Below are 56,533 nucleotides of genomic sequence, written 5' to 3'. Positions count from 1 at the left end.
AAGAAAGGCTGGAAGCCGGTGGAAAAACGTCCACGTAAAGTGACCACCGCTCTGAAAGCCTATGCCCTGTTGGCGACCAGCGCCGACAAAGGTGCCGTGCGTAACAAAGCGATGCTCGACGGGTTGTAATACTTAGCCGTCGAACAAAAAAAATGCCCCGCCAAGTGCGGGGCTGATCGTTCCCACGCTCCCGCGTGGGAATGCCTCAAGGGACGCTCTGCGTCCAGTGACGCGGAGCGTCACGGGCTGCATTCCCACGCAGACGGTTCGACGCCTCGACGTGGGAACGATCATTACAGCGTTTATTGAATCTCTTCAGGCTTGACGATCACCCAGTTCTTGTCCGCCGTCACCGCCAGCCCTTCTTTGGCCTGGGCCTCAGCGTTCTTGGCCATCATGCCGTTAATCTGGGTCATGTACTTGTCTTTGCGGTTGACCCACAAGTGGATGCCGCCCTTGGACACGTCGACGCTGTGGAACAGCATGTAACCGTCGCTGCTCGGGGTATCGCCGCCCACCAGGACCGGTTTCTTCCACTGATCGATGTAGGTCAGGATGGCCGCCTGCTTGCCGGCCATCCAGGTGGCCGGGGTCCACAGGTACGGAGTCAGTTCCAGGCCCAGGTTAGCCTTCTCGTCATACTTGCCGGCGGTGACTTGCTTGCGCGCCGTGGTCAACTCACCGGTCTTGCGGTCCTTGAGCAGCAGGGACACGCCAATTACGTTCTGCGGTTTGACGTTGTAGCCGTACTTCGGATCGGAGGCGACCATGCGCACCAGCTCTTCGGAAGCGGCGGTCATCACGTAGACCTCGATGCCGTTCTCCATCAGCTTGTTGTAGAGCTCTTTCTGACCGGTGAAGATTTTCGGCGGGTTGACGTCGATGGTCTTGACCACGTCGCCATCGTAATAAGTGCTCGGCACCGGTTTGCCAGAGGCCATCAGCTCATCGACGTTGCCCTTGAGCTCCTGAAGCGTGAAGCCGGAAAACACTTGGGCGACCCATGGGTAGCAAACCATGTCGTCGATTTCGCAGAGGCGATAGTAGTAGCTGAACAGGCTTTCCTTATGGTCGGCGGTGTCCTTGAACGGCATCAGTTTCAGGGAGGGATCGAGGCTCTCGCGAGTGATCAGGCCCTTGTTCTCCATGAACGGCAGCAACGACTCTTCGAGGTCGTAGCGGTAACTGGTGTTGTCCATGTCGAACACCGCGAAGTTACCCTTGTTGGCATTGGCCGCGATCATCGCGTCCAGCGCCTTGGCCTGATCCGCCGGCCAGTGCTGTAAATCGGTGGCGAAGACCTGCCCGGCAAGGCCCAGGCCAAAACCCAATCCCAGTGCAGCAGCAAGAAATTTCGGTACAAGCTTCATCGGCGTTTCTCCCTGATTGAAAGAGATCGACGCTAACAAATAAGTGTGACAGTCCTCGCCTGCCCACGACCGCTTACATCCTGATTCCGTCAGCAGCATTCCTCATAGCGTCATCGGCTTATTCCAAAAACGACAGTCAACCGCTGTTTTTGATATTAATTCATTACATATCAAGCTGTTAGGCTTACCGGTTCGCAGTCACACACGAAGGTGGCTGGCACAAGTCTATGGAGCCTCTATGAATCTGCCGCTGATACTCAATCTGCTGGTGTTCCTCGCCTTGCTCATTGGCCTGGCGCAAACCCGTCACACCACCTGGAGCCTGGCCAAGAAGGTGCTGCTGGCGCTGGTACTGGGCGTGATCTTCGGTGCCTCCCTGCACACCATTTATGGTGCGGGCAACCCGGTGCTGAAAGCCTCGATCGGCTGGTTCGATCTGGTGGGCAACGGTTATGTGCAGTTGCTGCAAATGATCGTGATCCCGCTGGTGTTCGCTTCGATCCTCAGTGCCGTGGCCCGTCTGCACAACGCTTCGTCGCTGGGCAAGATCAGCTTCCTGACCATCGGCACGCTGCTGTTCACCACCGCCATTGCGGCGCTGATCGGCATCGGCCTGACCAACCTGTTCGGCCTCACGGCTGAAGGCCTGGTCGCCGGCACTCAGGAAATGGCTCGCCTGCAAACCATCCAGACCGACTATGCGGGCAAGGTCGCCGACCTGAATGTGCCGCAACTGTTGTTGTCGTTCATCCCGCAGAACCCGTTCGCCGACCTCGCTCGCGCCAAACCGACGTCGATCATCAGCGTGGTGATCTTCGCCGCATTCCTTGGGGTCGCGGCGCTGCAATTGCTCAAGGATGATGTCGAGAAAGGTCAGAAAGTGATCAACGCCATCGACACCCTGCAAGCCTGGGTGATGCGCCTGGTGCGCCTGGTGATGAAGCTGACCCCATACGGCGTGTTGGCGCTGATGACCAAAGTGGTCGCCGGCTCCAACCTGCAAGACATCATCAAGCTCGGCAGTTTCGTGGTGGTGTCCTACATCGGCCTGGGCCTGATGTTTGTGGTCCATGGCGTGCTGGTGTCGGCCGCCGGGATCAACCCGTTGCGCTTCTTCCGCAAAATCTGGCCGGTGCTGACGTTCGCCTTCACCAGCCGCTCCAGCGCCGCCACCATTCCGCTGAGCATCGAAGCCCAGACCAGCCGTTTGGGTATTCCACAGTCCATCGCCAGTTTCGCCGCCTCGTTTGGCGCGACCATTGGCCAGAACGGTTGTGCCGGTCTGTACCCGGCGATGCTGGCGGTGATGGTTGCGCCGACCGTGGGCATCAACCCGCTGGACCCGCTGTGGATCGCGACACTGGTGGCGATTGTGACGCTGAGCTCGGCCGGTGTGGCCGGGGTCGGTGGTGGCGCGACCTTCGCCGCGTTGATCGTGCTGCCGGCCATGGGCTTGCCGGTGTCACTGGTGGCGTTGCTGATTTCGGTTGAACCGCTGATCGACATGGGTCGTACGGCGCTGAACGTCAGTGGCTCGATCACCGCCGGGGCGATCACCAGCCAACTCATGCAGCAGACGGATAAAGCGCTGTTGGATGCGGATGAGCATGAGGCGTTGGCGCAGGCTTGATTAGCGCCTGTTACTGATCGTTCCCACGCTCCCGCGTGGGAATGCCTCAAGGGACGCTCCGCGTCCAGTGACGCGGAGCGTCACGGGCTGCATTCCCACGCAGAGCGTGGGAACGATCTATGTGCGCTCCCACACCTCAAAGCTATACGCCGGCTTATCACTCTCCGCCGGATTCGGAACATTCGACACCAGTTTCCACTGGTTCAAATCAAACTCCGGGAACCACGCATCCCCTTCCGGGCTCAGCGCCACGCGGGTCAGGTAAAGCCGATCGGCCTGCTCCAGACCTTGCGCATACAACTGCGCGCCACCAATCAGCATCAACTCATCGACACCCTGCTCCCGTGCCCATTCCTCGGCGCGAATCACCGCTGCCTGCAGCGACGGATAAACCTCCGCGCCTTCCAGCTGCAGATCCGCCTGACGACTGACCACGATGTTCAACCGCCCCGGCAGCGGACGACCGAGGGAATCCCAGGTCTTGCGCCCCATGATGATCGGCTTGCCAAGGGTGGTGGCCTTGAAGTATTTGAAGTCCCCCGGCAAGTGCCAGGGCATGCTGTTATCGACGCCGATCACGCGGTTTTCACCGAGGGCTGCGATCAGGCTGAGGGGGAGTGATTTAGTCATGCCGGCGAGGATACCAGAGCCTCCCTTACCCCGATAAGCGTCACAGCGGTTATGCTCATCGCTCAATTAAGCGACGGGATGCCGCGTGACTGAACTGACGCCCCTGCAAAACCTCTGGCTGAGCGAAACCATCCGCCTGCGTGAAGAACACGCCGGCCCCCTGGATGATCTGGAAGCCAACCGAGTCGCCCGTAGCGCCGGCGGCGACCTGCCGACGCGCATTCAATGCCGCGCCCGGTGGCTGGCCGAGCGCGACGGGCAGACCCGCGCCCTCAAACACTGGCTGCAAGGCGCGCGACTGGCGCTGATCGTACTCGCCGTGCTGGCCGTGATCAGCGGCGCCGGCCTGGCGTTGGCCGCGCTGGGCGACGGCCAGACCCCGGTCAATGTGTTCTGGGCCTTGGGCAGCCTGCTGGGGCTGAACCTGATTCTGCTGTTGAGCTGGGCCCTGGGCCTGGTGTTCGCCGGCGAACAGGGCGCCGCCCTCGGACGCTTGTGGTTGTGGCTCAGTGAAAAACTCGCCCGCGATGCCAACGCCGCGCAACTGGCGCCGGCCCTGCTGCTGTTGCTGCAACGGCAGAAACTCAATCGGTGGGCGCTGGGTGTGCTGGTCAACGGCTTGTGGTTGTTGGCGATGCTCAGTGCCTTGGTGATGCTGCTGACGCTGATGGCGACCCGGCGTTATGGCTTCGTCTGGGAGACCACCATCCTCAGCGCCGACACCTTCGTCGCCATGACCCAGGCCCTCGGCGCCCTGCCAGCCTTGCTCGGCTTCAGTGTGCCCAGTGTGGAGATGATCCGCGCCAGCGGCGATGCCGCGCTGAACATCGAAAGCGCCCGCCAGGCCTGGGCGGCGTGGCTGGTGGGCGTACTGCTGGTATACGGCGTGTTACCGCGTCTGTTGCTCGCATTGTTCTGCCTGTGGCGCTGGAAAACCGGCCAAGCAACCTTGCATCTGGATTTGAACCTGCCCGGCTACGCCCAACTGCGCGAGCGGTTGATGCCCACCAGCGAACGCCTGGGCATCAACGATGCCGCGCCTGAGCAACTTCAACGGTTTGAAAACGCAGCCAGCGATCTGCAAAGCGATGGTGCGCTGTTGGTGGCCATCGAGCTGGACGATCAACGCCCCTGGCCGCCGCAGCTACCGAAAAGCGTCAACGACGCCGGCATCCTCGACAGCCGCGAGTCCCGGCACAAACTGCTCGAACAGCTGAGTCGCTTTCCTCCGGCCCGGCTGGCCATCGCCTGCGATCCGAGGCGTTCGCCGGACCGTGGCAGCCTGGCGCTGATTGCCGAACTGGCTCGCAGCGCCACCGCCACCCGCGTGTGGTTGCTGCAAGCGCCGCCCGGCGAAGCGCTGGACGCCGAACGCTTGGGCGACTGGCATGTTGCGCTACAACAACTGGACCTGCCATTCGCCGATTGCGCACCGTTGAACTGGCTGGAGACGGGTCATGACTGATGCCTGGAAACAGCCGTTGAAACTCGCCGTGGTCGGCCACACCAACGTCGGCAAAACCTCATTGCTGCGAACACTGACGCGGGATGTCGGTTTCGGCGAAGTGTCCCATCGCCCCAGCACCACGCGCCACGTCGAAGGCGCGCGATTGTCGGTGGACGGCGAACCATTGCTCGATCTGTTCGACACGCCGGGGCTGGAAGATGCCATCGCCCTGCTCGACTACCTCGAGCGCCTGGAGCGGCCCGGCGAACGCCTCGATGGCCCGGCGCGACTGACACGCTTCCTTGAGGGCAGCGAAGCCCGGCAGCGCTTCGAACAGGAAGCCAAGGTGTTGCGGCAATTGCTCGCCTCGGATGCCGGCCTCTACGTGATCGACGCCCGGGAGCCAGTATTGGCGAAGTACCGCGACGAACTGGAAGTGCTGGCCAGTTGCGGCAAACCGCTGCTGCCGGTGCTGAATTTTGTCAGCAGCGCCCAGCAGCGCGAACCGGATTGGCGTGAAGCCCTGGCGCGATTGGGCTTGCATGCCTTGGTGCGGTTCGACAGCGTCGCGCCGCCGGAAGATGGCGAACGCCGACTGTATGAAAGCCTTGCGCTGCTGCTGGAAAATTCCCGCGGACAACTGGAGCGCCTGATCGCCGATCAGCAGGCCCAACGCCTGGCCCGTCAGCAGAGTGCAGCGCAGCTGATTGCCGATTTATTGATCGATTGCGCCGCCTGCCGCCGTAGTGTCGCCAGCGAGGCGGAGCAGGAACAGCAAGCGATCAGCGAATTGCGTAAAGCAGTGCGTCAGCGCGAACAACGTTGCGTCGAAGCCTTGCTCAAGCTCTACGCCTTCCGCCCACAGGACGCGGCGGCCAGTGACCTGCCGCTGCTCGATGGCCGCTGGGGCGATGACTTGTTCAACCCGGAAACCCTGAAACAGCTCGGTGTGCGGGTCGGCGGCGGCATCGCGGCCGGCGCGGCGGCCGGGGCCGGAGTCGATTTGCTGGTGGGCGGCCTGACCCTCGGCGTGGCCGCACTGGCCGGTGCGATTGCCGGCGGCGCCCTGCAAACCGCCCGCAGTTACGGCAGCCGCCTGCTGGGCAAGATCAAAGGCCAGCGGGAATTGACCGTCGACGACAGCGTGCTGCGGCTGTTGGCCTTGCGTCAGCGGCAATTGCTGCAAGCCCTGAACCGGCGCGGGCATGCGGCGATGGACAGCATTCAAGTCGCCACACCACAGGACAAAACCTGGCGCGAAGGCAAACTGCCGGAAGCACTGAACAAGGCGCGGGCGCATCCGCAGTGGTCGTCGCTTAATCCTCATTCAAAGGTGAATCAGGCGGAGCGGCAGGAGCAGGTTGAGGTGTTGGCGCAGCAGTTGTAGACCTTGGGTAATTGAGGCGCTTGGGCGGCTCCCATCGAGCCTCGGTCCCACACTTCTACGCGGCCAACAGGCGCAACGCCTTTTCCTTCAACACATCCAGATCAATTACCGGCACCCACATCTGCTTGGCCAACTCATCCCACTGACGCATCCGCAAACTGACGGCACACAACGGGTCCTGCTCGAAGGCTTCGGCCTCGGTGACACTCATCACCCCGCCCTGATACTCCAGCGTCCGCCGACTGGCTTCGCTCAAACGCTCGTAGTACCCAGGCTCTTTGAGCGTCAGATAACGCTTGGCCTGCACGTGATATTCCACCAGCCGCACCATGCGTTCGCTGAAGCCGGCCCGACGCAAATATTCGGCGCCCAAACGCTCATGGCTGACCACACCAAAGCCACCCATGCTCTCGGCCCCCTCGGCACAGAGGTGCCCAATGTCGTGAAAGAACGCCGCCAGCACCACTTCATCATCGAAGCCCTCGGCCATCGCCAGTTCGGCCGCCTGCGACATGTGCTCGATCTGCGACACCGGTTCGCCGATGTAGTCGTTGTCGCCAAACCGTTCGTATAGAGCAAACACCTCGGCAATCACTTGCTGATGGCGGTCCATCAACCGTCTCCCAGTAAAGTCGCGACATTACGCTCAGCCAGCGCCGGCCCGACGCTCATGCCGACACCTGAGTGCATCAGCGCCACGCTCACCCCCGGCATCGGCCGCAGAAAGGAGAACGGCCCCGGCCCGCGTGAACCGTAAACACCCTGCCAGCGCTCGACCACTTGCACCTTGCAACCCAAGGTTTGTTCGGCCAGTTCGAGCATCCAGTCGTCCACCTGCTCGGCATTGAACGGTGACGGATCGCTGCCGTAATGATGGGAGTCGCCGATGATCAACTCACCGTACGGTGTCGGGCTGATCAGCAGGTGAATGCCGTTTTCATGCAGATGAGGCGCCTCGCGCCGAATCTGCGCCTGTACCGCGGCCGCTTCCGGCAAATCGGCGAAAGCGCCGTAGTGCACGCAACTCAGACCGGTGAGCAGTGCGTGTTGTAGGTTGAGGTTGATCTGCGGCCGGGCGCGGAGCATTTGCAGGCGGCAGATTTGTGGGTTGAGTTCGGCAATCGGCTCGGCCAGCAAGGTTTGATAATCGTGACCGGAGCAAACGATGATCTGCTCGGCGCTGAAGGTGCCGGCGGTGCTGTGCAAGCGGCCCGACTCAATGTCGCGCACCAGGGTGGAAAAGTGAAACTCGACGCCCAACTCGCGGCGCAGGTAGTCGATCAATGCCGGGATTGCCTCGCGGGAATACAGTTGCTGGTCGTCCATGCCGTGCAACGCGGCGCGATGATGGCTGAACTGACCGCCGTATAAATCCCGCAACGCTGAACCACGCAGCAGGTCGACGCGGTAACCGTGCTCTACGGCACGCCCGGCGCAGAAGGCTTCCAGCAGGTGCTCTTCCGCTTCGGTACGAGCGAACAAGTACGAGCCGTTGCGCTTGAGGTGCAGGCCGGCGAGCTCTGCCCATTGGCCCCAGATTTCTCGACTGGCCCTGGCCAGTTCCAGCATGGGTCCCGGTGGTTGGCCGGTGACCAGTGCCTGCCCGAAGTTGCGCACTGATGCGCCCAATGGTGTGGCGCTGCGCTCGAAGACTTTGACCTTGAGGCCGCGCCTGGCGGCGGCATAGGCGTGGGACAGGCCGAGAATGCCGGCGCCGACGATCAGCATGTCGTTGTGTTGTGTCATGGAGTTCCCCAATGATCGTTCCCATGCTCAGCGTGGGAATGAATCCCGTGACGCTCTGCGTCACAGGGGACGCGGAGCGTCCTTTGCTGCATTCCCACGCAGAGCGTGGGAACGATCGGTGGTGCTTACTTGGCAACCACTTTCTCGGACTTGCCGTCATAGCGCTTGCGCCATTCGGTGAGGATCTCGTCGCGATTCTTCGAGGCCCAGGCAAAGTCGTTCTTGATCAGGCGCTGCTCATAGTCCGCCGGCAATTCGGTCTGCGGCTTGGCGATACCCGGTTGCGCGAGCACCGCGAAGTTCTCTTTATAAAGCTCCATCGCCGCCGGGCTTGCGGAGAAGTCGGCCAGCTTCTTCGCCGCGTCTTCATGCGGTGTGCCTTTGATCACGGCGGTCGCTTCGATCTCCCAGCCCAGGCCTTCTTTCGGCAGGATGATGTCCAGCGGCGCGCCTTGGCGCTTCAACTGAACAGCCGGGTATTCGAAGGAAATGCCGATCGGGAATTCACCGGCAGCGGCGAGTTTGCACGGCTTGGAACCGGAGTGAACGTACTGGCCGATGTTCTGGTGCAGATCATCCATGTACTGCCAGCCCTGTTTCTCGCCGAAGGTTTGCAGCCAGGCGCTGACGTCGAGGAAACCGGTGCCGGACGAGGCCGGGTTGGGCATGACGATCTTGCCTTTGTACTCAGGCTTGGTCAGGTCCTGCCAGCTCACGGGTTTGCTCAGGCCCTGCTTTTCGGCTTCGACGGTGTTGAAGCAAATGGTCGCCGCCCACACGTCCATGCCGACCCAGGCCGGTGGGTTAGCGGCATCACGGTAGTTGCCGCCGATCTTGGCCAGGTCCTTCGGCGCGTAGCTTTGCAGCATGCCTTGCTGATCGAGGATCGCCAGGCTCGACGCCGCCAGGCCCCACACCGCATCGGCTTGCGGGCGGGCTTTTTCGGCCAGCAGTTTGGCGGTGATGATGCCAGTGGAATCACGCACCCACTTGATCTCGACGTCCGGGTTGGCCTTCTCGAAGGCCTCTTTGTAGGTCTTCAGTTGTTCGGCTTCGAGGGCTGTGTACACCGTCAACTCGGTTTTCGCAGCGAAGGCGTTCAGGCTGAAAGCGGTGAGGACAGCAGCGGCCAGGGCCAAGGGCTTGAACATGGTGCAATTCCTGTGTGAGTTGAAGGTGTGAATCAAAGACCGGGCGCGATCTGCCGCCAGGCCTGGGAGCGGCGCAATAAACCGCGCGAGGCCCAGGCCAGCAGCAGGGACACGCCCGCCGAGGTGAACAGAATCAGGGTCGACATCGCCGCCGCGCCGCCGACGTTGCCGGCGTCGTCCATGTTCAGCACCGCGACCGCCGCGAGGATGGTGTCGGGGCTGTAGAGGAAGATCGCCGCCGAGACGGTGGTCATGGCCGAAACGAACAGGTAGCGCACGATGTCCAGCAGCGCCGGCAGGCAGATCGGCACGGTGACCCGCAGGTAGTGCCGATACAGCGGCGCCTTGAGCGACAGCGCGGCGGCTTCGAACTCAGCGTCGAGCTGACGCAGCGCGGTGGTGGCGGTCATTTGCGCGGTGGTCAAATAGTGAGCAATGGTGCAGACCACCAGCAGGCTCATGCTGCCGTACAGCACATGCAACGGGTTGCCAGTGAGGTTGAAGAAGAAGACGTAACCCAGCCCCAGCACCAGACCCGGCACCGCCATCGGTACGAAACTGAGCATGCGCAACGTCAGATTCAGCCCACGCTGGCCACGGGTTTTCTCCATCAGGTACGCGCCGGTTAAGATCAGCACGCTGCCGATCAACGCCGTGCACAGCGCCATTTTCACGCTGTTGCCATAGGCCAGCCAGCCACCGCCCGCAGTGTCGTTGAACTGGTAATGGTTGAGTGACAGCGACAGGTTGTACGGCCAGAACTTCACCAGCGACGAGTACACCGCCATGCCGAACACCAGCAGCAACATCGCGCAGATCAGCAGCACGATGGCCAGATAACAACCGTCGCGCAGCGTCGACGGCGCCGGTTGAAACACTTGCGCCCGACCGCTCATGGAGTCGCCGTGACGCCGACGCAGCCAGGCGTCGACACCAAAGCTGAACAGCGCCGGCAGCAGCAGGACCATACCGATCAGTGCGCCGCGACCGAATTGTTGCTGACCGACCACCGCTTTGTAGGCTTCCAGCGCCAGCACTTGATAGTCGCCACCGACCACCACGGGCACACCGAAGTCGGTGATGGTCAGGGTGAACACCAGACAGAACGCCGCGAACACCGCCTGACGGGTCGCCGGCCAAGTGATGCTGCGAAAGGCTTTCGCCGGGCTGGCGCCCATGCTGGAGGCGGCATCGAACAGTCGCGCATCCGCCAGGGACAACGCCGACAGCAAAATCATCAAGGCGTGTGGGAAGGTGTAGATGACCTCGCCGAGCACAATGCCCCAGAAGCCGTAGATGTTGTCCGAGAGCAGACTGCGCAACAGGCCCTGATTACCGAACAGATAAACCAGCGCAATCCCCGGCAACATCGACGGCGCCATCAACGGCAGCAGCGACATACCGCGCCAGATACCTTTGCCGGGAATCAACGTGCGTTGCAGGGCGTAGGCAAACAGGTAGGCCAGCGGTACGACAATCACCGCCACGCTGAGGGAAACTTTCAGGCTGTTACCGAGCAACCAATGGAAATTCGCACTGGTCAGTAATTCACGGGCAGCGACCAGACCGCCGCCCTGCCCGGCCTGCGAACTGAACCCGCGCCAGAAGATCGCCAGCAACGGCATCAACACCGCCACGCCGAGCAATACCAGCAACAGCACTTTGCCGCCGACCACGAACAGCCGGTCGCCGATCTCGGCACGGGAGGTCTGCCGAACCTGCTTGCGCGGTATCGGCAGCGCGATGTTCGCGCTCATCAGGCAAACACCTGCAGACTGCGCGGCGGCAAGGCGACCATGATTTGCTGGGCACCGAGACGCGGCATGGCTTCCGGCGCCAATTCCGCCAGCAATGCATGACCTGGCAATTGATCGAGTTCGAAGCTCATGCGGCAGCGGTTGCCGAGAAAAGTGATCTCGCGAACCTTGGCCGGGAACAGGTTTTCTTCGTGAACCAGCGGGTTGACGTTGATCGCTTCGGGGCGGCAGAACAACCGGCCCGACGTGGTTTTCGCACTGCCTTCGGCCAGGCGCATGTGCATCCCGCCGACCTGGGCATGGCTGTCGCTGCTACGGCGAAACGGCAGCCAGTTGCCCTGACCGACGAACTCCGCCACAAACGGTGTGGCCGGGCGGTCATAGATGTCCTGCGGCGTGGCGTATTGCTCGACCTTGCCATTATTCATCACGGCGATGCGGTCGGCCATCAGCATGGCTTCGTCCTGATTGTGGGTAACCATCAGGGTGGTGATGCCGAGGTTGCGCTGCAGTTGGCGCAACTCGGTGCACAGATGCTCGCGAACCCGGGCGTCGAGTGCCGACATCGGCTCGTCCAGTAGCAACAAGGACGGCGCCGGAGCCAAGGCCCGAGCCAGGGCCACCCGTTGTTGCTGACCACCGGACAACTGGCCGGGGTATTTTTTCTCACTGCCGATCAGGCCGACCAGCTCCAGCATCTGACCGACGCGCTGGCGCACTTCATCGCGACCGCTGCCGGCGAGGCCGTAGGCAATGTTCGCCTCGACGGTGAGATTGGGGAACAGCGCGTAGGACTGGAAGAGAATGCCGTAGTCCCGGGCTTGAGGTGCCAAGTGGGAAACGTCGCGATCGCCAAGGTACAACTCGCCGCTGTCCTGGCGCTCAAGGCCGGCGATGCAGCGCAGCAAGGTGGTTTTGCCACAGCCCGACGGCCCCAGCAGACACACCAGTTCACCGGCTGCCACGTCGAGGGAAACGTTATCCAGCGCGGTGAACGCGCCGAAGCGTTTCTGCACGCCGCGCACTTTCATCGGCGCACCGGGGTTGGTCAGGGCAGTTGCGATCGAGTGGTTCATGGACAGGCCTCATCAAGCAGATGAGGGCCATCCTAGGTTTGCAATGCGTCCGTCATGTGGCAACGAGGCAAAAACGGCCGATAGTGGTATTCAAGGATTTGGGTTCAGCACTGATCTAAACCGGAGCCATTTCCTGCGCCAACCCGAGAAACGCCGCCGGCAACCGCGCGCCTTTCCTCTCTTTGAGGCAGTACAAATACTCGGGAATCTGCGGCGCATTCTCGAGGGTCAGCACCCGCAATTGTGGATCGTGCGGCACTTCCTGCCGGGCGATGATGCTGATGCCGATGTTGCGCAACACCGCTTCACGAATCGACTCGCGACTACCAATCTCCAGCAGTGGCCCGAAACTCACTCCCGCGCTGGCCAGCAACTCTTCGGTCAAGCGCCGGGTGGTCGAGCCCGACTCGCGCATCAACAAGGTGTGCCCCGCCAACGCACTGAGCGGTACATGATCATGCACCGCCAGCGGATGATTGCGATGCACCGCCAACACCAGCGGATCGCTGCCGAGCACCCGGCGGATCAGCCGCGCATCGTCGAGCAACTGCGAGGACGCGGCGACATCGACCCGGTAATCCTCCAGCGCCTCGAGCACCTGTTGGGAATTGCCGATTTCCACCGACACTTCCACCTGCGGCAAGCGCTCGCGAAAGGTCTTCACCAGATCGAGGATGTAATACGGCGCCGTGGCGGCAATGCGCAACGTGCCCTGGACCTGACCGCTGTTGCGCAGGAAGAACTCGATATCGGCTTCCTGCTGCAACAGCGCCTTGACCATCGGCAACAGCCGCGCGCCTTCGTCGCTGACGCTGAGGCGGCGGCCGCCACGGTAGAACAGCTCCACCGAATACTGGCTTTCCAGGTGCCGGATCTGGGTCGTCACCGTCGGTTGGCTCAGGCCGAGCTTTTTCGCCGCCAGGGTAATGCTGCCCAGCCGGGCCACCATGTAAAACGCCTTCAGCTCGGCACTCAGCACACCCGCCCCTCATCGTCTATTTGCGCAACAGGCGCAAACCGTTGAACACCACCAACAGGCTCACGCCCATGTCGGCGAACACCGCCATCCACATGGTGGCGATCCCGGCGAAGGTTACCCCAAGAAAGATCGCTTTGATGACCAATGCCAGGGCAATGTTCTGTTTGAGGATATTCGAGGTCTGTCGCGACAGGCGGATGAAAGCCGGGATCTTGCGCAGATCGTCGTCCATCAGGGCGACATCGGCGGTTTCGATGGCGGTATCGGTACCGGCCGCCGCCATGGCGAAACCGATCTCGGCCCGCGCCAGTGCCGGGGCATCGTTGATGCCGTCGCCGACCATCCCCACCCGATGGCCCTGGGCATACAGCGTTTCGATGGCTTGCAGCTTCTCGGTCGGCAACAGATCGCCCTGCGCCTGATCGATGCCCACATGGGCGGCGATGACCTGGGCGGTGTGAACGTTGTCGCCAGTCAGCATCAGGGTTTTGACGCCCAGCTCATGCAATTGCTGGATCGCTTCGCGGCTGGACGCTTTCACGGTATCTGCCACGGCGAACAGCGCCAGGGGACCGGACTTGTCGAGCAACAGCACCACCGATTTGCCCTGTTTCTCCAGAGCAAACAGCTTTTCTTCCAGCGCTGGAGAACACAGGCCCAAATCTTCCACCAGACGGTGGTTGCCCAAGTGGTAGAGCTCGCCGTTGATCTCGCCACGCACGCCCCGCCCCGCCAGGGCTTCGAAGTTATCCACAGTCAGCGACGCACGCTGGTTATCCACAGCCGCATCCATAGCCGCATTGGCGATGGCCAGGGACACCGGGTGATCCGAACGACCGGCCAACGCCGCTGCAATGGCCGGGGCTGTTTGATCGGCGGTCGGATCGAGGGACAAATAGTCGGTCTGCACCGGTTTGCCGTGAGTGAGGGTACCGGTCTTGTCGAGAGCCAGGTAATCGAGTTTGTAGCCGTGCTCCAGGTAGACGCCGCCCTTGACCAGAATCCCTTTGCGCGCCGCTGCCGCGAGGCCGCTGACGATAGTCACCGGAGTGGAAATCACCAAGGCGCATGGGCAGGCGACCACCAGCAACACCAACGCCCGGTAAATCCAGTCGAACCACAGCGCGTCCATGAACAGCGGCGGGATCACCGCCACGGCCAAGGCCAGGATGAACACCGCCGGTGTATAGATTTTCGAGAAGCTGTCGACGAAACGCTGGGTCGGCGCCCGCGCCCCTTGGGCCTGTTCCACGGCATGAATGATGCGCGCCAGGGTCGAATTGTTTGCCGCGGCAGTCACGACATATTCCAGCGAACCGGACTGGTTGATGGTACCGGCGAACACCTTGTCGCCGATGGTTTTCTCTACCGGCAGGCTTTCACCGGTAATCGGTGCCTGATCGATGGTCGAGCTGCCGGACACCACTTCGCCATCCAGACCGATCCGCTCGCCGGGACGCACCCGCACCCGCGCGCCTAGCTCGATGCTTTTCACCGGTTGTGCGACCCAACTACCGTCAGCCTGCAGCACCGTGGCTTGTTCCGGGGTCATCTGCATCAGCCCGCCGATGGCATTGCGCGCCCGGTCCAGAGACCTGGCTTCGATCAGCTCGGCGACGGTGAACAGGAACATCACCATCGCCGCTTCTGGCCATTGGCCGATCAGGACCGCACCGGTCACCGCGATGCTCATCAGCGCGTTGATGTTCAGGTTGAGGTTTTTCAGGGCGATCCAGCCCTTTTTATAGGTACCCAGGCCGCCACTGAGGATCGAGACCAGCGCAATGACCGCCACCACCCAATTGGGCGCAGCGTTAGTGAAGTGGATAACTTCAGCCGCCAGCGCACCAACGCCGGACAGCGCCAATGGCCACCAAGGTTTTTTCTCTGGCACAGGCGTTGGCGCTTCGACGCCTTGTTCCAGTGGCTCGGCGTGCATGCCGAGGGATTTGATGGCGTCGATGATCGGCGCGGTGCCCGGCAGGTCATGGGTCACGCCCAACACCCGATTGATCAGGTTGAACTCCAGCTGCTGCACACCCGCAAGCTTGCCGAGCTTGTTCTGGATCAGCGTCTGCTCAGTCGGGCAGTCCATGGCCTCGATGCGGAAGCTGCTCAGCCGCGCGCCGGCGGTCGGTGTCTCGTTCAATTTGATCAGCGATGGCGCCGCGGCTTTGGAGGAACAGCAGGAATCGCCGTGGCCGCCATGGTCATGGCTACCATGGACATGCTGGGGCACAGGCTGCAGCTTGTGGCTGTGATCGTGATCGTGATCGTGATCAGCCTCGGGTTTGTGGGTGTGAAGAGAATCGCTCATTGGTCGCGTCCATGAAGGTGCCTGTTGCCAAGTAAAGACCCTGTAGCCACTATAGGGTCAAGCACCCATTTGGAGATTGACGCGATGAAAATAGGGGAACTGGCGAAACTCACCGACTGCGCCGTGGAAACCATCCGCTACTACGAGCGCGAAAACCTGCTGCCGGAACCGGCCCGCAGCGACGGCAATTACCGCGTCTACACCCAGGCCCACGCTGAGCGCCTGACCTTCATCCGCAATTGCCGCACCCTCGACATGACCCTCGAGGAAATCCGCAGCCTGCTCGCCCTGCGCGACAGCCCGCAGGATCAATGCGAAAACGTCAACGCGTTGATCGACGAACATATCCATCATGTGAAGGCACGAATCGACGGCTTGCTGGCGTTGCAGACACAACTGCTCGACCTGCGCCAACGCTGCAGCGAAGGGCCGGATATCGATCAGTGCGGGATTTTGCAGCGGCTGGAAGTGAGTGGCGGGGTTGTGGCGACGGAGGTTGAGCATTCCCATGTCGGCCGCAGTCACGGGCATTAGCAGCCCATGATCGTTCCCACGCTCTGCGTGGGAATGCAGCCATGGACGCTCCGCGCCCACTGTGACGCAGAGCGTCACGGGAGTCATTCCCACGCAGAGCGTGGGAATGATCAGGTGGGCTAGACCGCCATCGGCGCCGTCATTGGCGCGTGGTGCTCGTAGCCTTCGAGCGAGAAATCACTCGGCTCGATCAACTCCAGCCACTCCGGCTGGTACACGCCGGTCTTGGCGAATTCCGGCACACGGTCGGATATCTTCAGCTTCGGCATGGCGAACGGCTCGCGTTCGAGCTGTTCGTTGAGCATGTCCAAGTGGTTTTCGTAGACGTGGGCATCGCCGATGAAATAGGTGAACCAGCGCGGTGTGTAACCGGTCAGGCGACCGATCAGGCTCAGCAGCGCGGCGCCTTCGGTGAGGTTGAACGGCGTGCCCAGGCCCAGGTCGTTGGAGCGGATGTAGAGGGTCAGGGAAATTTCCTTGGTCTCGACATTCGGGTGGAACTGGTACAGCAAGTGGCACGGTGGCAGGGCCATCTCATCGAGCTGGGCGACGTTCCAGCCGTGGAACAGAATGCGACGGCTGCCCGGGTCCTTGATGATGGTGTCGACGCACTGGCGGATCTGGTCGATCGCCTTGTACAGCACCACATAAGCCTGGCCGTCTTCCTCGCCTTCGGCGATCTGCCGATAACCCTGGCTCAGGGTCTGCTCGATGGCGGCCTGGTTGCTGACCGGAATCTGCTTGTACGCCGGCCATTTGCGCCATTGCACACCGTAGATCTCGCCGAGGTCGTCTTCGCCCTGACGGAACGGGTTGGCCAGCCACTGGGCGTTTTCGTTGGCGTTCTGGTCCCAGACCTTGCAACCCAGCGCACGGAATTCAGCGGCGTTGTTCACCCCGCGCAGAAAACCGCACATCTCGCCGATGGCCGACTTGAAGGCCATCTTGCGGGTGGTGATCGCCGGGAAACCTTCCTGCAAATCGAAGCGCAGCATCGCACCCGGAAAGCTGATGGTGTTCACACCGGTGCGGTTGGCCTGCTTGGTGCCGTTCTTGATGACGTGGGCGACCAGTTCGAGATATTGCTTCATGAATTACCTGTGTCCTTGAACCCGGGGTCGTCACCCCGGGATTCGAATTTATACGGCTGCCGCTGGAGCCGACGGGGCGCGTCGATAGGCCAGCCAGATCAGGAACAGACCGCCGACGATCATCGGTACGCACAGCACCTGACCCATGGTCAGCCAGTTCCAGGCCAGATAGCCCAGTTGCGCATCCGGTACGCGAACGAATTCAACGATGAACCGGAAGATGCCGTAGAACAGCGCGAACATCCCGGACACCGCCATGGTCGGCCGTGGCTTGCGCGAGAACAGCCAGAGGATCAGGAACAGCGCCACACCCTCCAGTGCAAACTGGTACAGCTGCGACGGGTGACGCGGCAACTGCGCCGGATCGCTGAACGGCGGGAAGATCATCGCCCACGGCACGTCGGTCGGCTTGCCCCACAACTCGGCGTTGATGAAGTTACCGATACGCCCGGCACCCAGGCCGATCGGCACCATCGGCGCGACGAAGTCCATCAGCTGGAAAAACGACTTGCCGTTCTTTCTACCGAACCACAACGCCGCCAGCATCACACCGATAAACCCGCCGTGGAACGACATGCCGCCCTTCCACACTTCGAAAATCAGCGTCGGGTTGGCCAAGTAGGCATGCAGATCGTAGAACAGCACATAACCCAAGCGACCGCCGACGATGACGCCCATCGACATCCAGAACACCATGTCGGAGAGTTTCTCCTTGGTCCAGGTCGGGTCGAAGCGGTTCAGCCGACGGGACGCCAGCAGCCACGCGCCGCCGATGCCGACCAGGTACATCAGGCCGTACCAGTGGATTTTCAGCGGACCGATGGCCAGGGCCACCGGGTCGATCTGCGGGTAAGGCAGCATTGCGACTCCTCATTAGAGTTGAAACCTTCAAAATTCCCGGGCGACGCTGTCACGCCAGGATTAAGCCAGGATTGCGTTACGCCTCAGAGCAAGAAGCTCAAACCGACGAAAAACAGCAAAGCGGCAAACAGTCTTTTCAGCAAGCGCGCCGACAGCTTGTGAGCCAATCGCGCACCGAGCCGGGCGAAGACCATGCTGGTCAGGGCGATCCCCAACAGCGCCGGCAAATACACAAAACCGAGACTATGGGCCGGCAGCAGTGGATCGTGCCAGCCCAGAATCATGAAACTTAATGCACTTGCCAAGGCGATGGGCAGGCCACAGGCCGACGACGTGGCCACCGCTTGCTGCATCGGCACGCTGCGCCAGGTGAGGAATGGCACGGTCAACGAGCCGCCGCCAATCCCGAAAATCGCCGAAGCCCAGCCAATCACACTGCCGGCCACGGTCAGACCGACTTTACCGGGCACCGTTCGGCTGGCCTTGGGCTTGAGGTCCAAAGCGAGCTGAACAGCAATGATCAACGCGAATACGCCAATGATCTTCTGCAAATTCGGCCCGGAGATCGCTTCGGCGGTCAGCGCGCCGAAACCGGCACCAATCAGAATGCCGAGGGTCATCCAGGCAAAAATCGGCCAACGCACGGCGCCGCGGCGATGATGCTCGCGAACTGCATTGACCGACGTAAAAATAATCGTCGCCAGGGAAGTGCCGACTGCAAGATGCGTCAGGATCGACGGATCGAACCCCTGCAATTTGAAACTGAATACCAGCACCGGGACGATGATAATCCCGCCACCTACCCCAAACAGCCCGGCCAGCACGCCCGCACAGGCGCCCAGCGCCAGATAGAGCAGAAATTCCATGGCCACATCCCCAAGCATCCCGAAACAGGAGCGGCATGGTAACGGATGCACGGCCTCGGGCTCCACTGCGGATGGCGATGGATCGATGAGCGATGTCTGCGTAGAGTGAACAAAAAACACACAAGGACCACCTGATGTGCCTGATTGTTTTTGCCTGGCGGCCAGGTCATGCCCAGCCGCTGATCGTGGCGGCCAACCGTGACGAATTTTATGCCCGGCCCAGCCTGCCTTTGGCGCAATGGCCGCAAGCCCTGCACGTGTACGCCGGTCGCGACCTTGAGGCTGGCGGTACATGGCTCGGTGTCGGCGCCAACGGACGCTTCGCCGCGCTGACCAACATCCGTGATCCCCTTCAGCCACCGGCCGCCAGGTCGCGAGGTGAACTGGTGGCGCAATTTCTCATCGGCGACATGCCGATTGAAGACTATTTAAACGACGTTGTCCGACGTTCGCCTGAATATGCCGGGTTTAACCTGCTGATCGGCAACGCCAACGAGTTGTGGCATTTCAATGCCCGGGAGACCGAGGCGGTCAGGCTCAAGCCTGGGGTTTATGGGTTATCGAACGCGGGACTGGATACGCCGTGGCCAAAAGTGCTCAAGGCCAAGGCAGCGTTGAGCGAAGTGCTGGACGATCCACAGCCGCAGGCGCTATTGGCCTTGCTCAGCGATCCGCAGACGGCGCCGCTTGCCGAGCTGCCGGACACTGGCGTGGGGCAAGCCACCGAGACGTTGTTGTCGAGCGTGTTTATCAAGAGCCAGGCTTATGGGACACGGGCGAGCACGGCGTTGATTGTTCAGGCGGATGGGGTGCGGCATATGGTCGAGCGGAGTTTCGGACCGTATGGCGGGCATTTGGGGGAAGTGGAAGTCAGGGTTTGAAGGTCGGGCAATAAACTGTGGCGAGGGAGCTTGCTCCCTCGCCACAGGGCCGCCGCTGACCTAGAGGGTCTTGACCGAAGCCGGATTGATCATCCGTGCCAACCCAAGGTTTTTCAGCGCCAGCTGCAGCGAGCTGTGGATAACTTGCGGGTTGTCGATGGTCATCAGCTCCGCCAGCAGTTCCTTGGCCTTGCTCAGGTTGATCTGACGCAGCATCCACTTCACTTTCGGCAAGTTGGTGGCGTTCATCGACAGGCTGTCGAAGCCCATTGCCATCAACAGCACTGCCGCCGCCGGGTCACCGGCCATTTCGCCGCAGATACTCACCGGCTTGCCTTCGGCATGCGCATCGCGCACCACACTCTGCAGGGCTTGCAGCACCGCCGGGTGCAAGTAGTCGTAGAGGTCGGCCACCCGTGGGTTGTTTCGGTCCACGGCCAGCAGGTACTGGGTCAGGTCGTTGGAACCGACCGACAGGAAGTCCACTTGCCGCGCCAGTTCCTTGGTCTGATACACCGCCGCCGGAATCTCGATCATCACGCCAACCGGCGGCATCGGCACGTCGGTGCCTTCGTCGCGGACTTCGCCCCAGGCCCGGTGGATCAGATGCAAGGCCTCTTCCAGTTCATGGGTGCCGGAAATCATCGGCAACAGAATGCGCAGGTTGTTCAGGCCTTCGCTGGCCTTGAGCATGGCGCGGGTCTGCACCAGGAAGATTTCCGGGTGGTCGAGGGTCACGCGAATGCCGCGCCAGCCGAGGAACGGGTTGTCTTCCTTGATCGGGAAGTACGACAGCGCCTTGTCACCACCAATGTCCAGGCTGCGCATGGTCACCGGTTGCGGATGGAACGCGGCAAGTTGCTCGCGATAGATCGCCAGCTGTTCCTTTTCGCTCGGGAAACGCTGGTTGATCATGAACGGCACTTCGGTGCGGTACAGACCCACACCCTCGGCACCGCGCTTCTGCGCCCGCGCCACGTCCGCCAGCAGGCCGGTGTTGACCCACAGCGGCATGCGGTGACCATCGACCGTTACGCACGGCAGATCGCGCAATGCATCCAGCCCGAGGGCCAGTTGCTTCTCTTCCTCGACCAGGTCGGCGAACTGCTTGCGCAGCACGTCACTCGGGTTGGTGTAGACCTCGCCGTGGTAGCCATCGACGATCATCTGGATGCCGTCGACCTTGGAATACGGCAGGTCGACCAGGCCCATCACCGTCGGAATACCCATGGCACGCGCCAGGATCGCCACGTGGGAGTTGCCGGAACCGAGTACCGACACCAGGCCGACCAGCTTGCCTTCCGGCACCTCGCCGAGCATCGCCGGCGTCAGTTCTTCGCTGACCAGAATGGTGTTGTCGGGGTAGACCAGCGTCTGCTGCCGCTCTTCCTGCAGGTAGGCGAGCAAGCGGCGACCGAGGTCTTTGACGTCCGAGGCGCGCTCACGCAGGTAGGCGTCGTCCATCAGTTCGAAACGGTTGACGTGATCGGTGACCACCTGACGCAACGCGCCCTGGGCCCACTGACCGGTCTTGATTATGGTGGTGACTTCGCTGCCGAGCGAGGCATCGTCGAGCATCATCAGGTAGACGTCGAACAGCGCCCGCTCTTCAGGCCGCAGCTGGGTCGCCAGCTTGGCGGACAAGGCACGCATGTCGGCGCGCACGCCTTCGATGGCCGTCTTGAACAGCCCAAGTTCTGCGTCGATGTCGGTGATGGTCTTGTCCGGCACCACGTCCAGATCGGCCGGTGGCAGCATGACGACCGCGGTGCCGACCGCCGCACCCGGCGAACCCGGTACGCCGACGAACTTTGCTTCCTGAATACCTTTGCCCTGACGGCCCAGGCCACGGATCGAACCGGTGGCCTCGGCGTGGGCGATAACGCCGGCGAGCTGCGCGCTCATGGTCACGAGGAAGGCTTCTTCACCCTCATCGAACTGCCGGCGTTCCTTTTGTTGAATGACCAACACGCCGACGACGCGGCGGTGGTGAATGATCGGCGCCCCGAGGAACGACGCGTAGCGTTCTTCACCGGTCTCGGCGAAGTAACGGTAGCGCGGGTGATCCGCGGCGTTTTCGAGGTTCAGGGGTTCTTCACGCGTGCCGACCAGGCCGACCAGACCTTCGTTGGGTGCCATGCTGACTTTGCCGATCGAGCGCTTGTTCAAGCCCTCGGTGGCCATCAGCACGAAGCGGTTGGTCTCTGGATCAAGCAGGTAGACCGAGCAGACCTGGCTGCCCATGGCCTCTTTGACGCGCAACACAATAATCCCCAACGCCGCCTTGAGATCCTTGGCGGAGTTAACTTCCTGGACGATCTTGCGCAGCGTATTGAGCATGGCTCGGGGTCGAACTCCGTCGTCAGTCGCGCGCTAAAAGGCGCGGGGCAAGCTCTTTGAGAGCGCGTCGATACACCTCGCGCTTGAATGTCACCACCTGGCCCAACGGATACCAATAGCTGACCCAGCGCCAGCCATCGAATTCCGGTTTACCGGTCAAATCCATCCGCACCCGCTGCTCGTTGGAGATCAGGCGCAGGAGAAACCATTTCTGTTTCTGGCCGATGCACAGCGGTTGGCTGTGCGTTCTGACCAGACGTTGCGGCAAACGATAACGCAACCAGCCCCGGGTGCAGGCGAGAATTTCAACATCTTCGCGCTCCAGGCCCACTTCTTCGTTCAACTCGCGGTACAAGGCGTCTTCCGGCGTCTCCTGGGGGTTGATCCCGCCCTGTGGAAACTGCCAGGCATCTTGATTGATACGGCGAGCCCATAGCACCTGGCCGGCATCATTCGTCAGAATGATCCCGACATTGGGGCGGAAACCATCGGGGTCGATCACGGCAACAACCTCGCAAACGCATGTCGCCGCATTGTTCCACAAAGGTTGTGAAAGCAGCAACGAGCCGACCTACCTTATGTGCACTCTTGTGAAAAGTCCGTATTCTGAACACCTTTCTACAGACTTTTTCAGCGAGTAACTGCAATGCGGCTGGCTTTATTCGACTTGGACAACACGCTTCTGGGCGGCGACAGTGACCACGCTTGGGGTGATTATCTGTGCGAACGCGGTTTCCTCGACGCCGTCGCCTACAAGGCACGCAACGACGAGTTCTATCAGGACTACCTGGCCGGCAAGCTGGATCAGCCCGCCTACCTGAACTTCTGCCTGGAAGTCCTCGGCCGCACCGAAATGGCGACGCTGGATCAATGGCACCTGGATTACATGCGCGACTGCATTGAACCGCTCGTGCTGCCCAAGGGCCTCGAACTGCTGGCCAAACACCGTGAGGCCGGCGACAAGCTGGTCATCATCACGGCCACCAACCGTTTTGTGACCGGGCCGATTGCCACGCGTCTAGGCGTTGAAACCCTGATCGCCACCGAATGCGAAATGATCGACGGCCGGTACAGCGGGCGCAGCACCGATATCCCGTGCTTCCGTGAAGGCAAGGTGACCCGGTTGAATCGTTGGCTGGAAGAAACTGGCCACAGTCTGGAAGACAGTTATTTCTACAGCGACTCGATGAACGACTTGGCGTTGCTGGAGCAAGTGACGAATCCGATTGCGGTCGATCCTGATCCGAATCTGCGCGCCGAGGCCAAGAAACGTGGCTGGCCGGTGATCAGTCTGCGCGATTGATTAAGCCTGTAGCAGCTGCCGAGGTACGAGGCTGCGTTGCGGTCCGCAGGACCGCCCTTTGGGGCCGCTTCGCAGCCCATCGCAGCCTCGTACCTCGGCAGCTGCTACAGATTCCGCGCTATACCGGCTTGGCGCCCATCAATCCCGCAATGGCGATAAAGCAGACAAAGCTGAACAACGCCAAGGCAAACGTAAACTTCCCATTAGCCGCCGGCGCTTTGCGCGACTTGTTCAACCGCACCAGCAGCCAGAACCAGCCCAGCGCCGCCACGGTGTACAGCACGCTGGACGCCAGCAGCCAGGTCTGCCCCAACGGCCAGCCCACCAGATGCACCATCCACCAACCGGTGAACGGCATACTCAGCAGCGCCAGGCCCATCAACAGCCAGATGAACACCTGCGGTCGCTGCAAGGTACGCGCAGGCGCCGTCGCATCACCGTTACGACGAGCGCGCCAGACCCAGATTGCCAGCCCCAGCGCGCTGAGCAACAGCAGCACCGTCGCCACGCTATGCGCAACTTTGAGGGCGGTTAACGTTTCCATTGTTCGATTTCCTTATAGGCTGCCCATCAGCGTAGCCGCTCAGCCGAGAAACAGCTGATAGGCCGGGTTGTCGCTTTCATCCCAGTACGGGTAGCCGATTTCTTCCAGCGCCGCCGGTACCAGATGACGCTCGTCGTGGGGCACTTGCAGGCCCGCGACCACACGACCATCCGCCGCGCCATGGTTGCGGTAGTGGAACATCGAAATGTTCCAGCGCCCACCAAGCTTGTTGAGGAAGTTGAACAACGCACCCGGACGCTCCGGAAACTCGAAACGCAGCACCACTTCATCGACCACCTGGGCGGCACGCCCACCAACCATGTGGCGAATGTGCAACTTGGCCAGTTCGTTGTCGGTCAGGTCGAGTACCGGAAAACCCTGATCGGCCAGACTGCCGAGCAGTGCACTGCGCGGGTCGTTTTCCGGATGGGTCTGCACGCCGACAAAGATGTGCGCTTCGCTGCCGGTGTTGTAGCGGTAGTTGAATTCGGTGATCTGGCGCTTGCCGATGGCTTCGCAGAACGCCTTGAAGCTGCCCGGTTTCTCGGGGATGGTCACGGCGATGATGGCTTCGCGGCCCTCGCCCAGCTCAGCGCGCTCGGCGACGTGTCGCAGGCGGTCGAAATTGACGTTGGCGCCGGAATCAATGGCCACGAAGGTGTGGCCGGTGACGCCGCGTTGCTCGACGTATTTCTTGATCCCGGCCACGCCCAAGGCGCCGGCAGGTTCAGTGATCGAGCGGGTATCGTCGTAGATATCCTTGATCGCCGCGCAGATTTCATCAGTGCTGACGGTGATCACTTCATCAACGTAGTCTTTGCATATATCGAAGGTGTGCTGGCCGATCTGCGCCACCGCGACACCATCGGCAAATAGGCCCACGGTCGGCAACACCACGCGCTCGCCGGCCGCCATGGCGGCTTGCAGGCAGTTGGAGTCATCCGGTTCGACGCCGATGATCTTGATGTCCGGACGCAGGTATTTCACGTACGCCGCAATCCCGGCGATCAATCCGCCGCCGCCCACCGGAACGAAGATCGCATCCAGACGCCCCGGGTGCTGGCGCAGAATCTCCATGGCCACCGTGCCCTGCCCGGCAATGGTGTGGGGATCGTCGTAGGGGTGAATGTAGACGTAGCCTTTTTCGTCGACCAGTTTCAGCGAGTAGGCCAGGGCTTCCGGGAACGAATCCCCGTGCAGCACCACTTTGCCGCCACGCGAACGCACGCCTTCGACTTTGATTTCCGGAGTTGTCTTGGGCATCACGATGGTCGCTTTCACGCCCAGCACTTTGGCTGCCAGGGCCAGGCCTTGCGCATGGTTGCCCGCCGAAGCGGTGACCACGCCACGCGCGCGCTCTTCATCGCTCAGCTGCGTCAGCTTGTTGTAAGCGCCGCGAATCTTGAACGAGAACACCGGCTGCAAGTCTTCACGCTTGAGCCAAATCTCGTTGCCCAGCCGCTCGGAGAGCTGGCGGGCAGTCTGCAATGGGGTTTCTACGGCAACGTCATAAACGCGCGAGGTGAGGATCTTTTTGACGTACTGTTCGAGCATCGGAAAGCATCACTGAGCGGGTTGGGCAGGGCCAAGGAGTCTAACCCGGCTTTTGGGCGGGCGACCACACTAAACAGGTGGTTTTAAGTCCAGCGCAAAAGATCGTAGCCTTCGGCAGCGCCTGCAGGTGCGATCTTTTGACCTGCCAATCGGGCAATGACCTTCCTCGTCCCCGGGCCTATAATGCCGGCCTTTCGTCCCCTCTTCGGCACCTCGGAGCCCGCATGACCCAGGATCAACTCAAACAGGCAGTGGCTCAGGCCGCCGTCGACTTCATCCTCCCGAAACTCGACGACAAGAGCATCGTCGGGGTCGGCACCGGCTCCACCGCCAACTGCTTCATCGACGCCCTGGCCAAGCACAAAGGCGCGTTTGACGGCGCAGTGGCCAGTTCCGAAGCCACCGCTGCGCGCCTCAAGGGCCACGGCATCCCGGTGTATGAACTCAATACCGTTAGCGATCTGGAGTTCTACGTCGACGGCGCCGATGAAAGCGACGAGCACCTGCACCTGATCAAGGGCGGCGGCGCGGCCCTGACCCGCGAAAAGATCGTGGCGGCCGTGGCCAAGACCTTCATCTGCATCGCCGATGCCAGCAAACTGGTGCCGGTGCTCGGCGCGTTCCCGTTGCCGGTGGAAGTGATCCCGATGGCGCGCAGCCACGTGGCCCGCGAACTGGTGAAGCTCGGCGGCGACCCGGTTTACCGTGAAGGCGTGCTGACCGACAACGGCAACATCATCCTCGACGTGTTCAACATGCAGATCACCAACCCGGTGGAGCTGGAAACGCAGATCAACGCTATCGTCGGCGTAGTCACCAACGGCTTGTTCGCGGCCCGCCCGGCGGACTTGCTGCTGCTGGGTACGAGCGAAGGCGTGAAAACCCTCAAGGCCTGATGCCTTAGCCCTCTGTAGGAGCGAAGCTTGCTCGCGAAGAGGCCATAACAGTCAACTGAGATGTTGAATGCTATGGCCTCTTCGCGAGCAAGCTTCGCTCCTACACTTGGTTTTGGGGTGTTGGTCAGGGCTGTGCCGGTTTTTTGAAGACGTAGAACAGGTTCGGCTCGCTGACCAGGTACAGGGTGCCGTCGTCATCCATGGCGATGCCTTCCGCTTGCGGCACAGGCTTGTGCAATCCCTGACGGCCCTTACTCAGTGACAGCGTGCTCAGCGGCCGCCCGTCCACATCCAGCTCAAGAATCAGTCGCGACTCATCGGACAGCGCCAGCAAATGGCCGCTGCGCTCGTCGTATTGCAGGCTCGACAGGTCTCGCACGAACATCCCGGCATCGCGCTTGGGGTTGTTCACCACATGTACCGAATAGGATTTCTCCGGGCTGTAATGGGGAAAGCCCTGCACTTCGTAGATCAGCATCGGGGCGCGCTCCTTGGCGACGAACAAGCGCTTGCCCACCGAGTCATAGGCCAACCCTTCGAAACCCTTGTTGCCGCTCATGTGCACGCCGAGGGTCATCTGCTCGGCGTCCGCGGCGTCGAGGAACGTCGTGTCCTTGCGCAGATGAATCTTGATCAGCCGTTGCTCACGCTCATCGGTGATCACGTAAGTGTCGGCACTGATGAACTCCACTGACTCCGGGTCGCCGAACCCGACCAGCGTCACACGCCGCAGGATTCTGCCTTCCAGGGACAACTCGATCAGCTCGGCGTTTTTGTGGGTGACCGTGAACAGGCTTTTGCGCTCGGGATCGAAGGTCAGCGCTGAAACATCGTCGTCCAGACCGTCAATGACTCGCGCCTCGATCGCCACCTGATACTGGTCCAGGCCAATGGACTGGACATTCATCGGCTGCCATAGCGCCTGCACATTGAACCAGCTGCGCTCGAACAGGCGCTGGTACTGGCCGACAGCAATCAGCACGATCAGCGCAATGACCGACAGGATCAGCATCAGGGGTTTGGGGCGGACAAGTCGGCGCATTCAGGCAAGCCCGGAAACAGGACGGCGGATGAAATACCACGGCTGTCTGAATTAAAACTTAATGGCCTGCGACCTTCTACCGCAATTACCGAACCTGTTGCTTTTCGAAGCGGTAGAACAGGTTCGGTTCGCTCACCATGTACAACGTGCCTGCTTCGTCCATAGTGACGCCTTCGGCACGGGGAATGGTTTTCTTCAGACCATTGAACCCTCCGAGCAAGGTCATGAAACTGACCTGCTCACCCTTCTCGTCCAACTCCAGCAACAAGTGAGAGTCGGCGGACAGCACCAGGGTGTGGCCAGTGCGCGGATCAATGGCCAGGGCCGACAGGTTGCGGATATCCAGTGCATCGCTGGACAGTTTTTGCTTGTCGCCCTTGAGAATTTGGCTGCCGTCGCTTTTCCAGCTGAACAGCGCCGGCGGTCGCTCTTCACCCAGTAGCAGTTGCTGGTGGCGTGCATCCCAGACGACGGCTTCGAAGGCTTTATTCTGGTCTTTCGACGGGCCGAGATCGTATTTCGGGAAATTGGCAATGTTCAACTCGCGGGTATCGGCATCAACCTTGACGATCGAGAGCATGTGTTGGCGCTCATCGGTAATCGCCAGCAAGCCATTGCCCATCACAGTCACCCCTTCCGGGTTGCTCCAACCCACCAGCGGCATTTTACGCAACACGTCGCCCTGCAACGTCAGCTCGACCAGGAACGGATTCTTGCCCATCACTGCAAACAGGGTTTTGCTCTGCGGGTCGTAAGACACGTCGGACGCTTCGTCCTTCTCCATGCCCGGCAGCAGTTTGGCGTCGATCACCGCCCGATAGTCCGGCAGCCAGACACTCTCTTTTCGTTCGGCAGGGCTTTCGAAGCGCTCCTTCACCCAGAGCACGCCGCGATCATCCCAATGCATCGCAAACGCAAGGCCATACGCAGCGACCACCACCAGAAAAAGCCAGGAATACCAACGCATGACAAAACGCGAGCGGCGGGCAGTTTTCAGCTTGGGCAGCGATTCAATGGCCATTCAGGGATGCGTTCCAGAAATTCAGGCTATGGGTAATAGCACATTGGGACAGGCTCAGATGCCATAAGCCCCGAAATTATCCAGACAAAATGTGAAAAAAACGGGAAATGGCCGAATTGCCCTGTGTGGGCAGCCAAGATCAAAATATCGCAGCCTGCGGCAGGCTGCGATATTTTGCTTTGTTAGAGAACGCTACTGGTAAAGCGGCTGACACCTGGCAATTCAAGCACCAGTTCGTCACCGACATTCAGCGGGCCAACGCCCACTGGCGTGCCGGTGAGGATCACGTCACCGGCCTGCAGCGAGAAGCAGCCGGCCATGTACTGGATCATCGGCACGATCGGATTGAGCATGTCCTTGCTGTTGCCATCCTGGCGGACTTCGCCATTGATGGTCAGGCGAATGCCGATGTCGGTCAGGTCGGCAAACGTGCTGCCGGCCACGAATGGCGCAATCACCGCCGCACCGTCGAAGGACTTGGCGATTTCCCACGGCAGGCCCTTGGCTTTCAACTCGGCCTGCTTGTCGCGCAGGGTCAGGTCCAGGGCCGGGGCAAAGCCGGAGATAGCATCCAGCACTTCTTCGCGGCTCGGTTTGGTCGACAGTGGCTTGCCGATCAGCACCGCGATTTCTGCTTCGTAATGCACCGAACCGCGCTCGGTCGGAATGCTGAAACTGCCTTCCAGCGGCACCACGCAGCTGCCGGGCTTGATGAACAGCAGTGGTTCGGTGGGCACCGGGTTGTCCAGCTCCTTGGCGTGTTCGGCGTAGTTGCGGCCGATGCACACCACTTTCCCCAGCGGGAAGTGGATACGCGTACCGTCGACATACTGGTGCTGATAGCTCATTGACCGACTCCTGCTTTGTTGATTCAAACAGCGAATATCTTGCCCGGGTTCATGATGCCGTTCGGGTCAAACACCGCTTTGATGGCTTTCATGTACTCGATCTCAACCGGTGAACGGCTATAGGTCAAGTAATCACGCTTGGTCATGCCCACGCCGTGTTCGGCGGAAATCGAACCGTTGTACTTCTCGACGGTTTCGAACACCCACTTGTTGACGGTGGCGCACTTGGCGAAGAACTCGTCCTTGCTCAGGTTATCCGGCTTGAGGATGTTCAAGTGCAGGTTGCCGTCGCCGATGTGGCCGAACCATACAATTTCGAAGTCCGGGTAGTGTTCACCGACGATCGCATCGATTTCCTTCAAGAACCCCGGGACTTTCGACACGGTGACCGAAATGTCGTTTTTATACGGTGTCCAGTGGGAGATGGTTTCGGAGATGTACTCGCGCAGTTTCCAGAGATTCTGCAACTGGGTTTCGCTCTGGCTCATCACGCCATCCAGCACCCAGCCTTGCTCCACGCAATGCTCGAAGGTTTCCAGGGCGTGGTTAGCCACTTCCTCGGTGGTCGCTTCGAATTCCAGCAACGCATAGAACGGGCAGTCGGATTCGAACGGTGCCGGCACATCACCGCGAGCCATGACCTTGGCCAGGGCCTTATCAGAGAAGAATTCAAACGCAGTCAGGTCAAGTTTGCTCTGGAACGCGTGCAATACCGGCATGATCGAATCGAAATCGGCGGTGCCGAGAACCATTGCGGTGAGGTTTTTCGGCGCACGGTCCAGTCGCATGGTGGCTTCGACGACAAAGCCCAGCGTGCCTTCAGCGCCGATGAACAGCTGACGCAGGTCGTAGCCGGTGGCGTTCTTGATCAGGTCTTTGTTCAGTTCCAGCAGATCGCCCTTGCCGGTGACGACTTTCATGCCGGCCACCCAATTGCGGGTCATGCCGTAGCGAATCACTTTGATCCCGCCGGCATTGGTGCCGATATTGCCGCCAATCTGGCTGGAGCCTGCCGACGCGAAGTCCACTGGATAGTACAAGCCGTGCTCTTCGGCCTTGTTCTGCAGTTGCTCAGTGACCACGCCCGGCTGACAAACGGCCGTGCGATCGGTCAGGTTCACATCGAGGATCTGGTTCATGTAGTCGAAGGACACAACCACTTCACCATTGGCCGCCACCGCTGCAGCAGAAAGCCCGGTACGACCGCCGGAGGGCACCAGCGCAACCTTGTGTTCATTGGCCCAACGGACGATGGCCTGGACCTGCTCAATCGTCTTGGGAAACACAATGGCCGTCGGGGCCGGGGCGAAATGTTTGGTCCAATCCTTGCCGTAAGCGTTCAGGGAGTCGGCGTCGGTCAGGACCTTGCCAGGCTCAACCAGGGTCTTCAGCTCATCAATCAGCGCAGGATTGGTCATCGACAGAACTCTCGAACAATTCATGGTCATCCTGAGTACGCTTCACGTCGCAGAATGAGTGTTAGCAGGTCGCATATGCTAGCATACCGACCCCGCAGGATAGTGCCCAAAGGCTGTTCTGCGGCGACGGCTTTCCTGCCGTCCGGGTCAGCTCTGGCTGCTCCCTTCCCTGCCATTTTTTCTCCGGGACACAGGTTTACGCAGATGAGCAAGACTTCTCTCGATAAGAGCAAGATCAAGTTCCTTCTTCTCGAAGGCGTCCACCAATCGGCTGTCGACGTCCTCAAGGCGGCGGGCTACACCAGCATCGAGTACCTCACAGGTTCTCTGCCGGAAGCCCAGCTGAAGGAAAAGATCGCTGATGCTCACTTCATCGGCATTCGCTCCCGCACTCAACTGACCGAAGAAATCTTCGATCACGCGAAGAAACTGGTGGCTGTCGGCTGTTTCTGCATCGGCACCAACCAGGTCGACCTCAACGCGGCTCGCGAACGCGGTATCGCAGTATTCAACGCGCCGTACTCCAACACTCGCTCCGTTGCCGAGCTGGTGCTGGCCGAGGCGATCCTGTTGCTGCGCGGCATCCCTGAGAAGAACGCTTCCTGCCACCGTGGCGGCTGGATCAAAAGCGCAGCCAACTCCTTTGAAATCCGCGGCAAGAAGCTGGGTATCGTCGGTTACGGCTCGATCGGTACTCAACTGTCGGTCCTGGCTGAAGGTCTGGGCATGCAGGTTTACTTCTACGACACCGTGACCAAGCTGCCACTGGGCAACGCCACCCAGGTCGGCAACCTGCACGAGCTGTTGGGCATGTCCGACATCGTCACTCTGCACGTTCCGGAAACCGCTGCCACCCAGTGGATGATCGGCGAGAAGGAAATCCGCGCCATCAAGAAGGGCGGCATCCTGATCAACGCCGCGCGCGGCACCGTGGTCGAACTGGACGCCCTGGCGGACGCGATCAAGGACAAGCACCTGATCGGCGCGGCCATCGACGTATTCCCGGTGGAGCCGCGCTCCAACGAAGAAGAGTTCGAAAGCCCGCTGCGTGGCCTGGACAACGTGATCCTGACCCCGCACATCGGTGGTTCCACCGCTGAAGCACAGGCCAACATCGGTCTGGAAGTGGCGGAAAAACTGGTCAAGTACAGCGACAACGGTACGTCGGTATCGTCCGTGAACTTCCCGGAAGTGGCCCTGCCGGCTCACCCTGGCAAGCACCGCCTGTTGCACATCCACGAGAACATTCCGGGTGTGATGAGCGAGATCAACAAGGTGTTCGCCGAAAACGGCATCAACATTTCCGGTCAGTTCCTGCAGACCAACGAGAAAGTCGGCTACGTCGTGATCGACGTCGATGCCGATTACTCGGAAATGGCGCAAGAGAAGCTGCAGCACATCAACGGCACCATTCGTTGCCGCGTGCTGTTCTGATTCAGACTTGAGCGACAAAAAAGGGAGACCCTCGGGTCTCCCTTTTTCATTTCTGGAAAAGTTACTTCACCGTCACGGTGATTTTCTTCGACACGATCGGCGGATCGAACGGCATGTGACCGCTGTCGCCCAGTTCGAGCTGCAAGGTGTGCTTGCCCGGTGCCAGTTTGATTTCAGCGTGAGTCTGCGCTTTGCCAAAGTGCATATGATTGGCATCGTTTGGAATCGGAGCTCCGGCAGCTGGTAGTTTGTCGACATCGATCAGCAAATGGTGATGGCCAGTATTTTTGGTGACATCGCCCGCTGGTGCCAGCGCGATTTCCTTGACGCCGAAATTCACGGTAAAGGTTTGCGCGACCGTGGCTCCGTCCGCAGGAGATACGATGAACACTTCTGCCCCCTTCGGAGCCGGGGTGGCGGCACCGGCCAGCACCGAAACACCCATCAGCACACCAGCCAATGCTGCACGTGACATAAAGCTTTTCATTCTCTTCTCCAGTTTTTCCGTAAAATTCGCTCAGCCGTGAACAACTTAACGGCCATTCGTTGTCGAAGGCACTCAATAACCATAGCAAAGCGAGCCTGAACAGCGCGTCGCGATAAATGAATTCAAAGGAGTGACCATGCGCTTTTTGCCTGGCCTGATCTGCCTGCTACCCCTTTTGAGCCCTTTGGCTCATGCCGAACTGATTGACGATGTAAACGACCGCGGCGAATTGCGCATTGCCCTTGAGGCTAATACACCGCCCTTCAATTTCAAGGATGACGGCAAACTGACCGGGTTCGAGGTCGAGCTGGGTCAACTGCTGGCCAATGAGCTGGATGTACGGGCGGACTTCGTCGTGACCGATTCCGACGATCTGTTGAGTGGTGTCGAAAGCGGCAAATACGACGTTGCCATCAATCACATAGCACTGACCCCGGACCTGAAGGATCGTTTCGACTTCAGCGAACCTTACATTCACACCAATGCGCAATTGATCGCGCAGAAAGAAGAGCAACCGCGATCAATCCTGTTGGTGCAGTCGCTGACGGAGCAAAAGCCCAAAGCCGCCCCGGCGGTGAGCCTGGCGATTCCGTTTCAGAAGGGTAACCCGGCGTTCCATGCAAGCCTGGAAAACGCCTTGCAGCGAATCAAGGCCGATGGCCGGCTGGAGGCGCTGGAGCAGAAGTGGTTTGGGGCGGATGCGGGTGTGGCGCCGAAACCTTGATTTCGGGCGAATGAGTAACCCTGTGGGCCGTTACTTCAGGATTGCCAAAGCCTGCGCCGCTTGCGGCAACTCCAGCTCGCTGAAGACTTGCACACCATGGCGCTTGAGCAGCGCGGCGGTCACGCCCTCACCGCTGACCTTCACGCCACTGAACGTCCCGTCATAGGTCAGCAGATTCCCGCAAGACGGGCTGTTGGCCTTGAGCACGGCAACCCGGATGCCGTGCTGTTGCACCAGCTCCAGCGCCTGACAAGCCCCCGAAAGAAACTCGGCACTGACGTCCTCGCCCTCGGTGGTGATGACTGATGCAAGGCCATCAAGCACTTCACCGCCCTGCCCACCGGGAATTTCCGCCGCGGCCCTGGGTGTCGGCAACCCGCCGGCGACTTCCGGACACAACGGCACCACCCGGCCTTCGGCAATCCACTGCTCCAATAGATCGAACGGCCCGCTGGCCCCGCCGTCGTAACGAACGCGGTGACCGAGCAAACAGCGGCTTACCAGAATCTTTTGCATGATCAGAACGGCTCGTTGCCACGACGGCGGAACCAGCCTGTCAACGACAGGCGTTCCCGGGTCGCGGGCAGGACTTCGTGGGGGACGTCGCCCGACAGGAACACCACCAGGCATCCGCCGGTGGGCACCACATCGTGTTCGACACCTTCGTCCAGGTACATGCGCAACTGACCGCCATGCTCGGGCAGCCAGGCGTCATTGAGGTAGATCACCGCCGAGACCATGCGCCGGTCGTCGTCACGGAAACGGTCAACATGCTTGAGGTAGAAAGCGCCGGGCGGGTACAGGGCGAAATGGCTTTCGAAATCTTCCAGGCCCAGGAACAAACCGCGATTCATCGCCTCACGCAGGCTATCCATCAACCCCAGGTAACTGTCGCAGGCCTCGGCCTGACCGGGTTCGAGCCACTGGATATGGTCGCCGCGAATGCCCTCGCGAATCTCCGAAAACGCCCCGCGCCCCACGGCGGCCGGGGCGAGTTCGCCCTCGGCGGCACGTTGGCGACACTCGGCCGCCAGCGCCCGGGTCAGGTCCAGGGGCAGGAAAATATTCTGCTGCGACCAGCCGTGTTCGGCCAGGTCGTCGACGATACGTAACAGCAGTGGATGATCAGAGGGTATGTGCATGGCGCGCATAGTATTCCTGTGCCCGCAAATCCGACAGAGCCACGCAGCGGAGGATTGGTCGGATAAGGTACTCAACCTGATACGAATTCTCGACAAGTACGAATGTCGCACGGAGAATAGTCGCCTGCTGACAGGAGTCCCTATGCGTCGCTTGCTTTTCTCACTGTTGATGTTCTGCGTTTTGCCCGCCTGGGCGGACGGCCACGACCAGCTGTACAAGGTCGCCGGCTGGCCAGAACAACGCGCGCATTTCAACGATGCTCTCTCGGCCGCTCAGCAGCGCTATCAGAACAGCTTGCCACCGGCAGTGTTCCAGGCCCTGGTCGACAACAGCAATCAGCGGTTCGCCCCCAAGGCCATGGACCAGCGCGCCGAAGCACAACTGCGCAAGAAGCTCGCCAACCCGAAACCTGCGCTGACCTTCTTTCAATCGCCCCTGGGCAAGAAAATCGTCGCCGCCGAACTGCTGGCGACCCGTCGCGATCAATTGGCGAAAAACGCCAAGGGCTTGCCGAAGATGCAGGCCAGCGATACCCGTCAGTTGATCATCGGCCACCTGGCCCAGGCCCTGCCCGCCCGCGAGGCCGGCGCAGAAGTCAGCCTGGCGATCGCAGGCGTCGCGGCCGACAGCCTGAGCTCGATGATCCCCGGCCTGCTCGGCGGCGGTCAGGCTCAGGGCATGTTGAACGGTCAGCGCCAGCGCCTGATGGAGCAGATCGGCGCCGACCTGAACAACACGCTGCTGTATGTCTATCGCGACCTGTCGGATGACGAGCTGGAAGAGTTTTCGACCTTTGCCGAGTCCACTGAGGGCAAGGCTTATTACCAAGCGGCATTGGCGGCGATTCGGGCGGGGTTGGCGGTGGGGCAAAGTACGTCGAGCCTGACCCAGTAATTTTTGACGTCTGTGGACTTGCCCGCGAAGACTATCGAAATGTCACCGCCGATCCCGACTCATGCGCCTGGTCAAAAACCCGAAATACTCCTGCCGCAACCCAAGCGACTCATTCGCCAGATGATGCCGCGCCTCAGGCAGCATCAATACCTGGGGCCGATCGAACTTGCCTCGCAACACTTCAAGGTTGTGCTCCCAATCCACAGTCATATCCGCCTGCCCCTGCACGATCAGCGGCCGCCGCGGGCTGCTCGGTGCCGCTTCGATACGCTTGATCCACCGTCCCAGCGCGCCGACCCAGGCCGTAGGCAGACGCAGCGGTTGCAGCGGATCGGCTTGCAGGAACGCGAGGAAATCAGGGTCGTTGGAATTCTCGCTGAAGCGCCGGGCGATGCCTTTGACAAACGGCTTGAGCAGGTAATAACTGAGCCGCGACCAGCCCCAGGCACGCGGCCGCACCAGGGGTGACAGCAGAATCACTTGCCCCTGGGCCGGGCTGCTCGCGCCTTGATTGAGTACATGATCGATCACGATCGCCCCGCCAGTGCTTTGCCCGCACAAGTGCCAGGGCTGCGGAAGGCCCAGCGACTGCGCCTCGGCCAGCAGCCCTTGCAGAGTGCTCTGGTACTCGGCGAAGTCCTTGATGCTCGCCCGTTCGCCGCTGGACAAGCCATGCCCTGGCAGGTCGCAGGCGAGTACTGCAAAACCCTGGTCCAGCGCCCACTCGATCACATGCCGGTAGAGCCCGGTGTGATCGTAGAAGCCGTGAAACAAAAACAGCGTCGCCTTCGCCCGCTCGGGCCACCAAAGCTGGCTGACCACTTCATAGCCATCGACTTCGAAACGCCCCAGGCCACGGCGCAGGGTCCGCTGTGGGAAATCCAGACCATAAAAATGCTGATAGGCCATGGCCTCCGTCGACAGCGGCTGCCACTCGGCCAATGGCCGCAGGCTGGCACGCAAATGATCGGGGTCAAAAGTGGCAGACATGAGGCATTCCAACGCATGAAACAGACTTTATGGGCCTGCGATATTCATCTGTCGCGGCAAGCATGGCAAGCTAGCCGACCTTCGAGGATTGAAACCCATGCGCCCGGCCTACCGCACCACACTGCTTGCCAGCCTGCTCGCCCTTGTGTGTGCCGGTGTGTTGTGGGCCGCTTACGACTGGTTTCAGGGACGCTACCTGCGGGCATTCAGTTCGCACACCGCCGTGTTCTCCGGCGACCCGTTGCGCCTGCCGGACGAACTCGCCGGCCCCGGCGCCATTCGCCTGGTGCACTTCTGGGATCCGGCCTGCCCGTGCAATGTCGGCAACCAACAACACCTGACCGAACTGGTTGAGCAATATGTACCGCAGGGCGTCGAGTTCTATACGGTACAAAAGCCCGGCAGCCACGGCCAGTTGCCCGGCAACTTGAGCCGCCTGAAAACCCTCGCTGTCCTGCCTGGCTCCGAACAGATCCCTGCCAGCCCGGCGGTGGCGATCTGGGACCGCAGCGGCCAGTTGGCGTATTTCGGTCCATACAGCGAAGGCCTGACCTGCAATTCGAGCAACAGCTTTATCGAGCCCATTCTGCAAGCACTGAACGCAGGCCGGGCGGTGAACGCAACCCACACGCTGGCGGTGGGTTGCTACTGCCCGTGGCCCGCGGAGGCGAAGTAAGGCATTCCTGACTTTTCCAGGACCGCGATGCCCGGCACAGGAGGTCTGTGCTACACGTTTGCAGCCCGCACGGGTGGCAACCCCGAAAGAACAAGGAGTCACCATGAAACGCGTCCTGACCGTACTTGCCTTGCTGATCGTCATACTCGTCGCCGGGGGCGGCTGGTATGTGTACAGCAAACAACCGACGCGCCAGGGCCAGGTGGCGTTGCAGCACCTGCAAGGTTCGGTGACCGTGCGCTACGACGAGCGCGGCGTGCCGCATATCCGTGCCGAAAACGAAACCGACCTCTACCGCGCCCTCGGCTACGTGCATGCCCAGGACCGATTGTTCCAGATGGAAGCCATGCGGCGCCTGGCCCGTGGCGAGCTGGCCGAAGTCCTCGGGCCGAAACTGCTCGACACCGACAAACTGTTTCGCGGCCTGCGCATTCGCGAACGGGCCGAAAGCTATGTGGCCGCGCTCGATCGTCAGTCGCCGGCATGGAAGGCCCTGCAAGCCTATCTGGACGGTATCAATCAATATCAGGACAGCCACGCTGCACCGGTAGAGTTCGACGTGCTGGGGATCCCCAAGCGCCCCTTCACCGCCGAAGACAGCATCAGCATCGCCGGCTACATGGCCTACAGCTTTGCCGCGGCATTTCGCACCGAACCCTTGCTGACTTACGTGCGCGACCAACTGGGCGCCGATTACCTGAACATCTTCGATCTCGACTGGCAGCCCAAGGGTGTGCTGGTCAAAGGTCACGCCAGCCCTGCGCCGACGCTCGCCGCCAGTGACTGGAAGGATCTGAATGCCCTCGCCCGCCTGAGCGAACAGGCGCTGGTCGACCACGGCCTGCCGCAATTCGAAGGCAGCAACGCCTGGGTGATTTCCGGCAACCGCAGCAAAAGCGGCAAGCCGCTGCTGGCCGGTGACCCGCACATTCGCTTCTCGGTGCCGTCGGTGTGGTACGAGGCGCACCTGTCGGCGCCGGGCTTCGAGCTTTATGGCTACCATCAGGCGCTGGTGCCGTTTGCATTTCTCGGTCACAACCTGGACTTCGGCTGGAGCCTGACGATGTTCCAGAACGACGATCTGGACCTGATCGCCGAGAAGGTCAACCCGGACAACCCGAACCAGGTCTGGTATCGCGGCAAGTGGGTGGACATCGTCAATACCGAACAACAGATCGCGGTGAAAGGCCAGTCACCGGTCACATTGACGCTGCGCCAGTCGCCCCATGGCCCGATCGTCAACGATGCACTCGGCACTGCCGCCGGTAAAACGCCGGTTGCCATGTGGTGGGCGTTCCTCGAAACCCCGAATCCGATCCTCGACGGCTTCTACCAGCTCAACCGCGCCGACACCCTGGCCAAGGCCCGCGCCGCGGCCGCCAAGGTTCAGGCGCCAGGGTTGAACATCGTCTACGCCAATGCCAAGGGCGACATCGGCTGGTGGGCCTCGGCGCTGCTGCCCAAGCGTCCGGCCGGGGTGAAGCCCGGTTTCATCCTCGACGGCAGCACCCCTCAGGCGGACAAGGAAGGTTTTTACCCGTTCAGTGCCAACCCGCAGGAAGAGAACCCGGCGCGGGGCTACATCGTCTCGGCCAACTTCCAACCGGTGTCGCCGACCGGCATGGAAATTCCTGGTTACTACAACCTCGCCGATCGCGGGCAGCAGCTCAATCGCCAGCTCAGCGACAAGAACGTGAAGTGGGACAACACAGCCAACCAGAAGCTGCAACTGGGCACCACCACCGCCTACGGGCCGCGCTTGCTGGCGCCATTGCTACCGGTGCTGCGTGAAGTGGTAAGCGATCCGGCCGAGCTCAAATTGGTCGAGCAACTGGCGCAATGGTGCGGCGATTACCCACTGGACTCCATCAGCGCCACCCTGTTCAACCAGTTCCTGTTCAACCTCGCCGACGCGGCGCTGCGCGATGAACTGGGCAATGACTTCTTCGAAACGCTGCTCCCGACCCGGGTGATCGATGCCGCGCTGCCGCGTCTGGCGGCCTCCGCCGATTCGCCGTGGTGGGACAACCGCAACACCCCCGGCAAGGAAACCCGCGCCGATACGGTCAAGGTGGCCTGGCAAGCGAGCATGGCTCACCTCAAAACCACCCTTGGTGCCGATTCCGCGCAATGGCAGTGGGGCAAGGCGCACACCCTGACCCACGGCCATCCGCTGGGGATGCAAAAGCCGCTGGACCAGATTTTCAACGTTGGCCCGTTCGCGGCTCCCGGCACCCACGAAGTGCCGAACAACCTCTCGGCCAAGATCGGCCCGGCGCCGTGGCCCGTGACCTATGGCCCGTCGACCCGGCGACTGATCGACTTCGCCGACCCGGCCCACAGCCTGACCATCAACCCGGTGGGCCAGAGCGGCGTGCCGTTCGACAGCCACTATGCCGATCAGGCCGAGGCGTATATCGAAGGGGTTTATTACCAGGCGAACTTCAATGATGAAGAAGTGACGGCCAATACCCGCAGCACCTTGAAGCTGTTGCCGGCACGGTAGACTTTTTCCGGCCGGGCTGACGCCTTCGCTGCAAAATTCCGAGCCATAAAGTCAAAAGATCGCAGCCTGCGGCAGCTCCTACGGGATTCACATTCCACTGTAGGAGCTGCCGTGGGCTGCGATCTTTTGATGTGCGGCAGTTTTAAGCCGCTTCCGGCGCCTGCGCCCGGCGTACGTCCGGTTGTTTCCAGGAGTCGGCTGCAGCTTCCTCGATAGCCAGCTGGATCGCACGCTTGCGGCTTTCTTCGGCGCGACGGCTGAAGAACCAGACCAGGAAGGTCACCAGCGACACCGCCAGCAGAATCAGGCTGGCCACCGCATTGATCTCAGGCTTCACGCCCAGGCGCACCGCCGAGAACACTTCCATCGGCAGGGTCGTGGAACCCGGACCCGACACGAAGCTCGCCAGCACCAGGTCATCCAGCGACAAGGCAAACGACATCATGCCGCCGGCCGCCAGCGATGGTGCGATCATCGGGATGGTGATCAGGAAGAACACCTTCCACGGCCGCGCACCGAGGTCCATGGCCGCCTCTTCGATCGACAGGTCCAGCTCACGCAAACGCGCCGATACCACCACCGCCACATACGCTGCGCAGAACGTGGTGTGAGCGATCCAGATGGTGACGATGCCGCGCTCCTGCGGCCAGCCGATCATCTGCGCCATGGCCACGAACAGCAGCAACAGCGACAGACCAGTGATCACTTCCGGCATCACCAGCGGTGCGGTGACCAGGCCGCCAAACAGTGTGCGGCCCTTGAAGCGGGTGATGCGGGTCAGCACGAACGCCGCCAGCGTCCCCAATGCCACCGCGGCAATCGCGGTGTAGCAGGCGATTTCCAGCGAGCGCACCACCGAGCCCATCAGTTGCGTGTTGTCGAGCAGGCCGACGTACCACTTCACCGACCAGCCGCCCCATACCGTCACCAGTTTCGAGGCGTTGAACGAGTAGATCACCAGAATCAGCATCGGCAGGTAGATGAACAACAGACCGAGCACCAGCATCAGGTTCGAGAAACGGAAGCGCTTCATTCTTTACCCTCCATTTCCTTGGCCTGACTACGGTTGAACAGGATGATCGGCACAATCAGGATTGCCAGCATCACCACCGCCAGGGCAGACGCCACCGGCCAGTCACGGTTGTTGAAGAACTCTTGCCAGAGCACTTTACCGATCATCAGGGTTTCCGGACCGCCAAGCAGTTCCGGGATCACGAACTCCCCCACCACCGGGATGAACACCAGCATGCAGCCTGCGATAATGCCGTTTTTCGACAGCGGCACGGTGATCTTCCAGAAACTGTTGAAGTTGCTCGAACCGAGGTCCGATGCGGCTTCCAGCAGGCTGACGTCGTGTTTGACCAGGTTGGCGTAGAGCGGCAGGATCATGAACGGCAGGTAGGAGTAGACGACCCCGATATAGACCGCCAGGTTGGTATTGAGGATCTGCAACGGCTCGTCGATCCAGCCCATGCTCATCAGAAAACCATTGAGCAGCCCGTTGTTGCTGAGGATGCCCATCCACGCATACACGCGGATCAGGATCGCGGTCCAGGTCGGCATCATGATCAGCAGCACCAGCACCGTTTGCAACTCTTTGCGGGCGGTGGCAATGCCATAGGCCATCGGGTAGCCAATCAACAGGCAAAGGATGGTGCTGAACAGCGCCATCTTCAGCGAACCAAGGTAGGCGGCGATGTACAACTCGTCGCCGCCCAGCATCGCGTAGTTGCCCAGGTTAAGCAGCAACTGCAGCTTCTGTTCGGCGTAGCTGTAGATTTCGGTGTACGGCGGAATGGCCACGTCGGCTTCAGCGAAGCTGATCTTCAGGACGATGAAGAACGGCAGCATGAAGAACATGAACAGCCAGATGAACGGAACCCCGATGACCAGCTGACGACCACCGGGAAGTATTCGATTGAGTCGGCGTTTGAGTTTGCGCATGTTCATGAGCGAAGTACCACGCCGCTGTCGTCTTCCCACCACACGTAAACCTGGTCACCCCAGGTCGGGCGCTGGCCACGGCGCTCGGCGTTGGCGACGAAGGACTGCACCAGCTTGCCGCTCGGCAGTTCGACGTAGAACACCGAATGGCCACCCAGGTAGGCGATGTCGTGCACCTTGCCGCTGGACCAGTTGTGTTCGCAGGTCGGCATTTCGGCCGTCACCAGCAGTTTTTCCGGACGGATCGCGTAAGTGACGGACTTGTCCTGCACCGAGGTGCTGATGCCGTGACCCACGTAAATGTTGCGATCCAGATCCTTGCAGGTGATCAGCGCATGGCCCTCGGCGTCGTCCACCACTTCGCCTTCGAAGATGTTGACGTTGCCGATGAATTCGCAGACCAAGCGGCTGGTCGGAGTTTCGTAGATGTCGATCGGGCTGCCGATCTGGGCGATCCAGCCCAGGTGCATGATCGCGATGCGCTCGGCCATGGTCATGGCCTCTTCCTGATCGTGGGTCACCATGACGCAGGTTACGCCGACGCGTTCGATGATTTCGACCAGCTCCAGCTGCATTTGCGAACGCAGCTTCTTGTCCAGCGCGCCCATCGGTTCGTCGAGCAGCAACAGCTTCGGCCGCTTGGCCAACGAACGCGCCAGGGCCACGCGCTGACGCTGACCGCCGGACAACTGATGCGGCTTGCGCTTGGCGTACTCGCTCATCTGCACCAGCTTGAGCATCTCGGCCACGCGGGCATCGACCTCGGCCGTCGGGATCTTGTCCTGCTTGAGGCCAAAGGCGATGTTCTGCGCCACGGTCATGTGCGGGAACAAGGCGTAGGACTGGAACATCATGTTGATCGGCCGCTCGTACGGCGGCATGTCAGTGATGTCTACGCCATCGAGGAAAATGCGCCCCTCCGTGGGCCGTTCGAAACCTGCCAGCATCCGCAGCAAGGTGGATTTGCCCGATCCCGAACCGCCGAGCAGGGCGAAGATCTCGCCCTTCTTGATTTCCAGGGACACATCGTCCACGGCAACCGTCTCGTCGAACTTCTTCGTGACCCGGTCGATTTTGACCAGCACCTGTTTAGGTGTCTGGTCGCCCTCGAGGGCTTTCTTATAGGCGCCGGAGGCAACTGCCATTTACGAAACTCCCAACAGAATTTGCAGTTCGCTCAACGTGGCGAACCTGGATAGTTTGAAGCTATTTGCCCGACTTGACCTTGGTCCAGCTGCGCGTCATCAAACGTTGAATGTTCGGCGGTAACTCGATGGACACGTACATCTTGTCGAGGACCGCTTGCGGCGGATAAACCGACGCGTCGGTGCGTATGGACTGTTCCATCAGTTTGTCCGACCCAGGGTTTGGGTTGGCGTAGCCCACGGCATCGCTGACCTTGGCGATCACCTCAGGCTTGAGCAAATAATTGATGAAGGCGTGGGCTTCCTTGACGTTGGCCGCGTCCTTGGGGATCGCCAGCATGTCGAACCAGAGCGCGCCGCCCTCTTTTGGAATCGAGTAGGCGATGTTCATGCCTTTGCCGGCTTCAGCCGCGCGTGCCTTGGCCTGGAACATGTCGCCGGAAAAACCGATCGCGACGCAGATATCACCGTTGGCCAGGTCCGCGATGTATTTGGATGAGTGGAAGTACGTCACATAAGGCCGCACCGCCAGCAACTTGACCTCGGCCTTTTTGTAGTCTTCGGGGTTGGTGCTGTTGGCGTTCAGGCCCATGTAGTTAAGGACCGTGGGCATCATTTCATCGGCGGAATCGAGGAACGCGACGCCGCAGCTGTGCAGCTTCTTGATGTTCTGCGGCTCGAACACCACATCCCAGGAATCGATCTTGTCGAGGCCCAACACAGCCTTGATCTTGTCGACGTTGTAACCGATGCCGTTGGTGCCCCACAGATACGGCACGGCATATTGGTTACCCGGATCGTTCTGCTCAAGGCGCTTGAGCAGCACCGGGTCGAGGTTGGCGTAATGGGTCAGCTTCGACTTGTCGAGCTTCTGGAAAGCACCAGCCTTGATCTGCTTGCCAAGGAAGTGATTGGACGGCACGACCACGTCGTAACCGGTACGCCCGGCCAGCAACTTGCCTTCCAGGGTTTCGTTGGAATCGAATACGTCGTAAATCGGCTTGATACCGGCTTCTTTCTGGAAGTCGGCCAGGGTGGTCTCACCGATGTAGTCCGACCAGTTATAAATATGCACCGTGCCGGTGGCCTGAGCACTGACAGCAAGCGTCAGCCCGGCGCCGACCAGCAGGGCATTGCGCAAAAAAGAAAAAACAGGCAAGTGGAGGTCCTCTAAAATTAGTTGGGCCCAAGTTGCCCCGCGTTACATGACAGCCATGGCGGCCTGACAACAAAACCGGCGCGCAACTTACCCTCGAAAAACCGTTCCAGCAAACTTTATGAAGATCCTGTAGCAGCTGCCGCAGGCTGCGTTCAACTGCGAAGCAGTTGTGCTGTCGAAAAGCGGAGGTCCTTCGGACCTCAACGCAGCCTTCGGCAGCTGCTACAAGATTTATTACTTATTTACCGGACTTGATCTTGGTCCAGCTGCGGGTCAGTTCACGCTGGGTTGCGGCTGGCAAATCAGCGATCGCATACAGCTTGGCCTGTACTTCAGGAGTCGGATAGATGCCCGGATCCGAAGTGATTTCCTTGCTCACATACTGGGTGGCTTCAGCATTACCGTTAGGGAAACGCACAGCGTTAGTGATGTCAGCCATCACTTTTGGCTGCAGCAGGTAGTTCATGAACTTGTAGGCCCCCTCGACGTTTTCCGCATCCTTGGGGATTGCGACCATGTCGTAGAAGCTGCCAGCGCCTTCTTTTGGAATGGCGTAGCTGACTTTCACCTTGTCACCGGCTTCGGCAGCGCGAGACTTGGCTTGCTGGACGTCACCCGAATAGCCGACGGCTACGCAGATGTTGCCGTTGGCCAGGTCCGAGATGTACTTCGAGGAGTGGAAGTAGGTGATCGAAGGACGAATCTTGAGGAACAGTTCCTCGGCTTTCTTGATGTCTTCTTTCTTCTGGCTGTCGGTTGGCAGACCCAGGTAATGCAGGGCGACCGGCAGCATTTCGGTAGGCGAATCCAGGAAGCTCACACCGCAGCCCTTGAGCTTGGCAATGTTTTCAGGCTTGAGCAGGGTGTCCCAGGAATCGATCGTGTCGACGCCCAGCGCAGCCTTGACCTTCGCCGGGTTGTAACCGATACCGATCGAGCCCCACATGTAAGGGAAGGCGTGTTTGTTGTCCGGGTCGCTGACGGAAACCGCTTTAAGCAGCGATTTGTTCAGGTTGCCATAGTTGGACAGTTTGGACTTGTCCAGCTCCCGGTAAACACCGGCCTTGATTTGCTTGGCGAGGAAGTTGTTCGACGGAACGACGACGTCGTAACCGGACTTACCTGCCAGCAACTTGGCTTCCAGGGTTTCGTTGCTGTCGAAAACGTCGTACACCACCTTGATCCCGGACTCTTTCTCGAAGTTCGCGATGGTGTCCGGTGCGATGTAATCGGACCAGTTGTACACGTGCAGCACTTTGTCGTCGGCCTGAACGGCGCCCGCCATCACGCCCATCAGGGACATGGCGAGTAGGGTCTTGCCAGTTATCTTCATACCTAATGCCTTCATGGGTAATGCTCCAGTTTTTCTTTTTAACCACGTGCTCAGCAGCCTGATACAGGGCATCCGAACAACCGTTAGTCTGGCAAGATCCAAGGCAGGCTTTCAAGGAAAGACCCATCCTTTGTTTGCACTGAGCGAAGTGCAAACATCGCACCTCGCTCAGAGCCTAGCACTTAGCCCTGCAACGCACTCAGGGTCAGGTCCAGGCACTTGCGCGCCTTGGCCACCAACTCGTCGATTTCAGCCGGTGTAATCACCAGTGGCGGAGCAATGATCATGGTGTCGCCGACCGCGCGCATGATCAGGCCGTTGTCGAAGCAGAACTGCCGGCAGATCATGCCGACGCCCTTGCCTTCGTAACGTTTGCGAGTGGCCTTATCCTGAACCAGCTCGATGGCCCCCAACAGACCGACCCCACGCACTTCCCCCACCAACGGGTGATCGTTCAGTTCCCGTAGACGCTTTTGCAAATAAGGTGCCGTTTCTGCCCGTACGTGCTCGACAATTTTCTCGTCGCGCAGGATGCGGATGTTTTCCAGCGCCACCGCAGCGGCCACCGGGTGTCCGGAATACGTGAAACCGTGGTTGAAATCACCGCCTTCGTTGAGCACCTCGACCACGTCGTCATGCACGATCAGGCCACCCATCGGGATGTAGCCGGACGTCAGGCCTTTGGCGATGGTCATCATGTGGGGCTTGAGGCCGTAGAAATCGGTACCGAACCACTCACCGGTACGACCGAAACCGCAGATCACCTCGTCGGCCACAAAAAGAATGTCGTACTTGGCGAGGATTTCCTTGATACGCGGCCAGTAGCTGTCTGGCGGAATGATCACGCCGCCGGCGCCCTGGATCGGCTCGGCAATAAAGGCACCGACGTTGTCGACGCCGACTTCCAGAATTTTCTCCTCCAGCTGATTGGCCGCCCAGATACCGAACTCTTGCGGCGTCATGTCACCGCCTTCGCCGAACCAGTACGGCTGAGCGATGTGGACGATGCCCGGGATCGGCAAGTCGCCCTGCTCGTGCATATAGGTCATGCCGCCCAGGCTCGCGCCGGCCACGGTGGAGCCGTGATAGCCGTTCTTGCGACTGATGATGACTTTCTTCTTCGGCTGGCCCTTGATCGCCCAGTAGTGGCGAACCATCCGCAGCATGGTGTCGTTGCCTTCGGAACCGGAACCGGTGAAGAACACGTGGTTCATGCCTTCAGGCGCGATGTCGGCGATGACCTTGGCCAGCTCCAGCACCGGCGGGTGAGCGGTCTGGAAAAACAGGTTGTAATAAGGCAGTTCACGCATCTGTTTGCTGGCGGCATCGGCCAGTTCATCGCGGCCGTAGCCGATGGCGACGCACCACAGGCCGGCCATGCCGTCGAGGATCTTGTTGCCTTCGCTGTCCCAGAGGTAAACGCCCTTGGCATGGGTGATGATCCGTGGGCCTTTCTCTTTCAGCTGCTTGAAGTCGCTGAACGGGGCCAGGTGGTGATCGCTGCTCAGGGTTTGCCACTCACGGGTTTGCGGGTTGTTGCTGGTCATGCGAATTCTCCTTGGATTGCAGTGACGGCGCGACGTCAGAGGGCAATCACGCCCTCTTGTCGCGCCCGGCGCATCAGACGGCGAAGAGCAGGAACTCCCGCTCCCACGAACTGATCACGCGCTTGAAGTTTTCATGCTCGGCCCGCTTGACCGCGACGTAGCCTGTGATGAATTTCTTGCCCAGATACTTTTCGATGGTCTTGCTGTTTTCCATGCGATCCAGCGCGTCTTCGATGGTTAAAGGCAGGCGCAGGTTGCGCCGCTCGTAACCACGACCCACCACCGGGGCGCTCGGGTTATGCCCTTCGAGCATGCCGATCAGGCCGCACAACAGGCTGGCGGCGATGGCCAGGTAAGGGTTGGCGTCGGCTCCCGGCAGACGGTTTTCCACCCGACGGTTCTGCGGCCCGGCATCCGGAACCCGCAGGCCCACGGTGCGATTCTCTTCGCCCCACTCCACGTTCACCGGGGCCGAGGTATCCGGCAGGAAGCGGCGGAACGAATTGACGTTGGGCGCGAACAGCGGCAGCAACTCAGGGATGAATTTCTGCAAACCGCCGATGTGATGGAGGAACAGCTGGCTCATGGTCCCGTCTTCATTGGAGAAGACATTTTTACCAGTCTCGATGTCGATGATGCTCTGGTGCAAATGCATGGCACTGCCCGGCTCGCCGGTCATCGGCTTGGCCATGAAAGTCGCCGCCACATTGTGCTTGAGGGCGGCTTCACGCATGGTGCGCTTGAACACCAGAATCTGGTCGGCCAGGGACAGGGCATCGCCATGACGGAAGTTGATTTCCATCTGTGCGGTGCCGTCCTCGTGGATCAGCGTGTCGAGGTCCAGATCCTGCAGTTCGCACCAGTCGTAGACGTCTTCGAACAACGGGTCGAATTCGTTCGCCGCTTCAATGGAGAACGACTGGCGACCGGTTTCCGGACGACCGGAACGGCCAATCGGCGGTTGCAACGGGTAGTCCGGGTCGTCACTGCGCTTGGTGAGGTAGAACTCCATTTCCGGCGCCACGATCGGCTGCCAGCCGCGATCAGCGTAGAGTTTCAGTACCTTCTTTAGCACGTTGCGCGGCGACAGCTCGATCGGGTTGCCCTGTTTGTCGTAGGTGTCGTGGATCACGATGGCGGTGGGCTCGATGGCCCAGGGCACCAGGAACACGGCGTTCTGGTCGGGGCGGCAGATCATGTCGATGTCGGCCGGGTCGAGCAGTTCGTAATAAATGTCGTCTTCGACATAGTCGCCGGTCACGGTCTGCAACAGAACGCTTTCGGGCAGGCGCATGCCTTTTTCGGCAATGAACTTGTTGGTCGGCGAGATCTTGCCCCGGGTGATGCCGGTCAGGTCGCCAATCATGCATTCGACTTCTGTGATCTTGTGGTCTTTCAACCAATCGGTGAGCTGGTCGAGGTTGTTACTCATAAATGCCTCTTAGGCTTGAGTTTCCTGACTTTTATAAGTCAGGCGTTGTTTGACGCATCGGCGTCGCGTTGTAATGCGCGCTTGCGGCAGGCATTGCCAAATGCCTGGAAAATCGCAAGGTAATCAGGATTCAAGCTTACCTGCCATTCGGGATGCCATTGCACGCCTAAAGAAAACGCCTTGCCTTCGATCACCGAGACGGCTTCGATCAACCCGTCGGGCGCCACGGCTTCCACGCGAAGGCCCGGCGCCAGCCGCTCGACGCCTTGACCATGAATCGAGTTGACTTGAATGTCGCTCGCAAGCCCCAGCCCCGCAAGTACACCACCCGGCTGGACGTGCACCGGGTGACTGGGAGCGTACTGCCCTTCGAGCGGCAGGCTGTCGTCTTCACGGTGGTCCATGAAGGGACCGGCCTCGTGGACTTTCTGATGCAGGCTGCCACCGAACGCCACATTCATTTCCTGGAAACCGCGGCAAATACCGAGCACGGGAACGCCGGCCTCGACAGCGGCGCGGATCAGCGGGAGAGTGGTGGCATCGCGTGCAGAATCATGAGCAGTACCTGGCGCGCTGGCCGGGCCGTTGTAGTGAAACGGTTCTATATTAGAAGGAGAGCCTGTAAAAAGAATGCCGTCCAGAGCGTCCAGAATATCGGACGGCGCCAGTTGATCTGCCAGGGATGGAAGAATCAACGGCAGGCCTTTGGCAGCTGAAGCCACGGCGCGTACGTATTTGTCGCCACTGATGTGATAAGCATGCAGACCGATCTGCTTTGAGCAGGCGGTGACGCCGATTAACGGCAGGCGAGACATGAAGCACCCCGGTATTATTGCTGTTATGGGTTTAAATCGAGCTTAGCCTTGTTCATTTTTTTACACAACACCCCCGTAAAAAATACAACACGGCCCGCTCAAGCCCGCGGGCGCCAAGACGTCAGAAGACAAAAATACGCCCCAAAGTGCCTCAAAAATGCCTTGCCGGCGCTTTTTTAGGGCAAAAAAGGCCTCGCTTGACTTCGGCATGCCGTTCGGGTTGACTGGAATCTGAAAAGATCAATGATTGATATTTTTAACAACAAAGGTGTTGCATCATGTCGGTACCCCCGCGTGCCGTTCAGCTTAACGAAGCGAACGCGTTCCTTAAGGAACATCCTGAGGTTCTGTACGTTGACCTTCTGATTGCGGATATGAATGGTGTGGTGCGCGGCAAGCGCATCGAACGCACCAGCCTCCACAAGGTTTACGAGAAAGGCATCAACCTGCCGGCCTCTCTATTTGCTCTGGATATCAATGGCTCGACGGTGGAAAGCACCGGCCTGGGCCTGGACATCGGCGATGCTGACCGAATCTGCTATCCAATCCCCGACACCCTGTGCAATGAGCCCTGGCAGAAGCGCCCGACCGCGCAACTGCTGATGACCATGCACGAACTCGAAGGTGACCCATTTTTCGCCGATCCGCGCGAAGTCCTGCGTCAAGTCGTTGCCAAGTTTGACGAGATGGGTCTGACCATCTGCGCCGCGTTCGAACTGGAGTTCTACCTGATCGACCAGGAAAACGTGAACGGTCGCCCGCAACCGCCACGCTCGCCGATCTCCGGCAAACGCCCGCACTCGACCCAGGTCTACCTGATCGACGACCTCGACGAATACGTCGACTGCCTCCAGGACATTCTGGAAGGTGCGAAAGAGCAAGGCATCCCTGCCGACGCAATCGTCAAGGAAAGTGCCCCGGCGCAGTTCGAAGTGAACCTGCACCACGTGGCCGACCCGATCAAGGCCTGCGACTATGCGGTCCTGCTCAAGCGTCTGATCAAAAACATCGCCTACGACCATGAGATGGACACCACCTTCATGGCCAAGCCGTATCCAGGCCAGGCGGGTAATGGTCTGCACGTCCACATCTCGATTCTTGATAAAGATGGCAAAAACATTTTTGCCAGCGAGGATCCCGAGCAGAACGCCGCACTGCGTCACGCGATCGGCGGTGTGCTCGAGACCCTGCCGGCGCAGATGGCTTTCCTCTGCCCGAACGTCAACTCCTACCGTCGTTTCGGCGCACAGTTCTACGTGCCGAACTCGCCGTGCTGGGGCCTGGACAACCGCACCGTGGCGATCCGCGTACCGACCGGTTCCTCCGATGCCGTGCGCATTGAACACCGTGTGGCGGGTGCCGATGCCAACCCGTACCTGCTGATGGCCTCGGTCCTGGCCGGCGTGCACCACGGTCTGGTCAACAAGATCGAGCCGGGCGCGCCCGTGGAAGGCAACAGCTACGAGCAGAACGAGCAAAGCCTGCCGAACAACCTGCGCGATGCCCTGCGCGAGCTGGACGACAGCGAAGTCATGGCCAAGTACATCGATCCGAAATACATCGATATCTTCGTCGCCTGTAAAGAGAGCGAGCTGGAGGAGTTCGAACACTCCATCTCCGACCTCGAGTACAACTGGTACCTGCACACCGTGTAAGCGGTTGCCGTAAAAACAACGCCGCCGGCCTTACAGCCTGCGGCGTTTTTTTATGGCCAACCACTAAACATTGTGGCGAGGGGGCTTGCCCCCGTTGGGCTGTGTAGCAGCCCCAAAACAGGCAATCTCGTTGTATCAGGGATACCGCGTTAGCTGGATTGGGGACTGCTGCGCACTCCAACGGGGGCAAGCCCCCTCACCACGGGGTATGGATCATCTCTGCGCTCTGCGTACAATGCCCGCTGCCCTGCAGGAGACTTCAATGACCCGACTCGCCACCCCACGTAAACCCCGCGCACGCAGCCAGGCCCGGATCGATTCGATACTCGATGCCGCCCGCACGCTGCTGGCCGCCGAGGGCGTGGCCAGTCTGTCGATCTACAGCGTCGCCGAACGCGCAGAGATCCCGCCCTCCTCCGTCTATCACTTTTTCGCCAGCGTCCCGGCCCTGCTCGAAGCCCTGACCGCCGACGTCCATGCCGCGTTCCGTGCTTGCCTGCAAGCGCCCATCGACCACCATGCCCTCAACGGCTGGCGCGATTTGTCGCGACTGGTGGAACAGCGCATGCTCGACATCTACGACGAAGACGCCGCCGCCCGCCAGTTGATCCTCGCCCAGCACGGCCTGACCGAAGTCACCCAGGCTGACCGCCAGCACGACATCGAGCTCGGCGACCTGATGCACAAACTGTTCGACCACCACTTCGAACTGCCGAAGCTGCCGACAGACGTCGATGTGTTTGCCCTGGCCATGGAGCTAGGGGATCGAGTGTATGCACGCTCGGTGCAGCAACATGGGCAGATCACGCCGCGCATGGCTGAAGAAGGGATGCGGGTGTTTGATGCTTACCTCGGGCTGTATCTGCCGCCGTATTTGCCCAAGCGCGGAGCGCTTTAAAAGATCGCAGCCTGATTGATCGTTCCCACGCGCAGCAAAGGGAATGCAGCCCGGGACGCTCTGCGTCCCAAAAGCCGAACGCGGAGCGTCCGTAGAGGCATTCCCACGCAGAGCGTGGGAACGATCAGGGCTCACACCCTCCGGGGTTGTTGTTGGCACACGCACTTACAACTTGGCGATCGACACCTCGGTGGATTTCACAAATGCGATCACTTCGCTGCCGACCACCAGTTCCAGCTCTTTCACTGAACGAGTGGTAATCACCGAAGTGACGATGCCGGAGGCCGTCTGCACATCGATTTCCGAGAGGACGTCGCCGAGCACGATTTCCTTGATCGAGCCTTTGAACTGGTTACGAACGTTGATGGCTTTGATAGTCATGATGTTGATTCCTGTCGTTGGATGAAGCTTGAGTTATTGAGCCCAGCGCAATTGCGTGGGCAATGGTGAAACAGGTTCCGGTTCCGGCGGTTGGCCGGGTACCGACAGCACGCGGTTAAGCACTTCGGTTTCCAGCGCCGCCAGCCGATGTGAGCCGCGGACCCGAGGGCGCGGCAATTCCACCGCCAGGTCGAGGCCGACTTCGCCTTCTTCAATCAGAATCACCCGATCGGCAACCGCCACCGCTTCGCTGACGTCGTGGGTCACCAGCAACACGGTGAAGCCATGTTGTTGCCAGAGCCGTTCGATCAGTTGCTGCATCTCGATTCGGGTCAAGGCATCCAGTGCACCCAGGGGTTCGTCGAGCAACAGCAGGCGCGGTTGATGGATCAGCGCGCGCGCCAGGGCCACACGTTGCTTCTGTCCGCCGGACAAGGCTGCCGGCCATTCGTTGGCGCGATCCGCCAGGCCGACCGCCTCAAGGGCTTCCAGTGCTTGCGGCCGCCAGTTGCCCTTGAGGCCGAGTCCGACGTTGTCGATGACCTTTTTCCACGGCAGCAGACGTGCTTCCTGGAACATCAATCGGGTGTCTTCCCGGGCGTCACTCAGCGGCGCGGAGCCAGCAAACAACTCGCCCCCCGTGGGCTTGTCGAGACCGGCAAGCAAGCGCAGCAAGGTGCTTTTGCCGCAACCGCTACGCCCGACCACCGCCACAAACTGCCCGGCCGGAATGTGCAGGTCGATTTCACGCAGCACTTGCCGCGAACCGAAGGTCTTTTGCAGCTTGCGCACTGCCAGCGGAATTCCGCGCAGCAGGCGTGGAGGTTGTTGAGCCGTCATGCGGCACCTCCCTTGGCAACCTGATAGGCCGGATGCCAGCGCAGCCACACACGCTCAAGTCCACGGGCTGCGAGATCCGCGAGTTTGCCGAGCACGGCATACAAAAGAATCGCCAGCACCACCACGTCGGTCTGCAAGAACTCCCGGGCATTCATCGCCAGGTAGCCGATGCCGGCGCTGGCGGAGATGGTTTCGGCGACGATCAGGGTCAGCCACATGAAGCCCAGGGCAAAGCGCACACCGACCAGAATCGAGGGCAGCGCACCCGGCAGGATCACCTGACGGAACAGGCTGAAACCGGACAGGCCATAACTACGGGACATTTCCACCAGCGCCGGATCGACGTTGCGGATGCCGTGGTAAGTGTTGAGGTAAATCGGGAACAACGTGCCCAACGCCACCAGGAAAATCTTCGCCGACTCGTCGATGCCGAACCACAGGATTACCAGCGGGATCAGCGCCAGGTGCGGTACGTTGCGGATCATCTGCACCGAACTGTCGAGCAGGCGTTCGCCCCATTTCGACAGGCCGGTGATGAAGCCCAGCGCCAGGCCGATACCGCCGCCAATGGCGAACCCGAGTGCCGCGCGCCAGCCGCTGATGGCCAGGTGAGTCCAGATTTCACCGCTGCGGAACAGGCTCACACCGGCTTCGATCACCGCAATTGGCGCCGGCAGAATCCGTGTCGACAACCAGCCCGCCGACACCGACAACTGCCATACCGCCAGCAACAAGACCGGCAACGCCCAGGGCGCGAGGGTGTGGATAGTTTTCTTCATGGCGGCGCCTCAGCTCTGGGACGCAGCTTTGGGAAGAATGTCGTTGGCCACCATCTCGCCGAACGGGCTGACGTAACCGGCGCTTTTCGGCAGTTCCGGACGCTCGATGTCCAGGTGCGGGAACAGCAACTCGGCCACCCGGTAGGATTCTTCCAGGTGTGGATAACCGGAGAAGATGAACGTGTCGATGCCCAGATCGGCGTATTCCTTCACCCGAGCGGCCACGGTCGGGCCATCGCCGACCAGCGCCGTACCGGCCCCGCCACGCACCAGACCGACACCGGCCCAGAGGTTGGGGCTGACTTCCAGGTTGTCGCGACTGCCGCCATGCAAGGCGGCCATGCGTTGCTGGCCGACCGAATCGAAACGCGCCAGAGAAGCCTGGGCGCGTGCAATGGTGTCATCGTCCAGATGAGAGATCAGTCGATCCGCGGCCTGCCATGCCTCGGCGTTGGTTTCGCGAACGATCACATGCAGACGAATACCGAAGCGCACGGTACGACCGAGCTTCGCGGCTTTGGCGCGAACCTGCTCGATCTTCTCGGCAACGGCGGCCGGTGGCTCGCCCCAGGTCAGGACCATTTCGACCTGCTCTGCCGCAAGGTCTTGCGCCGCTTCCGACGAGCCGCCGAAATACAGCGGCGGACGTGGTTGCTGGATCGGCGGATAGAGCAACTTGGCGCCCTTCACACTGATGTGCTGGCCGTCGTAATCGACAGTTTCGCCTTCCAGCACCCGGCGCCAGATGCGAGTGAATTCCACCGAGGCCTGATAGCGTTCTTCGTGACTGAGGAATAAACCATCGCCGGCCAGTTCTTCCGGATCGCCACCGGTGACCAGGTTGAACAGCGCACGACCGCCGGACAGACGATCCAGGGTCGCGGCCTGACGCGCCGCCACCGTCGGGGAAATGATCCCGGGGCGCAGGGCGACGAGGAATTTCAAACGCTGGGTCACCGGGATTAGCGAGGCGGCCACCAGCCACGAGTCTTCGCAGGAGCGACCGGTGGGAATCAGCACCCCGCCGAAGCCCAGACGATCCGCCGCTTGCGCGACTTGTTGCAGGTAACCGTGGTCGACGGCGCGAGCGCCTTCGGCGGTGCCAAGGTAATGGCCGTCGCCGTGGGTAGGCAGGAACCAGAAGATATTGAGGCTCATGGAGTGGTCTCCTTGGGGAATCGAATTACGGCGCTTTGGCCAAGGCCGCCGGTGGCGTCCAGATCACGTCCTTGATGCTCAAGGGCTTGGGAATCAGCTTGAGCTGGTAGAAGCTGTCGGCGATTTTCTGTTGCGCGGCGACCACCTCAGGGGTCAGGAACAGCGCGCCGTAACCTTGGCGCTTCACCGAAGTCAGAGTGATGTCTGCAGGCAGGCCGAGCAGTGGCGAAACCTGTTGGGTTACGTCCTCGGGATTGGCCTTGGACCATTCACCGACCGCGCGCACTTCTTCCACCAGGGTTTTGATCACTTCAGGATTTTTCTGCGCGTAAGGCTTGGTCGCCAGGTAGAACTGGTGGTTGTCGACGATGCCTTTGCCATCGCGCAAAGTGCGCGCTTGCAATTGCTGTTCGGCGGCAGCCTGGTACGGATCCCAGATCACCCAGGCATCGACACTGCCACGCTCGAACGCGGCGCGGGCATCGGCGGGCGGCAGGAACACGGTCTGGATGTCGGTGTATTTGAGGCCGGCGTCTTCCAGCGCACGCACCAGCAGGTAGTGCACGTTGGAGCCTTTGTTCAGGACGACTTTTTTGCCTTTGAGCTCCGCCACCGATTTGATCGGCGAGCCCTTCGGCACCAGGATCGCTTCGCTGTGGGGCGCTGGTGGTTCATAAGCAACGTAGAGCAGATCGGCGCCCGCTGCCTGAGCGAAAACCGGAGGCGTTTCACCGGTGACGCCGAAGTCGATGGAGCCGACGTTCAGGCCTTCGAGCAGTTGCGGGCCGCCGGGGAATTCAGTCCATTGCACGTCCACGCCTTGGGCGGCGAGGCGTTTTTCCAGGGTGCCTTTGGCTTTGAGCAGCACCAGAGTGCCGTATTTCTGATAGCCGATTCGCAACGTCTCGGCTTGGGCTTGAGTAATGACGCCGAAGGACACAGCCGCAGCAAACAGAGCGACCAGACCACGACGCAAAATGACAGTGCGCATAGCGCTCTCCTTTTTGCAGTTGGGTTTTGGCTGCACCTGCTTGCCCGTTAGCGGGCCAGTAAGGTGAGTACTTCAAATTCAGATGTTGCTTGAGGGCTGGCTTAAATGCTCCAGCGAGCACTCAACAAACGTTCGTTCAACAGGTTCGGATCGAGCGGCTTGGGCCGGCGAGCCATGGCGCTGTAAAACAGCTCCAGCGATTCGTTCAGTCGTTGTGCAAGCTCGGGGGCCAACTGCGCCTGGGCACTGCCTTCGCCGTAAGCGATCTGACTGTCTACGGCGAAAATCCCGTGGAGCATTTCCTGGGCCTTCAACGCCGACAACACTGGCTTGAGCGCGTAATCCACCGCCAGCATGTGGGCGATGCTGCCGCCGGTCGCCATCGGCAGAACCACTTTGTGGGCCAGGGCGCGTTCGGGCAGCAAATCAAGCACGGTCTTCAGCGCACCGGAGAACGACGCCTTGTAAACCGGTGTGGCGATGAGCAGGCCGTCGGCGTTATCAATCTGTTGCAACAGATCGATCACCTTCGGGCTGTCAAAGCGGGCATGCAGCAAGTCTTCGGCCGGGAAGTCCCGCACCTGATAACTCACCACTTCCACTCCTTGCTCCTGCAACCAGTGTTTGGAGCGCTCCAGCAACACCCCGGAACGGGAGCGTGGGCTGGGGCTGCCACCGAGTGAGACGACCAGCATTCAGACAATTCCTTGAGCGGTGTTGGCGATTCGCAGCTTGCGATCTCGCGTCGATGGAGTGACCTTAACAGGTGATTCATATATCCATAAATCATATTTATTCATTTGGTTATATCTTAAACGAATATGATGATTGTCTTTTTCCGGACAAAAAAACAGGCCGTCGAAACGGCCCGAAATCCCCTGCTTTGGTAGACATGATCGTTCCCACGCTCTGC

The 56,533-nt window shown here is 60.5% G+C and carries 54 protein-coding genes (1 of these 54 cut by a window edge); 15 read left to right on the top strand and 39 right to left on the bottom strand.

Going from position 1 to position 56,533, the window contains the following annotated elements:
- Positions 1–129, top strand: partial view of a dihydroxy-acid dehydratase gene (ilvD, locus tag PMI21_RS11600; RefSeq protein WP_007939309.1) — the 3' end only. The gene continues 1,713 nt to the left of window position 1, outside the view; 129 of the gene's 1,842 nt are visible here — the last part of the coding sequence; the start codon falls outside the window, past its left edge; its stop codon occupies positions 127–129.
- Between the two features lie 173 nt (positions 130–302).
- Here ilvD and PMI21_RS11605 read toward each other — a convergent pair whose 3' ends face one another.
- Positions 303–1,370, bottom strand: coding sequence for a hypothetical protein (locus PMI21_RS11605; RefSeq protein ID WP_007939308.1), 1,068 nt, complete (start codon positions 1,368–1,370; stop codon positions 303–305).
- Between the two features lie 238 nt (positions 1,371–1,608).
- Between PMI21_RS11605 and PMI21_RS11610 the strand changes: the two genes are divergently transcribed.
- On the top strand, positions 1,609–3,000 hold the full coding sequence (locus PMI21_RS11610) for an L-cystine transporter (protein WP_007939307.1): 1,392 nt from the start codon (positions 1,609–1,611) through the stop codon (positions 2,998–3,000).
- 117 nt (positions 3,001–3,117) lie between these two features.
- Here the strand turns inward: PMI21_RS11610 and PMI21_RS11615 are convergent, their stop codons facing one another.
- Positions 3,118–3,630: a dihydrofolate reductase gene (locus tag PMI21_RS11615; protein WP_007939306.1), complete on the bottom strand. Its 513-nt coding sequence runs from the start codon at positions 3,628–3,630 to the stop codon at positions 3,118–3,120.
- 85 nt (positions 3,631–3,715) lie between these two features.
- Here PMI21_RS11615 and PMI21_RS11620 point away from each other — a divergent pair, with 85 nt between their 5' ends.
- On the top strand, positions 3,716–5,095 hold the full coding sequence (locus PMI21_RS11620; RefSeq protein ID WP_007939305.1) for a DUF2868 domain-containing protein: 1,380 nt from the start codon (positions 3,716–3,718) through the stop codon (positions 5,093–5,095).
- Positions 5,088–6,464, top strand: a complete 1,377-nt coding sequence (locus PMI21_RS11625) for a GTPase/DUF3482 domain-containing protein (RefSeq protein WP_007939304.1) — start codon at positions 5,088–5,090, stop codon at positions 6,462–6,464. Before PMI21_RS11620 ends, PMI21_RS11625 begins: the two co-directional genes overlap by 8 nt.
- A 55-nt stretch (positions 6,465–6,519) precedes the next feature.
- Here the strand turns inward: PMI21_RS11625 and PMI21_RS11630 are convergent, their stop codons facing one another.
- The 7 genes from PMI21_RS11630 to PMI21_RS11660 form a co-directional block, all read right to left on the bottom strand.
- Entirely contained in the window at positions 6,520–7,077 is a 558-nt protein-coding gene (locus PMI21_RS11630) for a phosphonate degradation HD-domain oxygenase (RefSeq protein ID WP_007939302.1), read from the bottom strand.
- Positions 7,077–8,210 carry a TIGR03364 family FAD-dependent oxidoreductase gene (locus PMI21_RS11635; protein WP_007939301.1) on the bottom strand — a complete coding sequence of 378 codons (1,134 nt, stop codon included), beginning with the start codon at positions 8,208–8,210 and terminating at the stop codon, positions 7,077–7,079. Before PMI21_RS11635 ends, PMI21_RS11630 begins: the two co-directional genes overlap by 1 nt.
- 125 nt (positions 8,211–8,335) lie before the next feature.
- Entirely contained in the window at positions 8,336–9,361 is a 1,026-nt protein-coding gene (locus PMI21_RS11640; protein WP_007939300.1) for a putative 2-aminoethylphosphonate ABC transporter substrate-binding protein, read from the bottom strand.
- A 32-nt stretch (positions 9,362–9,393) separates the two neighbouring features.
- Positions 9,394–11,118, bottom strand: coding sequence for a putative 2-aminoethylphosphonate ABC transporter permease subunit (locus PMI21_RS11645; RefSeq protein WP_007939298.1), 1,725 nt, complete (start codon positions 11,116–11,118; stop codon positions 9,394–9,396).
- Positions 11,118–12,194: a putative 2-aminoethylphosphonate ABC transporter ATP-binding protein gene (locus PMI21_RS11650; RefSeq protein WP_007939296.1), complete on the bottom strand. Its 1,077-nt coding sequence runs from the start codon at positions 12,192–12,194 to the stop codon at positions 11,118–11,120. Before PMI21_RS11650 ends, PMI21_RS11645 begins: the two co-directional genes overlap by 1 nt.
- A gap of 115 nt (positions 12,195–12,309) precedes the next feature.
- Positions 12,310–13,173 (bottom strand): LysR family transcriptional regulator, encoded by an 864-nt coding sequence (locus tag PMI21_RS11655; RefSeq protein WP_007939295.1) that lies wholly within the window; start codon positions 13,171–13,173, stop codon positions 12,310–12,312.
- A 16-nt stretch (positions 13,174–13,189) separates the two neighbouring features.
- Positions 13,190–15,490, bottom strand: a complete 2,301-nt coding sequence (locus PMI21_RS11660; protein ID WP_007939294.1) for a heavy metal translocating P-type ATPase — start codon at positions 15,488–15,490, stop codon at positions 13,190–13,192.
- A gap of 84 nt (positions 15,491–15,574) precedes the next feature.
- Here PMI21_RS11660 and cadR point away from each other — a divergent pair, with 84 nt between their 5' ends.
- A complete protein-coding gene (gene cadR / locus PMI21_RS11665; RefSeq protein ID WP_007897786.1) occupies positions 15,575–16,024 on the top strand; it encodes a Cd(II)/Pb(II)-responsive transcriptional regulator in 450 nt (149 codons plus the stop codon).
- A gap of 119 nt (positions 16,025–16,143) precedes the next feature.
- Here the strand turns inward: cadR and PMI21_RS11670 are convergent, their stop codons facing one another.
- From PMI21_RS11670 to PMI21_RS11680, 3 genes are all read right to left on the bottom strand, one after another.
- A complete protein-coding gene (locus PMI21_RS11670) occupies positions 16,144–17,115 on the bottom strand; it encodes a thymidylate synthase (RefSeq protein ID WP_007939293.1) in 972 nt (323 codons plus the stop codon).
- 48 nt (positions 17,116–17,163) lie between these two features.
- A complete protein-coding gene (lgt, locus tag PMI21_RS11675) occupies positions 17,164–17,976 on the bottom strand; it encodes a prolipoprotein diacylglyceryl transferase (protein ID WP_007939292.1) in 813 nt (270 codons plus the stop codon).
- An 83-nt stretch (positions 17,977–18,059) separates the two neighbouring features.
- Positions 18,060–18,842, bottom strand: coding sequence for a sulfite exporter TauE/SafE family protein (locus PMI21_RS11680; protein ID WP_007939291.1), 783 nt, complete (start codon positions 18,840–18,842; stop codon positions 18,060–18,062).
- A 134-nt stretch (positions 18,843–18,976) separates the two neighbouring features.
- Here PMI21_RS11680 and PMI21_RS11685 point away from each other — a divergent pair, with 134 nt between their 5' ends.
- On the top strand, positions 18,977–19,723 hold the full coding sequence (locus PMI21_RS11685; protein WP_007939290.1) for an NRDE family protein: 747 nt from the start codon (positions 18,977–18,979) through the stop codon (positions 19,721–19,723).
- Between the two features lie 60 nt (positions 19,724–19,783).
- Here PMI21_RS11685 and ptsP read toward each other — a convergent pair whose 3' ends face one another.
- Both ptsP and PMI21_RS11695 read right to left on the bottom strand, forming a co-directional pair.
- A complete protein-coding gene (gene ptsP, locus PMI21_RS11690) occupies positions 19,784–22,063 on the bottom strand; it encodes a phosphoenolpyruvate--protein phosphotransferase (protein WP_007939289.1) in 2,280 nt (759 codons plus the stop codon).
- Positions 22,064–22,085: 22 nt separating this feature from the next.
- Complete coding sequence (locus tag PMI21_RS11695; RefSeq protein WP_007897732.1) at positions 22,086–22,565, bottom strand: RNA pyrophosphohydrolase; 480 nt, start codon at positions 22,563–22,565, stop codon at positions 22,086–22,088.
- Positions 22,566–22,709: 144 nt separating this feature from the next.
- On the opposite strand from PMI21_RS11695, the gene PMI21_RS11700 reads away from it, so the two are divergent.
- The gene (locus tag PMI21_RS11700) at positions 22,710–23,366 is read left to right on the top strand and encodes an HAD family hydrolase (protein WP_007939288.1); all 657 of its coding nucleotides are present in this window, start codon (positions 22,710–22,712) and stop codon (positions 23,364–23,366) included.
- A 118-nt stretch (positions 23,367–23,484) separates the two neighbouring features.
- On the opposite strand, the gene PMI21_RS11705 is transcribed toward PMI21_RS11700, so the two are convergent.
- Together PMI21_RS11705 and ilvA are read right to left on the bottom strand one after the other, a co-directional pair.
- Positions 23,485–23,910 (bottom strand): DUF2269 family protein, encoded by a 426-nt coding sequence (locus tag PMI21_RS11705; RefSeq protein ID WP_007939286.1) that lies wholly within the window; start codon positions 23,908–23,910, stop codon positions 23,485–23,487.
- 39 nt (positions 23,911–23,949) lie between these two features.
- Positions 23,950–25,464, bottom strand: coding sequence for a threonine ammonia-lyase, biosynthetic (gene ilvA, locus PMI21_RS11710; RefSeq protein ID WP_007939284.1), 1,515 nt, complete (start codon positions 25,462–25,464; stop codon positions 23,950–23,952).
- Positions 25,465–25,688: 224 nt separating this feature from the next.
- Between ilvA and rpiA the strand changes: the two genes are divergently transcribed.
- Entirely contained in the window at positions 25,689–26,360 is a 672-nt protein-coding gene (rpiA, locus tag PMI21_RS11715) for a ribose-5-phosphate isomerase RpiA (protein WP_007939283.1), read from the top strand.
- Positions 26,361–26,484: 124 nt separating this feature from the next.
- On the opposite strand, the gene PMI21_RS11720 is transcribed toward rpiA, so the two are convergent.
- From PMI21_RS11720 to PMI21_RS11735, 4 genes are all read right to left on the bottom strand, one after another.
- On the bottom strand, positions 26,485–27,402 hold the full coding sequence (locus PMI21_RS11720) for an SdiA-regulated domain-containing protein (RefSeq protein ID WP_033064064.1): 918 nt from the start codon (positions 27,400–27,402) through the stop codon (positions 26,485–26,487).
- Positions 27,403–27,487: 85 nt separating this feature from the next.
- Positions 27,488–28,423 (bottom strand): SdiA-regulated domain-containing protein, encoded by a 936-nt coding sequence (locus PMI21_RS11725; RefSeq protein WP_007939279.1) that lies wholly within the window; start codon positions 28,421–28,423, stop codon positions 27,488–27,490.
- 182 nt (positions 28,424–28,605) lie between these two features.
- On the bottom strand, positions 28,606–29,271 hold the full coding sequence (locus tag PMI21_RS11730) for a fumarylacetoacetate hydrolase family protein (protein WP_007939278.1): 666 nt from the start codon (positions 29,269–29,271) through the stop codon (positions 28,606–28,608).
- 23 nt (positions 29,272–29,294) lie between these two features.
- Positions 29,295–30,689, bottom strand: coding sequence for an FAD-binding oxidoreductase (locus PMI21_RS11735; protein WP_033064062.1), 1,395 nt, complete (start codon positions 30,687–30,689; stop codon positions 29,295–29,297).
- Between the two features lie 204 nt (positions 30,690–30,893).
- Here PMI21_RS11735 and serA point away from each other — a divergent pair, with 204 nt between their 5' ends.
- A complete protein-coding gene (gene serA / locus PMI21_RS11740; protein WP_007939276.1) occupies positions 30,894–32,123 on the top strand; it encodes a phosphoglycerate dehydrogenase in 1,230 nt (409 codons plus the stop codon).
- A gap of 61 nt (positions 32,124–32,184) precedes the next feature.
- Here serA and PMI21_RS11745 read toward each other — a convergent pair whose 3' ends face one another.
- Positions 32,185–32,610, bottom strand: a complete 426-nt coding sequence (locus PMI21_RS11745; protein WP_007939275.1) for a DUF4399 domain-containing protein — start codon at positions 32,608–32,610, stop codon at positions 32,185–32,187.
- 136 nt (positions 32,611–32,746) lie between these two features.
- Between PMI21_RS11745 and PMI21_RS11750 the strand changes: the two genes are divergently transcribed.
- On the top strand, positions 32,747–33,334 hold the full coding sequence (locus PMI21_RS11750; protein WP_007939274.1) for a transporter substrate-binding domain-containing protein: 588 nt from the start codon (positions 32,747–32,749) through the stop codon (positions 33,332–33,334).
- Between the two features lie 30 nt (positions 33,335–33,364).
- Here the strand turns inward: PMI21_RS11750 and PMI21_RS11755 are convergent, their stop codons facing one another.
- On the bottom strand, positions 33,365–33,850 hold the full coding sequence (locus PMI21_RS11755; protein WP_007939272.1) for a DUF523 domain-containing protein: 486 nt from the start codon (positions 33,848–33,850) through the stop codon (positions 33,365–33,367).
- A gap of 2 nt (positions 33,851–33,852) precedes the next feature.
- Positions 33,853–34,485, bottom strand: a complete 633-nt coding sequence (locus tag PMI21_RS11760) for a 2OG-Fe(II) oxygenase (protein WP_007939270.1) — start codon at positions 34,483–34,485, stop codon at positions 33,853–33,855.
- Positions 34,486–34,618: 133 nt separating this feature from the next.
- Between PMI21_RS11760 and PMI21_RS11765 the strand changes: the two genes are divergently transcribed.
- The gene (locus PMI21_RS11765; protein ID WP_007939269.1) at positions 34,619–35,371 is read left to right on the top strand and encodes a DUF2059 domain-containing protein; all 753 of its coding nucleotides are present in this window, start codon (positions 34,619–34,621) and stop codon (positions 35,369–35,371) included.
- 42 nt (positions 35,372–35,413) lie between these two features.
- Here PMI21_RS11765 and PMI21_RS11770 read toward each other — a convergent pair whose 3' ends face one another.
- Positions 35,414–36,361, bottom strand: coding sequence for an alpha/beta hydrolase (locus PMI21_RS11770; protein ID WP_007939268.1), 948 nt, complete (start codon positions 36,359–36,361; stop codon positions 35,414–35,416).
- 97 nt (positions 36,362–36,458) lie between these two features.
- Here PMI21_RS11770 and PMI21_RS11775 point away from each other — a divergent pair, with 97 nt between their 5' ends.
- Together PMI21_RS11775 and PMI21_RS11780 are read left to right on the top strand one after the other, a co-directional pair.
- Positions 36,459–37,037: a DUF6436 domain-containing protein gene (locus tag PMI21_RS11775; RefSeq protein ID WP_007939267.1), complete on the top strand. Its 579-nt coding sequence runs from the start codon at positions 36,459–36,461 to the stop codon at positions 37,035–37,037.
- Between the two features lie 103 nt (positions 37,038–37,140).
- Positions 37,141–39,543 (top strand): penicillin acylase family protein, encoded by a 2,403-nt coding sequence (locus PMI21_RS11780; protein ID WP_007939266.1) that lies wholly within the window; start codon positions 37,141–37,143, stop codon positions 39,541–39,543.
- 142 nt (positions 39,544–39,685) lie between these two features.
- On the opposite strand, the gene PMI21_RS11785 is transcribed toward PMI21_RS11780, so the two are convergent.
- The 8 genes from PMI21_RS11785 to PMI21_RS11820 form a co-directional block, all read right to left on the bottom strand.
- Entirely contained in the window at positions 39,686–40,576 is an 891-nt protein-coding gene (locus PMI21_RS11785) for an ABC transporter permease subunit (protein ID WP_007939265.1), read from the bottom strand.
- On the bottom strand, positions 40,573–41,493 hold the full coding sequence (locus PMI21_RS11790; protein ID WP_007939264.1) for an ABC transporter permease subunit: 921 nt from the start codon (positions 41,491–41,493) through the stop codon (positions 40,573–40,575). Before PMI21_RS11790 ends, PMI21_RS11785 begins: the two co-directional genes overlap by 4 nt.
- Positions 41,490–42,632, bottom strand: coding sequence for an ABC transporter ATP-binding protein (locus tag PMI21_RS11795; protein WP_007939263.1), 1,143 nt, complete (start codon positions 42,630–42,632; stop codon positions 41,490–41,492). Before PMI21_RS11795 ends, PMI21_RS11790 begins: the two co-directional genes overlap by 4 nt.
- Before the next feature lie 61 nt (positions 42,633–42,693).
- Positions 42,694–43,791: a polyamine ABC transporter substrate-binding protein gene (locus tag PMI21_RS11800; RefSeq protein WP_007939262.1), complete on the bottom strand. Its 1,098-nt coding sequence runs from the start codon at positions 43,789–43,791 to the stop codon at positions 42,694–42,696.
- Between the two features lie 238 nt (positions 43,792–44,029).
- Entirely contained in the window at positions 44,030–45,124 is a 1,095-nt protein-coding gene (locus PMI21_RS11805; RefSeq protein ID WP_033064061.1) for a polyamine ABC transporter substrate-binding protein, read from the bottom strand.
- A 182-nt stretch (positions 45,125–45,306) separates the two neighbouring features.
- Positions 45,307–46,671 carry an aspartate aminotransferase family protein gene (locus tag PMI21_RS11810; RefSeq protein ID WP_007939260.1) on the bottom strand — a complete coding sequence of 455 codons (1,365 nt, stop codon included), beginning with the start codon at positions 46,669–46,671 and terminating at the stop codon, positions 45,307–45,309.
- 73 nt (positions 46,672–46,744) lie between these two features.
- Positions 46,745–48,103, bottom strand: a complete 1,359-nt coding sequence (locus PMI21_RS11815) for a glutamine synthetase family protein (protein WP_007939259.1) — start codon at positions 48,101–48,103, stop codon at positions 46,745–46,747.
- 38 nt (positions 48,104–48,141) lie between these two features.
- Positions 48,142–48,918 (bottom strand): gamma-glutamyl-gamma-aminobutyrate hydrolase family protein, encoded by a 777-nt coding sequence (locus tag PMI21_RS11820; protein ID WP_007939257.1) that lies wholly within the window; start codon positions 48,916–48,918, stop codon positions 48,142–48,144.
- A gap of 278 nt (positions 48,919–49,196) precedes the next feature.
- Between PMI21_RS11820 and PMI21_RS11825 the strand changes: the two genes are divergently transcribed.
- Positions 49,197–50,573, top strand: coding sequence for a glutamine synthetase family protein (locus tag PMI21_RS11825; protein ID WP_007939256.1), 1,377 nt, complete (start codon positions 49,197–49,199; stop codon positions 50,571–50,573).
- Between the two features lie 262 nt (positions 50,574–50,835).
- Positions 50,836–51,471, top strand: coding sequence for a TetR/AcrR family transcriptional regulator (locus PMI21_RS11830; RefSeq protein ID WP_007939255.1), 636 nt, complete (start codon positions 50,836–50,838; stop codon positions 51,469–51,471).
- Between the two features lie 165 nt (positions 51,472–51,636).
- Here the strand turns inward: PMI21_RS11830 and PMI21_RS11835 are convergent, their stop codons facing one another.
- The 7 genes from PMI21_RS11835 to PMI21_RS29900 form a co-directional block, all read right to left on the bottom strand.
- The gene (locus tag PMI21_RS11835) at positions 51,637–51,852 is read right to left on the bottom strand and encodes a TOBE domain-containing protein (RefSeq protein WP_003229256.1); all 216 of its coding nucleotides are present in this window, start codon (positions 51,850–51,852) and stop codon (positions 51,637–51,639) included.
- Positions 51,853–51,885: 33 nt separating this feature from the next.
- Positions 51,886–52,692 (bottom strand): aliphatic sulfonates ABC transporter ATP-binding protein, encoded by an 807-nt coding sequence (gene ssuB / locus PMI21_RS11840; protein ID WP_007939254.1) that lies wholly within the window; start codon positions 52,690–52,692, stop codon positions 51,886–51,888.
- Positions 52,689–53,471 (bottom strand): aliphatic sulfonate ABC transporter permease SsuC, encoded by a 783-nt coding sequence (ssuC, locus tag PMI21_RS11845; protein WP_007939253.1) that lies wholly within the window; start codon positions 53,469–53,471, stop codon positions 52,689–52,691. Before ssuC ends, ssuB begins: the two co-directional genes overlap by 4 nt.
- A gap of 9 nt (positions 53,472–53,480) precedes the next feature.
- The gene (gene ssuD / locus PMI21_RS11850; protein ID WP_007939251.1) at positions 53,481–54,629 is read right to left on the bottom strand and encodes an FMNH2-dependent alkanesulfonate monooxygenase; all 1,149 of its coding nucleotides are present in this window, start codon (positions 54,627–54,629) and stop codon (positions 53,481–53,483) included.
- Positions 54,630–54,654: 25 nt separating this feature from the next.
- Positions 54,655–55,620 carry a sulfonate ABC transporter substrate-binding protein gene (locus PMI21_RS11855; protein WP_007939249.1) on the bottom strand — a complete coding sequence of 322 codons (966 nt, stop codon included), beginning with the start codon at positions 55,618–55,620 and terminating at the stop codon, positions 54,655–54,657.
- A gap of 101 nt (positions 55,621–55,721) precedes the next feature.
- Entirely contained in the window at positions 55,722–56,315 is a 594-nt protein-coding gene (gene ssuE, locus PMI21_RS11860; RefSeq protein WP_007939248.1) for an NADPH-dependent FMN reductase, read from the bottom strand.
- The coding region (locus PMI21_RS29900) for a hypothetical protein (RefSeq protein ID WP_238541222.1) at positions 56,316–56,533 on the bottom strand (218 nt) is incomplete at its 5' end.

Source organism: Pseudomonas sp. GM18, from assembly GCF_000282195.1.
Lineage (GTDB): Bacteria > Pseudomonadota > Gammaproteobacteria > Pseudomonadales > Pseudomonadaceae > Aquipseudomonas.
The sequence above is the reverse complement of the archived record's forward strand: the minus strand, read 5'-3'. Positions and strand labels throughout refer to the sequence as shown.

Excerpts from the sequence above, each read along its gene's own strand:
- PMI21_RS11605 (WP_007939308.1), bottom strand. The coding sequence starts at position 1,370 with ATGAAGCTTGTACCGAAATTTCTTGCTGCTGCACTGGGATTGGGTTTT.
- PMI21_RS11610 (WP_007939307.1), top strand. The coding sequence starts at position 1,609 with ATGAATCTGCCGCTGATACTCAATCTGCTGGTGTTCCTCGCCTTGCTC.
- PMI21_RS11615 (WP_007939306.1), bottom strand. The coding sequence starts at position 3,630 with ATGACTAAATCACTCCCCCTCAGCCTGATCGCAGCCCTCGGTGAAAAC.
- PMI21_RS11625 (WP_007939304.1), top strand. The coding sequence starts at position 5,088 with ATGACTGATGCCTGGAAACAGCCGTTGAAACTCGCCGTGGTCGGCCAC.
- PMI21_RS11630 (WP_007939302.1), bottom strand. The coding sequence starts at position 7,077 with ATGGACCGCCATCAGCAAGTGATTGCCGAGGTGTTTGCTCTATACGAA.
- PMI21_RS11635 (WP_007939301.1), bottom strand. The coding sequence starts at position 8,210 with ATGACACAACACAACGACATGCTGATCGTCGGCGCCGGCATTCTCGGC.
- PMI21_RS11640 (WP_007939300.1), bottom strand. The coding sequence starts at position 9,361 with ATGTTCAAGCCCTTGGCCCTGGCCGCTGCTGTCCTCACCGCTTTCAGC.
- PMI21_RS11645 (WP_007939298.1), bottom strand. The coding sequence starts at position 11,118 with ATGAGCGCGAACATCGCGCTGCCGATACCGCGCAAGCAGGTTCGGCAG.
- PMI21_RS11650 (WP_007939296.1), bottom strand. The coding sequence starts at position 12,194 with ATGAACCACTCGATCGCAACTGCCCTGACCAACCCCGGTGCGCCGATG.
- PMI21_RS11660 (WP_007939294.1), bottom strand. The coding sequence starts at position 15,490 with ATGAGCGATTCTCTTCACACCCACAAACCCGAGGCTGATCACGATCAC.
- cadR (WP_007897786.1), top strand. The coding sequence starts at position 15,575 with ATGAAAATAGGGGAACTGGCGAAACTCACCGACTGCGCCGTGGAAACC.
- PMI21_RS11670 (WP_007939293.1), bottom strand. The coding sequence starts at position 17,115 with ATGAAGCAATATCTCGAACTGGTCGCCCACGTCATCAAGAACGGCACC.
- lgt (WP_007939292.1), bottom strand. The coding sequence starts at position 17,976 with ATGCTGCCTTACCCGCAGATCGACCCGGTGGCCCTGGCCATCGGTCCG.
- PMI21_RS11680 (WP_007939291.1), bottom strand. The coding sequence starts at position 18,842 with ATGGAATTTCTGCTCTATCTGGCGCTGGGCGCCTGTGCGGGCGTGCTG.
- PMI21_RS11685 (WP_007939290.1), top strand. The coding sequence starts at position 18,977 with ATGTGCCTGATTGTTTTTGCCTGGCGGCCAGGTCATGCCCAGCCGCTG.
- ptsP (WP_007939289.1), bottom strand. The coding sequence starts at position 22,063 with ATGCTCAATACGCTGCGCAAGATCGTCCAGGAAGTTAACTCCGCCAAG.
- PMI21_RS11700 (WP_007939288.1), top strand. The coding sequence starts at position 22,710 with ATGCGGCTGGCTTTATTCGACTTGGACAACACGCTTCTGGGCGGCGAC.
- PMI21_RS11705 (WP_007939286.1), bottom strand. The coding sequence starts at position 23,910 with ATGGAAACGTTAACCGCCCTCAAAGTTGCGCATAGCGTGGCGACGGTG.
- ilvA (WP_007939284.1), bottom strand. The coding sequence starts at position 25,464 with ATGCTCGAACAGTACGTCAAAAAGATCCTCACCTCGCGCGTTTATGAC.
- rpiA (WP_007939283.1), top strand. The coding sequence starts at position 25,689 with ATGACCCAGGATCAACTCAAACAGGCAGTGGCTCAGGCCGCCGTCGAC.
- PMI21_RS11720 (WP_033064064.1), bottom strand. The coding sequence starts at position 27,402 with ATGCGCCGACTTGTCCGCCCCAAACCCCTGATGCTGATCCTGTCGGTC.
- PMI21_RS11725 (WP_007939279.1), bottom strand. The coding sequence starts at position 28,423 with ATGGCCATTGAATCGCTGCCCAAGCTGAAAACTGCCCGCCGCTCGCGT.
- PMI21_RS11730 (WP_007939278.1), bottom strand. The coding sequence starts at position 29,271 with ATGAGCTATCAGCACCAGTATGTCGACGGTACGCGTATCCACTTCCCG.
- PMI21_RS11735 (WP_033064062.1), bottom strand. The coding sequence starts at position 30,689 with ATGACCAATCCTGCGCTGATTGATGAGCTGAAGACCCTGGTTGAGCCT.
- serA (WP_007939276.1), top strand. The coding sequence starts at position 30,894 with ATGAGCAAGACTTCTCTCGATAAGAGCAAGATCAAGTTCCTTCTTCTC.
- PMI21_RS11745 (WP_007939275.1), bottom strand. The coding sequence starts at position 32,610 with ATGAAAAGCTTTATGTCACGTGCAGCATTGGCTGGTGTGCTGATGGGT.
- PMI21_RS11750 (WP_007939274.1), top strand. The coding sequence starts at position 32,747 with ATGCGCTTTTTGCCTGGCCTGATCTGCCTGCTACCCCTTTTGAGCCCT.
- PMI21_RS11755 (WP_007939272.1), bottom strand. The coding sequence starts at position 33,850 with ATGCAAAAGATTCTGGTAAGCCGCTGTTTGCTCGGTCACCGCGTTCGT.
- PMI21_RS11760 (WP_007939270.1), bottom strand. The coding sequence starts at position 34,485 with ATGCGCGCCATGCACATACCCTCTGATCATCCACTGCTGTTACGTATC.
- PMI21_RS11765 (WP_007939269.1), top strand. The coding sequence starts at position 34,619 with ATGCGTCGCTTGCTTTTCTCACTGTTGATGTTCTGCGTTTTGCCCGCC.
- PMI21_RS11770 (WP_007939268.1), bottom strand. The coding sequence starts at position 36,361 with ATGTCTGCCACTTTTGACCCCGATCATTTGCGTGCCAGCCTGCGGCCA.
- PMI21_RS11775 (WP_007939267.1), top strand. The coding sequence starts at position 36,459 with ATGCGCCCGGCCTACCGCACCACACTGCTTGCCAGCCTGCTCGCCCTT.
- PMI21_RS11780 (WP_007939266.1), top strand. The coding sequence starts at position 37,141 with ATGAAACGCGTCCTGACCGTACTTGCCTTGCTGATCGTCATACTCGTC.
- PMI21_RS11785 (WP_007939265.1), bottom strand. The coding sequence starts at position 40,576 with ATGAAGCGCTTCCGTTTCTCGAACCTGATGCTGGTGCTCGGTCTGTTG.
- PMI21_RS11790 (WP_007939264.1), bottom strand. The coding sequence starts at position 41,493 with ATGAACATGCGCAAACTCAAACGCCGACTCAATCGAATACTTCCCGGT.
- PMI21_RS11795 (WP_007939263.1), bottom strand. The coding sequence starts at position 42,632 with ATGGCAGTTGCCTCCGGCGCCTATAAGAAAGCCCTCGAGGGCGACCAG.
- PMI21_RS11805 (WP_033064061.1), bottom strand. The coding sequence starts at position 45,124 with ATGAAGATAACTGGCAAGACCCTACTCGCCATGTCCCTGATGGGCGTG.
- PMI21_RS11810 (WP_007939260.1), bottom strand. The coding sequence starts at position 46,671 with ATGACCAGCAACAACCCGCAAACCCGTGAGTGGCAAACCCTGAGCAGC.
- PMI21_RS11815 (WP_007939259.1), bottom strand. The coding sequence starts at position 48,103 with ATGAGTAACAACCTCGACCAGCTCACCGATTGGTTGAAAGACCACAAG.
- PMI21_RS11820 (WP_007939257.1), bottom strand. The coding sequence starts at position 48,918 with ATGTCTCGCCTGCCGTTAATCGGCGTCACCGCCTGCTCAAAGCAGATC.
- PMI21_RS11825 (WP_007939256.1), top strand. The coding sequence starts at position 49,197 with ATGTCGGTACCCCCGCGTGCCGTTCAGCTTAACGAAGCGAACGCGTTC.
- PMI21_RS11830 (WP_007939255.1), top strand. The coding sequence starts at position 50,836 with ATGACCCGACTCGCCACCCCACGTAAACCCCGCGCACGCAGCCAGGCC.
- PMI21_RS11835 (WP_003229256.1), bottom strand. The coding sequence starts at position 51,852 with ATGACTATCAAAGCCATCAACGTTCGTAACCAGTTCAAAGGCTCGATC.
- ssuB (WP_007939254.1), bottom strand. The coding sequence starts at position 52,692 with ATGACGGCTCAACAACCTCCACGCCTGCTGCGCGGAATTCCGCTGGCA.
- ssuC (WP_007939253.1), bottom strand. The coding sequence starts at position 53,471 with ATGAAGAAAACTATCCACACCCTCGCGCCCTGGGCGTTGCCGGTCTTG.
- ssuD (WP_007939251.1), bottom strand. The coding sequence starts at position 54,629 with ATGAGCCTCAATATCTTCTGGTTCCTGCCTACCCACGGCGACGGCCAT.
- PMI21_RS11855 (WP_007939249.1), bottom strand. The coding sequence starts at position 55,620 with ATGCGCACTGTCATTTTGCGTCGTGGTCTGGTCGCTCTGTTTGCTGCG.
- ssuE (WP_007939248.1), bottom strand. The coding sequence starts at position 56,315 with ATGCTGGTCGTCTCACTCGGTGGCAGCCCCAGCCCACGCTCCCGTTCC.